Here is a 57,162-nt window from a genome sequence, read left to right on the forward strand (position 1 = left end):
CTACCATACTCTAGCTCGACAGTTTTGAATGCAGTTCCCAGGTTGAGCCCGGGGATTTCACATCCAACTTAACGAACCACCTACGCGCGCTTTACGCCCAGTAATTCCGATTAACGCTTGCACCCTCTGTATTACCGCGGCTGCTGGCACAGAGTTAGCCGGTGCTTATTCTGTCGGTAACGTCAAAACACTAACGTATTAGGTTAATGCCCTTCCTCCCAACTTAAAGTGCTTTACAATCCGAAGACCTTCTTCACACACGCGGCATGGCTGGATCAGGCTTTCGCCCATTGTCCAATATTCCCCACTGCTGCCTCCCGTAGGAGTCTGGACCGTGTCTCAGTTCCAGTGTGACTGATCATCCTCTCAGACCAGTTACGGATCGTCGCCTTGGTGAGCCATTACCCCACCAACTAGCTAATCCGACCTAGGCTCATCTGATAGCGCAAGGCCCGAAGGTCCCCTGCTTTCTCCCGTAGGACGTATGCGGTATTAGCGTCCGTTTCCGAGCGTTATCCCCCACTACCAGGCAGATTCCTAGGCATTACTCACCCGTCCGCCGCTCTCAAGAGGTGCAAGCACCTCTCTACCGCTCGACTTGCATGTGTTAGGCCTGCCGCCAGCGTTCAATCTGAGCCATGATCAAACTCTTCAGTTCAAACATCTTTGGGTTTTGAGAAAACCCTAAACTTGGCTCAGCAATCGTTGGTTACATCTTTGATTTCTCGCGGAGTAACTTGTGATGCTGATAATCTGTTGACTAGCAGTCTGACTCCACAAGCACCCACACGAATTGCTTGATTCAGTTGTTAAAGAGCGGTTGGCTGAGTCTTTCGTCTCAACCGAGGCGCGCATTCTACAGCGCCCCGTGTATCTGTCAAGCGGTTATTTTCAGAAGTTTTCAAAGTTTCCTTTGCAACTTCAACCACTTGCGCTTCCGATCTCTCGTTAGCGGGAGGCGAATTCTACAGCGTTACTCGCTGCTGTCAACACCTCTTTTTCACCGCTTTCGACCGAGAAGATCGAACCGCCGATAGAGCCAAACAACACCGCTCTACCTGCTCCTTCCGGGCCTCGATGAACTGAAGCCCAACACCTTCGAAACCTACTTAACTCATTGAATCTCAAGGAGTTTTCCGTTTCGACTGCGCCGGAAGTGGGGCGAATTATAGACTTCCAGAATCTGCCGTCAACACTTAATTACGCTTTTGTTGCAGAAGGGACTTTCCCACCCAGCAAACGCGGGATCCGGCGCATAACCGGCGGGACTCTTAGCATCAACAGTACAGCCCCTATAAAGGCGTATATCGCCCACTCCTTCAGATCTGCCCGCACGATCCACAGCATATGCAGCAACCCAAGCCCCAGGATCAGATAAACCAGGCGATGCAATTTCTTCCAACGCACGCCAAGCCGCCGCTGACTGTAGCGATTGGATGTAACCGCCAGCGCCAGCAGACCGAGAAATCCAAGCGCCCCGACAATAATGTAAGGCCGCTTGCTCAACTCGACGCCCAGCTGCGACCAGTCGAACCCCAATATGAAGGCCGCATACCCACTCAAATGCAGCACCACATAAGTAAAGCACCACAACCCCAACTGCCGCCTGACCGCAATCCACCCCGCCCATCCCGTCAGCCTTTGCAGCGGCGTCATGCTCAAGGTGATCAACAACAGGATCAACGTGCCCAACCCGAGCCGATCCACCAGCACCTTGCCCGGGTCAGGACCCAGCGAGTTCATCAAGGCTTCGTAAAGCCAGAACAAGGGCCAGACCGCCGCCGCGATGAAGATGCCGACTCGCCAGACTGGAAAACGCATCAGTAATCCTTCCTCAGGTCCATCCCTGCATATAAAGAAGCGACTTCATCCTGATAGCCGTTGAACATCAACGTATCGCGAACATTGGGACTGAACAGCCCGCTTGGTAAACGACGCTCATGCGCCTGGGTCCACCGCGGATGATCGACCGTCGGATTGACGTTGGCATAGAAACCGTATTCGTCAGACGCGATGCTCTGCCAAGTCGTCTTCGGCTGCTCACTCACCAGACTGATACGCACGATGGACTTCACACTTTTGAAACCGTATTTCCATGGGACCACCAACCGCAGCGGCGCGCCGTTCTGGTTCGGCAACTCCCGCCCGTACATTCCCACCGCCAGGATGGCCAACGGGCTCATGGCCTCATCCAATCGCAAGCCTTCGACATACGGCCAGTCGATCAAGGCGAAACCGGAACGCTGCCCCGGCATGACCTTGGGATCCTGCAGGGTTTCGAAGCGGATGTACTTGGCCTTGGAGGTCGGCTCGACCTGCTTGAGCAATGCAGAGATGGGGAAGCCAATCCACGGAATGACCATCGACCAGGCCTCGACACAGCGCAATCGATAGATACGTTCTTCCAGTTGATAAGGCCTCATGAAGTCTTCCAACCCGTAGCGTCCTGGCTTGCCCACCTCCCCGTCCACGACCACGCTCCAGGGTTCGGTCTTCAACGACCCAGCATTGGCTGCCGGGTCTCCCTTGTCGGTTCCGAACTCATAGAAGTTGTTGTAATGGGTCGCGTCCTTGAACGGCGTGATGGGCTCATTCTTGACCGTGACCGCGCCCCATTGGACTGAAGGCAGTTTCTCGGCAAACCAGGACGGCGCCTTGCCGGGCTCGACATCGGCATAACGCGCCGCATCGGCAGCACTGGCCCATTGAGGCAAGCTGCTGACGGCGAGGCCAGCCAGGGTTGCACCGAGCATTTGCCGACGGGATAGATAGAGGGATTCGGGCGTGACGTCCGATTCACGGCAGTCGGACGACTTGGGGATCTTGATCAGCATGACAACTCCGCAGTATTGGAGGGCAGGTGCACCAATAGACTGCGGAGTATGGGGGAAATTACATTAAGGCAACGTTTAGCGTCGACGAAGGCGCAACAAGTATTGCACCGGTCCGGAGGCGGCATAGCCCAGGAACACCAACAACAGGATACGCGGCGGATCACTGAACACCACTGCGAACACCAGCACCACCGCCAGAATCGCCACGAACGGCACACGGCCCTTCAGGTCGAGCTCCTTGAAGCTGTTGTACTTGATGTTGCTGACCATCAACATCCCGGCCGCCGCAACCAGCAACGCCACCAGGAACGACATTTTCGACCCCTGGATGCCGTAGTCGCTGAATGCCCAGACAACACCTGCCACGACACCCGCCGCGGCCGGACTGGCCAGGCCGATGAAGTAACGCTTGTCAGCCTTGCCAACCTGGGTGTTGAAACGAGCCAGGCGCAACGCCGCCCCCGCCACATAGATAAAGGCAACCATCCAGCCGACCTTGCCCATGTCTCCCAGTGCCCAGCCGAACGCCAGCAAGGCGGGAGCCACGCCAAAGGCGACCATGTCGGACAGTGAATCATACTCGGCGCCAAACGCACTCTGGGTATTGGTCATGCGGGCCACACGCCCGTCAAGGCCATCGAGCACCATGGCGACGAAGATCGCAATGGCGGCGAACGCGAAGTAACGGCTCGCCCCTGCGCTATCCCCAGCGCTCAAGGCAGCCTGGGCACTCATGGAGTTGATGATGGAATAGAAACCGGCGAACAGGTTCGCGGTGGTGAACAGGTTCGGCAACAGATAGATGCCACGATGCCGGACCTTACGGCCTTCAGCGTCATGGCCTTCTTCGACGTGCTCATCGATGGGCAACAGGCTTTCGGCGTCAGGAGCCTGGTTTGGCTCGTCGGGACGTTCGCTCATGGACAATACCTTGCAACGGTGTGAAAAAATTCGACAGATGTCTGGGACGACGGTTCGGCCGCAAACGATGCAGCTTTATACCAGAAGCCACCGCCCAAACGAAAAAACGCGGCCGAGGCCGCGTTTTTCGATCAAGTTCGCGACTTAGTTCTTGGCTTTGTCGACGATCTTGTTGGCACCGATCCACGGCATCATCGAGCGCAGTTGCTCGCCGATGATTTCGATACCGTGAGCGGCGTTGTTGCGACGCTTGGCGGTCATCGAAGGATAGCCGGTAGCGCCTTCGCTGATGAACATCTTGGCGTATTCGCCATCCTGAATACGTTTCAGGGCGTTGCGCATGGCCTGACGGGATTCGGCGTTGATGACTTCCGGACCGGTCACGTACTCGCCGTATTCGGCGTTGTTGGAGATCGAGTAGTTCATGTTGGCGATACCGCCTTCGTACATGAGGTCAACGATCAGCTTCAGTTCGTGCAGGCATTCGAAGTAGGCCATTTCTGGCGCGTAGCCAGCTTCAACCAGGGTTTCGAAACCGGCCTTGACCAGCTCGACGGTACCGCCGCAAAGAACGGCTTGCTCGCCGAACAGGTCGGTTTCAGTCTCGTCCTTGAAGGTGGTTTCGATGATGCCGGTACGACCGCCACCCACGCCAGCAGCGTAGGACAGGGCCACGTTCTTGGCGTTGCCGGACGCATCCTGGTAGATCGCGATCAGGTCAGGGATACCGCCGCCTTTCACGAACTCGGAACGCACGGTGTGACCCGGGGCCTTCGGCGCGATCATGATCACGTCGAGGTCGGCACGTGGCACAACCTGGTTGTAGTGGATCGCGAAGCCGTGGGAGAAGGCCAGGGTGGCGCCTTTCTTGATGTTCGGTTCGATTTCGTTCTTGTACAGCGCCGATTGGAACTCGTCCGGGGTCAGGATCATGACCAGGTCGGCCGCAGCAACGGCAGAAGCCACGTCGGTCACTTTCAGGCCATGGGCCTCGGCCTTGGCAACGGTGGCCGAGCCTTTACGCAGGCCGACAGTCACGTCAACGCCGGAATCTTTCAGGTTGCACGCCTGGGCGTGACCTTGGGAGCCGTAGCCGATGATGGCGACTTTCTTGCCCTGGATGATCGACAGGTCGCAGTCTTTATCGTAGAAAACTTTCATGAATTTCCCCTATATCCGGCCGTTCAGGCCATTCGCTAATTTGGTTTAGATGCTCAGTACTTTGTCGCCACGGGCAATCCCGGTGACACCACTGCGTACGGTTTCCAGAATCGAGGCAGTGCCGATCGATTGAATGAAGCTGTCGAGCTTGTCGCTGGTACCGGTCAACTGAACGGTATAGACGCTGGCGCTGACATCGACGATCTGCCCACGATAAATATCGGTAGTGCGTTTGATCTCGGCGCGCTGGGCGCCGGTGGCCTTGACCTTGACCAGCATCAGTTCACGCTCGATGTGAGCGCTTTCCGACAGGTCCACCAGCTTGACCACCTCGATCAGCTTGTTCAGGTTCTTGGTGATCTGCTCGATGATTTCATCGTGCCCTACGGTGGTCAGCGTCAGACGCGACAGGGTCGGGTCTTCGGTTGGCGCCACGGTCAGGCTTTCGATGTTGTAGTTGCGCTGTGAGAACAGGCCCACTACACGAGACAGCGCACCCGGTTCGTTTTCCAGAAGCAGGGAAATAATATGTCGCATGATTAGGTACGCTCCGTCTTGCTCAGCCACATATCGCGCATGGAGCCGTCTTTGATCTGCATCGGGTAGACGTGCTCGCTGGTGTCGACCGCAATATCGATCACCACCAGGCGATCCTTCATGGCGAACGCTTCCTCCATCTTCGACTTCAAATCCTTCGATTCGGTGATGCGCACGCCAACGTGACCGTAGGCCTCTGCCAGCTTGACGAAATCAGGCAACGATTCCATGTACGAGTGCGAGTGACGGCTGCCGTAGCTCATATCCTGCCACTGGCGAACCATCCCCAACACGCCGTTGTTCAGGATCACGATCTTTACCGGCAAACCGTATTGCAGGCAGGTGGACAGTTCCTGGATGTTCATCTGGATGCTGCCTTCGCCCGTGACGCAGGCGACATCAGCCTCTGGGAAGCTCAACTTGATGCCCATGGCCGCCGGGAAACCGAAGCCCATGGTGCCCAGGCCGCCGGAGTTGATCCAGCGATTGGGTTTGTCGAACTTGTAGTACTGCGCAGCGAACATCTGGTGCTGGCCCACGTCGGAGGTCACAAAGGCATCGCCCTTGGTCACTTCGCACAGGGTTTCGATCACGGTCTGCGGCTTGATCACACTGCCGTCACCCTTGTCATAAGGGAACAGGCCACGATCGCCGCGCCATTCATCAACCTGCTTCCACCAGCTGGCCACGGACTCCTTGTTTGGAACCTCGCCGATTTCCTTGAGGATGGCGACCATTTCGGTCAGCACGCTCTCTACAGGACCGACAATCGGCACGTCTGCCTTGATGGTCTTGGAGATGGACGCTGGGTCGATATCGATGTGGATGATCTTGGCGTTCGGGCAGAATTTCGCCGGACCATTGATGACGCGGTCGTCGAAACGTGCGCCGACCGCCAGGATGACATCGGCGTGGTGCATCGCCAGGTTGGCGGTGTAGCTGCCGTGCATGCCGAGCATACCGATGAACTGACGGTCGGTGCCAGGGAACGCACCCAGGCCCATCAGCGTATTGGTGACCGGCAGGTTAAGCATTTTCGCCAGTTCGGTCAGCGGCGCGGAGCCACCGCCGAGGATCACGCCACCACCGGAGTACAGCACCGGGCGCTTGGCCGCCAGGAGCATTTCGGCTGCCTTGCGGATTTGCCCGGAGTGGCCGCGTACGGCCGGGCTGTAGGAACGCAGCTTGGCTTTTTTCGGGAAGATGTATTCGAACTTCTCGGCCGGATTGGTCATGTCCTTCGGAATATCGACCACGACCGGGCCCGGACGACCGGATTCAGCCAGGTAGAAGGCCTTCTTCATGACTTCCGGGATCTCCGACGCATGCTTGATCATGAAGCTGTGCTTCACGATTGGCCGGGAGATACCGATCATGTCGGTTTCCTGGAATGCATCGGTCCCCACCAGGGTGCTGGGCACCTGGCCGGAAATGATCACCATCGGAATGGAGTCCATGTACGCGGTGGCGATACCGGTGATGGCGTTCGTGGCGCCTGGACCAGAAGTCACCAGTACCACGCCGGCCTTGCCGGTGGCACGGGCATAGCCGTCAGCCATATGCGTGGCCGCCTGCTCGTGACGAACCAGGATGTGGGTCACTTCCGGTTCTTTGAACAGGGCATCATAGACATGAAGAAGAGCACCACCGGGGTACCCGTAGATATATTTGACGCCTTCGTCACGCAAAAAGCGGACGAGCATCTCACCGCCAGATAAAAGCTCCACGTTGTTCACCTCTAAAACGCCAGAATACCGACCCACAAAAAAGGGGACGGGTCTTAATAGGTTTACTTCTCGGCAGAGCATGAGCGACGGTGGTCGCCGACTACGTCAGCACTGACTGAGCAAGTATTGGGATCGTCCCAAGTGTTGCGGGCCTTTCCCACCCAGCGCGAGGTAACGCGTTGCGGGTGTAACAGGTCGGCGCGGATGTGCGCCTCATGATCTGCTGAGTGGGCCTGCTTCTGGCAGTCCCTCTACAGCGGACTTTGGATTCTTCTGTTTCGCCTCCTTCAAGTCAAGTCGTCTATGTGCTTTATTCGAAGTAAGCGCATGAGAACGCAAGAAAAAACCTTTAAACGGCAACTGTGTTAGCTTCAATTGCGCAACCCATGACAAGGAAACAGCATGCGAATGATTTTCTTGACGGCCAGCCTGCTGGTTGGCCTGAGCCCGATGTGCATGGCCGGTCAGGTCTACAAATGGGTGGACGCCCAGGGCGTTACCCACTTCGGCGCCCAGCCGCCCGAAGGCACGGAGGCCACGACCGTGATCAAGTCCGCCCCGCCGCCCGCCAAACCGGCGGCACCGCCGTCTGGCGGAGTCATTGGCGACCAAAAGGCCATCGACCAACAGGTCAAGAAACAGATTGCCGAGCAGGAAGCCCAACTCAAGGCGTTCTGCGAACAGGCCCGGACCAACCTGGCGCAATTGCAGAACAATCCCAGGGTGCGGGAAGACGTGGAGGGGGAAATGCGCCGCCTCACCGATGAGGAGCGGCGCCTGCGGATCGACGAGACCCGCAAGCAAATCGAGGAGAACTGTCAGTAATGGCGGTCAGCCGGCGTTGCTGATCAACTGATCGAACTGCGCCAGCAGCCGCTGCAACTCGATGCCCTGCCCTGGCCGCTGGGCATAGACCATCTCGGCCATGGCAAGGATGCCCGAGGCGTTGGGCAGCGGCAGGTCGTTTTCCAGGATGGCTTTCATCCTGGGCAGGAAAATCCATTGCAGCCATTGCTCGAAATCCAGGGTGTCGACCGCGAACGGCTCGACACTGGCCAGCGCCTGCGCCGAAGGCGACACATCGCTCCACCAGCCCTGGACCCGCAGTTCCCGCTCGATCAACAGCAACTGATCGGCGATCTGAGGAAAACGCGTATCCATCAGAGCGAAACCTTGGCCTTCTGACGGGCCAATGCCGCGCCAGCGGAATCGCCCTGTTTCTCACGGGCCTGGGCGATCAATCCCCACAGGCTGGCCTGAAGCGCCGGACGACCACTGGAGAATGTCAGGCCACGACGGGCCAGCTGTTCGGCTTGCGGCGCATCGCCTTGGGCCATGCGCACCTGGGCCAGGCGATAAAGCACCTGAGGTTCGCGCGGCGCGACACGTTGGGCACGCTCCAGGCTGGAAGACGCACCGTTGAGGTCACCGCCGGCCTGTTGTTGTTGCGCGGTGGTCAGCAGGGCCAGCACCGGGCCGTCGAGCTGTTCATCGGCGGACAGGCCACCGGCGCCTGCCGACGGGATACTGCTCGGCGTCGAAGGCATGCTGTAGCTGCCCTGATCGATCGGCGAGGTTTCGATTGGCCCGGGGGTGATCGGGCCCGGCGTGATCGGTGTGCTGCTGATCGGCGCCGAGGTCGTCGCGCCGCCACCTGGCACCATCACGACAACACCGGTGTCGCCCTGCGGGATTGCCTGGACCTGACCCTGCGCCGGCCGCTTCACCGTCGTCTGACGGAAACCGCCGTTGGCAGAAACCCGCTCACTGTTGGAAACAGCGGTGCCGGAGTCAACGACCGGAATCGAACCACGTTGTACGGTAGAGCAACCACTGAGCAAAGCCACGGCCGTTACCGCTGGAATCAACCACTTGTTCACTTGAAACCCTCTTTGCTTAATTCATCCAGTCCTTGACCCAATCCATCACCGATTCGGCGGGATTCGTGCCGCCACAGGCAGCACCGGGTGGCGGTTCGCTACCGCGAATATACGGCATCTGCACAGCGCCCGGGCAATTGGCATCGGAGCCTTGCCCCGTGCGCGAATCGACCCACGCCTGGACGATGTTGTCCGGTTGCGGCATGTCCAGCGGCAACGGGTCGGCCTTGCGCATGAAACTGGTCCAGACCTGCAGCGCACCGGTGGCACCGGTGAACGGGGTCTTGCCGTTGTCATCACGTCCGAGCCAGACCACTGCCAGCAGGTCCTGGCTGAAACCGGCAAACCAGCTGTCGCGCGAGTCGTTACTGGTGCCGGTCTTACCCGCCAGGGTCAGGGTCCGAGGCAGCACGTTATAGACCGAACTGCCGGTGCCTTCACGCATGACTCGCTGCATCGCGCTCTGGATCAGGTAAATGGAGGCTGGATCGAAACGCTGCTGGATCTGGAATGGATAACGCTTGAGCGGCTCGCCATCGGCGGTCAGCACGCTGCGGATCCCGCGCATCGGCGTATTGAAACCGCCGTTGGCCAGCGTCTGGTACATGGCCGCCACTTCGATCGGCGTAAGGCCACCGGCGCCCAACAACATCGATGGGAACGCCGGGAGTTCGCGACTCACCCCCAGGCGCGCCAAGGTCTTGAGTACGTTCGGGACGCCGACTTCAAGCCCGAGGCGAGCCGTCGACAGGTTGTAGGAATGCGCCAGCCCCTGGTACAGGAACACCGTGCCATGGGAGCGTCGATCATAGTTCTGCGGTTTCCAGACCTGGCCATCGGCACCCTTGACGGAGAACGTCTCGTCCGACAACCAACTGGTCAGCGTGTATTGGCTCGGCTTTTCCAGGGCGGTGAGGTAAACCGCCGGCTTGATCAGCGAGCCAATCGGGCGCACCGCATCCAGCGCCCGGTTGAAACCGGCGAAACTGGCCTGCCGGCTGCCGATCATGGCCTGGACTTCGCCGGTTTCCGGGTTGGTCACCACCATGGCCGCTTCGACTTCGTCGGCGCCCTTGCGCCCACCCAGTCGCTTGAAGGTGTCCTCGACCGAGGCTTCGGCCTTCATCTGCAGGATCGGGTCGAAACTGGTGAAGATGCGCAGGCCTTCTTCGGTCAAGTCTTCGTCGCGGTAGTCTTCCCGCAGCTGACGCTTGACCAGGTCCATGAAGCCGGGGAACGAACTGTCTGCCAGGCTGCCACGCTTGGTCACGCCCAACGGCATCTTTTTCGCCGCCTCGACTTGCTCGGCCGTCGCCACACCCTGTTGTTGCAGCAGGTCGAGCACCAGGTTGCGCCGTTCGAGGGCGCGTTCCGGATTACGACGCGGGTTATAGGAAGACGGTCCCTTGACCATGCCCACCAACAACGCCACCTGATGCAACTTGAGCTCGGACAGCGGTTGGCTGAAGAAGAACTGGCTGGCGAGGCCGAAACCGTGCACCGCCCGCTGACCGTCCTGGCCGATAAATACCTCGTTGAGGTACGCCTCCAGGATCTCCGGCTTGTCGTAGTGCAGCTCCAGCAACAACGCCATCATGGCTTCGGTGAGCTTGCGGGTCAGGCTGCGTTCGTTGGTCAGGTAGAAGTTCTTGACCAACTGTTGGGTCAGCGTACTGCCGCCCTGGCGCATGTGGCCCGAGGAGGTATTGACCCAGATGGCCCGGGCAATCGACTTGGGCGAGACGCCGAAGTGATGGTAGAAGTCGCGATCTTCGACGGCGATCAGCGTATCGAGCAGGAACGGCGGCACCTGGTCGATCTTGATCAGGATCCGGTCTTCGAGGTTCTTGGGGTACAGGCCACCAATGAGCAGCGGCTCAAGGCGCACCACCGACAGGCTTGCGTTGTTGGCGCCGGTCAGCGCAGCGACATAATCGCCGGAAAAGCGCACCCGCACCGGTTGCGCCTGCTCCATGCCCTCATAGAACTGGAAGCCACGGGTATTGAGGTCGATGGTATTGCCATTGACCGAGGCCGCACCCGGGCCATTGGCCACGCTTTCACGGCGATAACCCAAGGCATCGAGCTCGGTCAGGAAATCATCCTTGCTCAGCTTCTGTCCGACGAACAGCTCCAACGGCCGGGCATAGACCTTGGCCGGAATGGTCCAGCGCTTGCCGGAGAACTTCTCCTGGACCACGGCATCGAGATAGACCGCAAAACCGGCGAGCACGACGAGGCCCACCAGGCTGAGTTTAAGGGCCCAGCCCAGCCAGGGCCGCAGGCGGCTGGCGGGTGGTTTCTTGGGGGTACGGGGGGATCGGGTACGAGTCATGGCGGCGGATTATACGCACTTTGCCTCGGTTCAACATGAGCCCTCCACGCGGTTTGCGTTAGCGCGGCTTGCGGCCATAATGACGGCCTTGAATTTTCCCAGTCTATGAAGGACCGCCCGTGAGCCAATCCCTGATCACTGCCCTGCAAAACCCGGCCCTCTACCCGCATCCCGTCGAAGGGTTCCAGGTCATCGAGACCCACATTTCCTGGGTATTGCTCACTGGGCCATACGCCTACAAATTCAAAAAACCGGTCAACTTCGGCTTCCTCGACTTCACCAGCCTCGAGGCGCGAAAGCACTTCTGTGGTGAGGAGTTGCGCCTCAACCAACGCCTGACCCAGGACCTGTACCTGGACGTCCTGCCGATTACCGGCAGCGCCGAAGCGCCACAGCTGGGTGGCGACGGCCCGGCCATCGAGTACGCCCTGAAGATGCGTCAGTTCCCGCAGAGCGAACTGCTCAGCACGTTGCAAGCCAACGGCGAACTGACCACCGCGCACATCGACGAGATGGCCGCGCAGATCGCCCAGTTCCACCTCTCCACGCCCAAGGTACCAGCTGACAACGACGCTGGTACCCCGCAAAGCGTGATGGCACCAGTGCTGCAGAACTTCGAACAGATCCGCCCGTTCCTCAGCGACAAGGCCGACCTGTTGCAACTCGAAGCCCTGCAAGCCTGGGCCGAAAGCAGTTTCGAACGCCTCAAGCCGCTGTTCACCCAACGCAAGGCCGAAGGTTTCATCCGCGAATGCCACGGTGATATCCACCTGGGCAACGCCACCGTGATCGACGGCAAGGTGGTGATTTTCGATTGCATCGAGTTCAACGAACCGTTCCGTTTCACCGACGTCTACGCCGACACTGCGTTCCTGGCGATGGACCTGGAAGACCGCGGCCTGAAATCGCTGGCACGGCGCTTCGTCAGCCAGTACCTGGAACTGACCGGTGACTACCAGGGCCTGGAGCTGCTGAACTTCTATAAAGCCTACCGCGCCCTCGTCCGGGCCAAAGTCGCGCTGTTCAGCATGCCGGCCGAAGCCGATCCGGTACAGCGCGCCACCACCCTGCGCCAATACCGCAACTACGCCAACCTGGCCGAAAGCTACAGCACCATTCCTTCGCCTTTCCTGGCCATCACCCACGGTGTTTCGGCTGTCGGCAAAAGCCATGTCGCAATGCGCCTGGTCGAGGCACTGGGTGCCATTCGCCTGCGTTCGGACGTGGAGCGCAAGCGCCTGTTCGGCCAGCAACAGGTCCCCAACGATCCACAGGCCGGCATCTATAGCAGCGACGCCAGCAGCGCCACCTACGCCCGCCTGCATGAAATCGCCGCGGCGATCCTGCGCGCCGGCTTCCCGGTCGTGATCGATGCCACCTACCTCAAGCACGATCAGCGCGACGCCGCGGCAAAAGTCGCCGAGGCCACCGGCGCTCCGTTCCTGATTCTCGACTGCGATGCGCCGCAAGCGGTCATCGAAAGCCGCCTGGCACAACGTCAGGCCGACCAGAAAGACCCCTCCGATGCGAATCTGGCGGTCATTGCCGCACAACAATCCAGTCGCGAAGCCCTGACCCCGGCGGAAATTCTCTGCAGCAAACGGGTCCAAACCAACGAAAGCGGCACACTCGACATCGTGGTCGCGCAGATCCGTCAACGCCTGCCAAGCCTGTAACTATTTCGGCCGTGAAGCGATGCCCGGCTTCACGGCCGTCAAATAGTGGCACTATACTGGCGTCATAAAACCAACAGGTGATATGAAATGAGTCTCCCCAAGCTTCTCACTACCCCGCTTTATGCCCTGCTGCGCAAAGACGATATCGCCGGGTTCAACAGCGAACGCCCACAAGGTCCAGTCGACATGCGCGGCGGCGATTTTCGAGGCCTTGATCTGCGGGAACTGAACGCGGACGACGTTGATTTCAGCGACGCCTACTTCCGCTCCGCCGATCTGCGTGGCATCGATTTTCGCAAGTCGTCACTGGAAGGCGCGAGCCTGGCCCACGCGCAAATCTCCGGTGCCTACTTCCCGCCGGAGCTGTCTGCGGACGAGATCCTGATGTCGATGAACTTCGGCACCCGGTTGCGCTACCGCACTCGCTGAACCTGTTTGAAGCGGGTCGGCCAGCGAGCGGACCTGCCACAGACTGAAACGGATCTCCAGCGCCCCCGCTTGCGCTGGAGCATGTAGTTTGCAGCCTTTTCCCACCCCATCGTGCGTAATGCCTTAGAAGCTTTTGCGTCGAATCCGACCAAACAATCACGCTTTTCCTACTGACCGCTACACTGCTCAGAAGCTTGCCCACTGCACCAATCGGCCATCGCAAGGAGGCTCGATGAATGATGAACTGCAACACCTGAAGAATCTGGGCAAGACATCAGCCCAGTGGCTGCACGCCGTGGGCATTCACAGTGCCTCGGATCTACGCCGGCTTGGCGCGGTGGACGCCTATCGCGCCGTGCGCACTCGGGGCTTCCGGGCCTCCAAGGTGTTGCTGTACGCCATCGAGGGCGCGTTGATGGATGTGCATTGGAATGACATCCCCGCCGAGCGCAAAGAAGCCCTGAATAAACAGCTGGACGCCATTTCAACGCGCCATAAGCCCTGACGCCCCTTTCGTTTCCAGCGCGAACCCTGGCCGCGAGGTTATTTCGGCGAATCGCAAAACAATGTTTGACATGGTAATGAGAATCGATATGATTACCACATCCAGTCGCGAGACTGGTCGATATTTGAACAGCCCTTGGTTCGGACTCTCAGATATCTCCTCATCAGGCTAATCACGGTTATTTGACCCGGCTTTTGCCGGGTCTTTTTTTGCCTGTAGAAAATCACTTCCCGGCGTGTTCGCGCATCTGCGCACAGTAATCCTGTGGCGGCATGGCCGGCGTGTACCACACGTAATCCGCCATGGCCGACGTCACCTCGCTGCCCTCCTCGGCCAGCATCAGGACGACCGGTGCCTCGCTCGCGCCAAGATCCAGCGCATGCAGCGGCACGCCGACATCCTTTCGCGCATGCCAGGCACCGGCGAACAGCAGTGCCGGTGTCGGCGCTTGCAGCAGGCGTTCGGTCATGCGTCGGTCACGCTGCTGCTGCACGGCCAGCATCGCTGGCATTTGCGACTCGGGCAGCAAACCGCAGTGGGATTCACGGATTTGCCCCAACAACGCGTCCTTCACAGTGGCTGCATTGGAGCGAGTGCCCATCAAGCTGGGGGCTTGTCGATAGAAACGCTGGATCTCGGCGGCGTCCAGATTGGCGGCCAGCAACGGATAGCGTTGCGCCAGGACGAACTCGACGACGGGGCCATACAGGCTCCAATCCCAGCCGGGCGACCAGTCCAGTGCGCCGGGCAGGTCCTTCGGCAAGGCGGGTAGCTGGCGGACCGAATCAACGCGTGGCTGCTGGGTGGGGGTGAGCATTTCCAGCAACAGGCTGCCCTGGGCCCGCTGCCCGGCCAGGGCCTGGAGCAGCCAGGCCTGCAGTGCGTGGTGATCGCGATTGTCGTGCCGCTCCCCCACCACCACCCGAGGCGCCGTTGCCAAGCGTTCGACCAATGCCTGGGGTGTCACGGCCTGGCCATTGTGCAAATCACGGATTCGTCCGCCGAGTGGGGGCGGTGCGATGCTCTGACACGCCGTCAGTACACTCAATGCCAGAATCAGGAGCAGGCGCACGGCCATATCCTCCAGGGCGCCCTCAGCGGGCAATGATCAATGGATGCCCGCGCTCCGGATGGTCTTGCACCAGCACGTCCAGGCCAAACACCGCCTTGAGCGGTTCCGGGCGCAGGACGTGCCGGGGCGTGTCCAGGGCCACCGGCCGACCGGACGCGAGCAGTAACAGGCGATCACAGTAACGCGCCGCCAGGTTCAGGTCATGCAGGATCACCAGCACGGCAGCGCCGCGACTGGCGAACTCACGCACCGCCTGGAGGATGGTGTGCTGGTGCAGCGGATCAAGCATCGAGGTCGGCTCGTCCAGCAACAGGGTTTGCCCCGCTTCACCCGGCCACAACTGCGCCAACACCCGCGCCAGGTGCACCCGCTGACGTTCGCCGCCGGACAACGCCAGGTAACTGCGACCGTGCAGATGCGCGGCGTCTGCCGCTTGCAGCGCCAAGGCGACGATTTGCTCGTCGCGCACTCGACCACTCTGGTGCGGCAGGCGCCCCATGCCGACGACCTCCTCGACACGGAAGGCGAAATCCAGGGTCGAGGACTGCGGCAAGACCGCCAGGCGCCGGGCGCGCTCGGCACCCTGCCACTGGGCGAGTGGCCGATCATCGAGCCAGACCTGCCCCTGGGCCGGGCGCAATTCGCCGCACAGGCCCGCCAGCAAAGTACTTTTACCTGCGCCGTTGGGCCCAAGCACTCCGAGTACTTCGCCAGGGTTGAGCGCGAGATCGACGTCCGCCAGCACCGTCTTGCGGCCACGTTGAATGTGCAGGTTCTGCGCTCGCAGCATCAGGAGCGCCCTCGCACCAATAGATAAAGGAAGAACGGCGCGCCGATGAAGGCCGTGACAATGCCGATCGGCAATTCCGCAGGGGCCAGTGCCAGGCGCGCCATCAGATCGGCGAACAACAGCAGGCTTGCGCCCGCCAACACCGAAGCAGGCAGCAACACCCGGTGGTCGGGGCCGGCCACCAGCCGCACCAGATGCGGCACTACCAGCCCGACGAAGCCAATCATGCCCGCAGCCGCCACCGCAGCGCCAACCCCCAAGGCCGTACAAAACACCAGTTCACGCTTGAGGCTTTCGACGTTAACGCCCAGGTGGGCAGCCTCGGACTCCCCCAGCAACAGCGCATTGAGCTCCCGGGCCCGGCGTGGCAGCCAGAGCGCCACGCCGGTGCTGACCAGCAACAGCGGCCACAACCGCGCATAGCTCGCGCCGTTGAGACTGCCCAGGTTCCAGAACGTCAGGGTGCGCAGGGTCGCGTCATCCGCCAGGTAGGTGAACAGACCGACGGCCGAACCGGACAGTGCGGTCAGGGCAATACCGGCCAGGAGCATGGTTGCGACATGGGTCTGGCCGTTGCGTCGTCCGAGACGATAGACCAGCGCCGTAACGCCGAGCCCGCCAAGGAATGCACACAACGAAAGCACGTAGGGGCCAAAGGCTTCGGGCCACCCACCCAGCGCCGAGCCACCGACAATGGCGAACGCGGCGCCCAGCGCCGCACCGCTGGACACGCCCACCAGCCCCGGGTCCGCCAGTGGGTTGCGAAACAGTCCCTGCATCGCCACACCGGACAACGCCAACACTCCGCCCACCGCCAACCCCAGCAAGGTGCGCGGCAAACGGATCTGGCCGAGGATCAGTTCGGCCTGCTCCAGGCCGTCGGCGGCCACCGGCAAGCCCAACAGGCGCAAGGCGGCGCGCAAGGTGTCGAGCAGCGGCAAGCTCACCGGCCCCAGGGCCAGGGACAGCCAGGTTGCCAGCAGACACAGCAGGCCCAGGCCGATGAACAAGGTGCGTGGCTTGATCAACGAGGTCATGGCGCCGTGGCCGACGCAACCGGATAGAAGCCTGCTGTCATCGTCACCAGGCTTTGTGGCAACCGCGGGCCCAATCCGCCTACCAACAGCGTCGACTCGCCCCCCAGCGCACCGACCCACTCCGACACGGCGCCGCCGGCACTGACCCAGCGCTGCGGCAATTGGGCCGCGCTGGCCCCCTGGTTGAGCAACAGTGCGACACAGAGCGCAGCAACGCGGATGTTCAGGCGCATCGGGCAGCTTTCCTCAAAGAAGTTTTTCACAGGACCGGGCATGGCCAAGTATCCTCAGCCACCTGTGAAGAAGGCGCCATTTGATAATTGTGTTCATTTGACCGTCAAGCGTGAACCTTTTGCCACACGAAACCTTGTGGGAGCGAGCTTGCTCGCGATAGCGGCGTGTCAGTCACGGAGATGTTGAATGTGTCGCCTTCATCGCGAGCAAGCTCGCTCCCACAGTTTTTTACCAAGGACACACATGAAGTTTCTCTGTACCGCCGCCCAATTGCCCGACAACGGCAGTCGCGGTTTCGACCTCGATGGACGCAAAGTACTGGCCGTGCGACGCGCCGGCCAGGTGTATGCCTATCTCAACCGCTGCCCGCACCGGGGCGTGCCGCTGGAATGGCAACCCGACCAGTTCCTCGACGCCAGCGCCAGCCTGATCCAGTGCGCCACCCACGGCGCGCTGTTTTTGATCGAGAGCGGCGAATGCGTGGCGGGCCCCTGCGCCGGTCAGTTCCTGGTAGCCCTAGACAGCCGGGAGGACGAGCAAGGCATCTGGATCAAGTTGTAGCGGTTCGAGCAATACCGGCAACGCACGGTCCACCCACATCTGCTCGGGCGTCAGCGTGACCCCGTAGGCCAGCACCTCCACACCCGCCGCCACCGCATCACGCAGGGCAGCGGCGTACACCGGATCGATTTCCTCTGCCGGGCGCACCGCTTCGATGCCGCTCAGGTTCACACAATACAGCTGTACCGCCCGCACACCTTCCCGGGCCAGGCAAGCGAGTTCCCTCAGATGCTTGGCCCCGCGCAGGGTCACCGCATCGGGAAACGCCGCCACATTCGTGCCATCGAACCCCAGCGTGACACTTTTGACTTCGACCCAGGCCGAGCCTCGGTCGTAGTCCAGGCGAAAATCGATACGGCTGTTTTCCACCCCATAAGCCACTTCACGCTTGAGCCCGGTAAACCCGTTCAGTTCACTGATGACCCCGGCGCGCAAGGCTTCTTCGATCAACGCATTGGCCCGCGCGGTATTGATGCAGGCGAGCCGCCCTTGAGGGGTCTCGCCGATTTCCCAGGTGCCGGGCAACTTGCGCTTGGGGTCGCTGGAGCGACTGAACCAGACACGCGCACCTTCAGCCATGCAATTGAGCATCGAGCCGGTGTTAGGGCAGTGAATAGTGAGCAGTTCGCCATGAACGGTTTCGATATCGGCGAGAAAACGCTTGTAACGTCGAATCAAGCGACCTTCTTCCAACGCAGGGGAAAAATGCATCAGCCTTGCCAGCTCCGTAGTCCGCGTTCGATTCGTGCCACCGCTTCCTGTAGCCGCGGCAGGCTCTGGGTGTAGGCGAAACGCACATGATGGCCGGCCTGATGACGACCGAAATCCAGGCCCGGCGTGAAGGCCACGTGTTCGGTTTCCAGGAAGTGCTGGCAGAACGCAAAGGCATCGCCGCCGAACGCACTGATATCGGCGTAGAGGTAAAACGCCCCTTCCGGCTCCACCGCAATACCGAAGCCCAACTCACGCAGTGCCGGCAGTAGAAAGTCACGGCGCCGTGCAAACTCGGCCCGCCGCTGCTCGAAGATCTCGATGGTCGCGGGCTCGAAACAGGCCAGTGCGGCGTACTGGGCCATGCTCGGCGCACTGATGTAGAGGTTTTGCGCGAGCTTTTCCAGCTCGCCGACAGCCGCCGAAGGGGCCACCAGCCAGCCAAGTCGCCAGCCGGTCATGCCGAAATACTTGGAGAAACTGTTAAGGACAAAGGCGTCGTCATCGACTTCCAGCACGCTGGCGGCGTCGGTGCCGTAGGTCAGGCCATGATAGATCTCGTCCACCACCAGATGGCCGTTATGGCCCTTGATGGCCTTGGACAGCCCCGCCAGCTCGTCCCGGGTGAGAATCGTCCCGGTCGGGTTGGCCGGTGAGGCCACCAACGCACCGACGCTGTCCTGGTCCCAATGGCGGTTCACCAGGTCTGGCGTCAATTGGTAACGCACCTCGGGCCCCACCGGCACCAATTGCGCCGCCCCTTCGACCAGGCGCAGGAAATGCCGGTTGCACGGATAACCGGGGTCGGCCAGCAGCCAGTGCTTGCCGGGGTCCACCAGCAAGGCGCTGGCCAGCAACAGCGCGCCAGACCCGCCCGGGGTCACGAGGATGCGCCGCGGGTCAATCTCCACCCCATAACGCTGGCCGTAGAAACCGGCGATGGCCTCGCGCAGTTCTGGAATGCCACGGGCCGCGGTGTAACGGGTCTTGCCCGCCGCCAGCGCGGCCTGGCCGGCCTGGATGATTGGCTCGGCGGTGGTGAAGTCCGGTTCGCCGATCTCCAGGTGGATGACGTCATGCCCGGCGGCCTGCAGTTCGTTGGCACGGGCCAGCAACGCCATCACATGGAAAGGTTCGATGGCGCGGCTGCGCGCACTGTAGGGCTGAGCCATTGGCCTTCCTTCAGGGGGAAAAAGAACCGATTCTACCCAAGTCCGGAACAACTGCGGGAACGAGCGCGAACCCAAAGCGGTCTGAGCCCTCGGATTGCAGGAAATGACTCCCGCGATTGGCCCAGGCTTGACTAGAATCAAGCATTGAGCAGGTTTAAATCCCCACCGAAGCGAACCCGGTCACGTTTTACAAGCCCCGGCCGCCGCAGGCTCGACAACCGGGAGTAGCGCGGCCCGATTTGATCTGGTAAGTTCGCCCGCTTGCAGCCGCAGGGCCGGCAGGTGTCGGTGATGGAGCAATCCTGCGTAGTGGATTACAAGAGTAGAGGCGGTCCATTCATGCCCACCCAAGCAAAGCAAAATCAAAATCAGTCGCTCAGCGGGTTTGAGCCTTACGTCCCGCAAGCTGGCGAAGAGTACATGGGTGCCCCCATGCGCGCGCACTTCACCAAGATCCTGAACAAGTGGAAACAGGACTTGATGCAGGAAGTCGACCGCACCGTGGATCACATGAAAGACGAAGCGGCCAACTTCCCCGACCCGGCCGACCGTGCCAGTCAGGAAGAAGAGTTCAGCCTCGAGCTGCGCGCCCGTGATCGCGAGCGCAAGCTCATCAAGAAAATCGACAAGACCCTGCAACTGATCGAAGACGAAGAATACGGTTGGTGCGAGTCCTGCGGCGTCGAGATCGGCGTCAAGCGACTCGAAGCCCGTCCGACCGCCGACATGTGTGTCGACTGCAAGACCCTGGCGGAAATCAAGGAAAAACAAGTCGGCAAATAATCGCCGGGGCTGTCACCGAAACGGAGCGTTCATACGCTCCGTTTTTTGTTTCCGATGCTTTCAATATCCCTGTGGGAGCGAGCTTGCTCGCGATAGCAGCGGGTCAGCCCGCATTGATGTGACAGGTACACCGCTATCGCGAGCAAGCTCGCTCCCACAGGGGATATGCTTCGGCATCAAGATTTGTATTCCTACCGCCCGGACTCAGTAACATTCGCCCTATGACTGCCACCGCCCCCTACATCGGCCGCTTCGCCCCCACCCCCAGCGGCCACTTGCACTTCGGCTCACTGGTCGCCGCACTGGCGTCGTACCTGGATGCCCGCGCCGTGGGCGGGCGTTGGTTGCTGCGCATGGAAGACCTCGACCCGCCCCGGGAAGAACCGGGCGCGCAAGCGGCGATACTCAAGGCACTGGAAAGCTACGGGTTCGAATGGGACGGCGAGATGGTTCGCCAGAGCGAGCGCCATGACGCCTACGATCAGGTCATCAACCGACTGTTCAGCCAAGGCCTCGCCTACGCCTGCACCTGTTCGCGCAAACAACTGGAAGCGTATCAGGGCATTTATCCGGGGCTGTGCCGCAATGCCGGGCACGGCACCGAGGACGCCGCCATCCGTCTGCGCGTCCCCGAGCTTGAGTACCACTTCACCGACCGGGTCCAGGGCGAGTTCCGCCAGCACCTGGGCCGTGAGGTCGGCGACTTCGTGATCCGCCGCCGCGACGGGCTCTACGCCTATCAATTGGCCGTGGTCCTGGACGATGCCTGGCAAGGCGTGACCGATATCGTGCGCGGCGCCGACCTGCTGGACTCCACGCCGCGCCAGCTCTACCTGCAAGAACTGCTCGGGTTGCCGCAACCGCGTTACCTGCACGTGCCGCTGATCACCCAGCCTGATGGGCACAAGCTCGGTAAATCCTACCGCTCACCGCCCCTGGCGGCCGATCAGGCCACGCCATTGCTGTTACGGGCGTTGCGCGCGCTGGGCCAGCAACCGGGCCTCGAACTGGTCGATGCCAGCCCACGCGAACTGCTGGCTTGGGGCATTCGCCACTGGGATGCAGGCAAGATCCCGCGCACACTGAGCCTGCCCGAAGCGCAAATACGTTGACGGCCCTTGCAGCTTGGCGCCCATCCGTTACCATCGCCGCACGTTTTTTGGGCACGCGCATAAATTAGAGAGGCCGGGATGTATATCTATCGCTTGGTCCTGCTCCTGGTAGTGGGGATTTATCTGTTCTCCCCGGCCATCATGGATTGGTGGATCGATGCCACGGGTGCCTGGTATCGGCCGTATCTGCTCTGGCTGATCCTGATTGTCGTGACCTTCATCCTGCAGAGCCAAAAAGATGCCGATGAGCTTTAGCCTGACCCAGATGGTCCTGATCAGCGCTGCCTACCTGGCAGTGCTGTTCGGCGTAGCCTGGATCAGCGAACGAGGCATGATCCCCCGAGCGATCATCCGCCACCCGCTGACCTACACCCTGTCGCTGGGTGTCTATGCCAGCGCATGGGCGTTCTATGGCACGGTCGGGCTGGCCTACCAGTACGGCTATGGTTTCCTCTCCAGTTACCTGGGGGTGTCAGGGGCGTTCCTGCTGGCGCCGGTGTTGCTCTACCCGATCCTGAAAATCACCCGCACCTACCAACTGTCGTCGCTGGCCGACCTGTTCGCCTTTCGCTTTCGCAGCACCTGGGCCGGCGCGCTGACCACGATCTTCATGCTGATCGGGGTGCTGCCGCTGCTGGCCCTGCAGATCCAGGCCGTGGCCGACTCCATCAGCATCCTGACCCGCGAGCCGGTGCAGCACCGAGTGGCACTGAGCTTCTGCGTACTGATCATCCTGTTCACGATTTTCTTCGGCTCCCGACACATCGCCACGCGGGAAAAACACGAAGGCCTGGTGTTCGCCATCGCTTTCGAATCGGTGATCAAGCTGATTGCCATCGGTGGGGTCGGCCTCTATGCCCTGTATGGCGTGTTCGATGGCCCGCAACAGCTGGAAGTGTGGCTACTGCAGAACCAGACGGCCCTCGCCGCCCTGCACACACCGTTGCAGGAAGGCCCATGGCGCACGCTGTTGCTGGTGTTCTTCGCATCGGCCATCGTGATGCCGCACATGTACCACATGACCTTTACCGAAAACCTCAACCCGCGCTCGCTGGTAAGCGCCAGTTGGGGCCTGCCGCTGTTCCTGCTGCTGATGAGCCTGGCGGTACCGCTGATCCTCTGGGCCGGCTTGAAGCTGGGCGCCAGTACCAATCCGGAATATTTCACCCTGGGCATCGGCATCGCCGCCAACAGCAAGGCCCTGGCGTTGCTGGCGTATGTCGGCGGCCTGTCGGCGGCCAGCGGCTTGATCATCGTCACCACGCTGGCATTGTCGGGCATGGCCCTCAACCACCTGGTGCTGCCGCTCTACCAGCCACCGGCCGAAGGCAATATCTACCGCTGGCTGAAATGGACACGGCGGGCGCTGATCGTCGCGATCATCATGGCCGGCTACGGTTTCTACCTGATGCTGGGTGAGGGACAGGACTTGGCCAACCTGGGCATCGTCGCCTTCGTTGCCACCTTGCAGTTCCTGCCCGGCGTACTGTCGGTGCTGTATTGGCCGACCGCCAACCGCCGCGGCTTCATCGCCGGCCTGCTGGCAGGGATCCTGGTGTGGCTGGTCGCGATGCTGTTGCCGCTGTTGGGCAACCTGCAGGGCTTCTATATTCCGCTGCTGAACATGATCTACGTGCTCGACGACACCAGTTGGCATATGGCGGCCATCGCCTCCCTGGCGGCGAACGTGCTGATGTTCACCCTGATCTCGCTGTTCACCAACGCCAGCAGCGAAGAGGCCAGCGCCGCCGAAGCTTGCGCGGTGGACAATGTCCGCCGCCCGCAGCGTCGCGAACTGCACGCCGCCTCGCCCCAGGAATTCGCCACGCAACTGGCCAAGCCCTTGGGCGCCAAGGCCGCGCAAAAAGAAGTCGAACAGGCCCTGCGCGACCTCTACCTGCCCTTCGATGAACGTCGCCCGTATGCCTTGCGTCGCCTGCGGGACCGGATCGAGGCCAACCTGTCCGGCCTGATGGGCCCCAGCGTGGCCCAGGATATGGTCGAGACGTTCCTGCCCTACAAGGCCGGCGGCGAGAACTACGTCACCGAAGACATCCACTTCATCGAAAGCCGCCTCGAGGATTACCATTCGCGCCTCACGGGCCTTGCCGCCGAACTGGACGCCTTGCGCCGTTACCACCGCCAGACCCTGCAGGAACTGCCGATGGGCGTGTGCTCGCTGGCCAAGGACCAGGAAATCCTGATGTGGAACAAAGCCATGGAAGAGCTCACCGGGATCGCGGCCCAGCGCGTGGTCGGTTCACGCCTGAGCACCCTGGGCGAACCGTGGAAAGGCTTGTTGCAAGGTTTCATCGACCTGCCGGACGAGCACTTGCATAAACAGCACCTGGCCCTCGACGGCCAGACCCGTTGGCTGAACCTGCACAAGGCGGCGATCGACGAGCCGTTGGCACCCGGTAACAGCGGCCTGGTGCTGCTGGTCGAAGACCTGACCGATACCCAGATGCTCGAAGACAAGCTGGTCCACTCCGAACGACTGGCAAGCATCGGCCGGTTGGCCGCCGGGGTGGCCCACGAAATCGGCAACCCGATCACCGGCATCGCCTGCCTGGCGCAGAACCTGCGCGAAGAACGCGAGGACGACGGCGAGCTGACGGAAATCAGCGGCCAGATCCTCGAACAGACCAAGCGCGTATCGCGCATCGTCCAGTCGCTGATGAGCTTCGCCCATGCCGGCGGTCACCAGCACAATGACGAGCCCGTCTGTCTGGCCGAAGTGGCCCAGGATGCCATTGGTCTGCTGGCGCTCAACCGGCGCAATTTCGAAGTGCAATTCTTCAACCTGTGCGATCCGGACCATTGGGTCGACGGCGACCCCCAGCGGCTCGCCCAGGTGTTGATCAACCTGCTATCCAACGCGCGGGACGCCTCACCGGCCGGCAGCGCGGTGCGGGTCAAGAGTGAAGCCTTCGAACACACGGTCGACCTGATCGTCGAAGACGAAGGCAGCGGTATCCCACAGAACATCATGGACCGATTGTTCGAACCTTTCTTCACCACCAAGGATCCTGGCGAAGGCACCGGTCTGGGCCTCGCACTGGTCTATTCCATCGTTGAAGAGCATTATGGACAAATCACCATCGACAGCCCGGCCGATGTACAAAGCCAACGCGGCACCCGTATCCGGGTGACCTTGCCGCGTCATGTCGAAGCGACGTCCGCTGTGAACTGAGACCGTCGAGAGAATCGAATCAATGCCGCACATTTTGATCGTCGAAGACGAAACAATTATCCGCTCCGCCTTGCGCCGCCTGCTGGAACGCAACCAGTACCAGGTCAGCGAAGCCGGTTCAGTGCAGGAAGCACAAGAACGTTTCAGCATTCCAACGTTTGACCTGATCGTCAGCGACCTGCGCCTGCCTGGCGCCCCGGGTACCGAGCTGATCAAGCTCGGCCAGGGCACACCCGTGCTGATCATGACCAGTTACGCCAGCCTGCGCTCGGCGGTCGACTCCATGAAAATGGGTGCGGTGGACTACATCGCCAAACCGTTCGACCACGACGAGATGCTCCAGGCCGTGGCCCGCATCCTGCGTGACCGACAGGCGGCGACCAGCAACCCGGCGGAACCCGTCGGCAAGGCCAGTGCCTCGGCGAAAGCCGGCGCCAGCAACAATAATGGCGAAATTGGCATCATCGGTTCCTGCCCGCCCATGCAGGACCTGTACAGCAAGATCCGCAAAGTGGCGCCGACCGACTCCAATGTCCTGATCCAGGGCGAGTCCGGTACCGGCAAGGAGCTGGTAGCCCGTGCCCTGCACAATCTGTCACGCCGGGCCAAGGCGCCGATGATCTCGGTGAACTGCGCGGCGATCCCGGAGAGCCTGATCGAGTCCGAACTGTTCGGCCACGAGAAAGGTGCGTTCACCGGTGCCAGCGCCGGGCGCGCAGGCTTGGTGGAAGCGGCGGACGGCGGCACGCTGTTCCTCGATGAAATCGGCGAACTGCCACTGGAAGCCCAGGCGCGGTTGCTGCGGGTGCTGCAGGAAGGCGAAATCCGCCGCGTCGGCTCGGTGCAGTCGCAAAAGGTCGATGTGCGCCTGATCGCGGCCACCCACCGTGACCTCAAGAGCCTGGCGAAGATCGGCCAGTTCCGCGAAGACTTGTATTACCGCTTGCACGTGATCGCCTTGAAGCTGCCCGCCCTGCGCGAGCGTGGCGCGGACGTCAATGAAATCGCCCAGGCATTCCTGGCTCGCCAGAGCGCGCGGGTCAACCGCACCGATCTCAAGTTCGCCCCGGACGCCGAACAGGCCATCCGTCATTACGCCTGGCCGGGTAACGTTCGCGAGCTGGAAAACGCGGTTGAGCGGGCGGTGATCCTGTGCGAGAGCCCGGAAATCTCTGCCGAGCTGCTGGGCATCGACATCGAACTGAGCGACCTGGACGACGAAGAGTTCATCGGCCTGGCCCCGCAACAGGGCGGCGCTGCCAACAACACCAGCCACGAGCCCACCGAAGACCTGTCCCTGGAAGACTACTTCCAGCACTTCGTCCTGGAGCACCAGGACCACATGACCGAGACCGAACTGGCACGCAAACTGGGCGTAAGCCGCAAGTGCCTGTGGGAACGTCGCCAGCGCCTGGGGATTCCACGGCGCAAGACCGGTGCGACCAGCGAAAGCTGAGGTGTGGGGGTAACACCGCTGAATGTGAAAAAACTGTTACCTCAGCTTTTTCACGTAACAGAAGCCGGGGTTTACGGTAACGAAACCCCGGCTTTTTTTCGCCCCGAAAAAATGGTTATAACCCTAGAACCCCCGGTTCCGCTGGGCCTCGCAAAAGTTGGCACGCCCCCTGCTATAGCTTTGGTACAAGAACAATAACAAGCAATGCAAAAGACAATAAAAATAAGACGAATCGACTCACGCACAATAAAAACAAGACGGCGAGAGGCGCAGCTAACTGATTCTTTTGGAGAGGCGTTGTATTTGGGGCTTGCCCCACAACCAGGCCGAGAACAATAAAAACTGTCTCAAGACAGGTGCCTGAACTGGTTGGATCGATAGATCACTGCAACACAGCGATCAAAGCAATCCGTTTGCTCTTGGCTCCCGATTGGGAGGGTCACGAAGGGAAAACCTCGTGACGCGGGCACTCAACAAAAACAAGAAGCCCAAAACCAATAATAAAAACAGAGCACGTAACTAATTCTGGGGGAGCTTCGGCTCCCCTTGTGGTTTCTGTCGTTCCGACTCCCCGCAGCCTACAAGGCTTGTCGCTGAAGCTTGCAGCTCTAAACTGCTCCGTCCTACACCATCCCTCGACTAAATGCTAGAATCTCGGCCCATCATGCGGTCATTCTTCGTTTTTGGCCGAATATTCCTTCAAACAGTGCATCCCATGCTGAAGAAGCTGTTCCAGTCATTCCGTTCTCCCTTGCGTCGTACGCAACACATTCGCAGCACGCCTGAAGTGCTCAACAGCGGCCAGCATTCACTGCAAAAGGCCCAGTTCAGCCGGTATGCGGTGAACATCGTCGAACGTTTGCAGAACGCCGGTTACCAGGCTTACCTGGTCGGTGGCTGCGTGCGCGACATGCTGCTCAACATCACCCCCAAGGATTTCGACGTCGCCACCAGTGCCACGCCGGAACAGATACGGGCCGAATTTCGCAATGCGCGGATCATTGGCCGGCGCTTCAAACTGGTCCACATCCACTTCGGTCGCGAAATCATCGAAGTGGCGACCTTCCGCGCCAATCACCCGCAAAACGATGAAGAGGAAGACAGCAACCAGTCTTCCCGCAACGAAAGCGGGCGCATCCTGCGCGATAACGTCTACGGCACGCTGGAAGAAGACGCGCAACGCCGCGACTTCACCATCAACGCCCTGTATTACGATCCGGTCAGCGAGCGCATCCTCGATTACGCCAACGGCGTACACGACATTCGCAATCGCCTGATCCGCCTGATCGGCGACCCCAAGCAGCGCTACCAGGAAGACCCGGTGCGAATGCTGCGGGCCGTGCGTTTCGCCGCCAAGCTGGATTTCGGCATCGAAAAACACAGCGCCTTGCCGATTCGTGAACTGGCGCCGATGCTGCGCGAAATCCCTTCGGCGCGCCTGTTCGAGGAAGTGCTCAAGCTGTTCCTGTCGGGCAACGCCGCAGACACCTTCGAGATGCTGGTGGACCTGCAGTTGTTCGATCCGCTGTTCCCCGCCAGTGCCGAGGCCCTGGAGCACAACCCGACCTACACCCACACCTTGATCAGCGAAGCACTGACCAACACCGACCTGCGCATCAAGCAGAACAAGCCGGTGACGCCTGCGTTCCTGTTCGCCGCGTTGCTCTGGCCTGCCCTGCCGGCTCGGGTGCTGCGCCTGCAAGAGCGTGGCATGCCGCCGATCCCGGCGATGCAGGAAGCCGCCCACGAGCTGATTGCCGAACAGTGCCAGCGCATCGCCATTCCAAAACGCTTCACGATGCCGATCCGCGAGATCTGGGACATGCAGGAGCGCCTGCCACGGCGCAGCGGCAAGCGTGCCGACCTGCTGCTGGACAACCCGCGTTTCCGCGCCGGCTACGACTTCCTGCTGCTGCGTGAAAGCGCGGGCGAGCAGACCGATGGCCTGGGTGAATGGTGGACCGATTACCAGGACGCCAACGACAGCGAGCGCCGCGACATGATTCGCGACCTCAGCGGCAAGGATGACGGCGCCAGCGGCCCGCGCAAGCGCCGTCGCAGCAGCGGTGCCAAGCGCAAGCGTGCCGGTGTACCGAGCGCATCGGGCGAGTAATCGATGGAACGCATCTACATCGGCATGGGCAGCAACCTGGCCGAACCCGCCGAACAATTGCGCAGCGCCGTCCAGGCGCTGGCGCAATTGCCCGACACCCAACTGCTGGGGGTCTCGGCGTTTTATCAGAGCGATTCCCTGCTGCCCGGCCAGCCGCGCTACACCAACGCGGTGGCGGCGCTGGACAGCCGCCTGGCACCGCTGGACCTGCTCGATGCGCTGCAAGCCATCGAAACCGGACAAGGTCGCGAACGCCTGGAACGCTGGGGCCCGCGCACCCTGGACCTGGACATCCTGCTGTTCGGCGATCGCCTGATCGACGAGCCTCGCCTCAAGGTACCTCACTACCACATGCAAGCCCGAGCCTTCGTGCTGTACCCACTGGCCGAGTTGGCGCCCGCCGACCTGCTGCTCGCCGATGGACGCTCACTTAAGGATCTCCTCGCGGCGTGCCCATTCGTTGGTCTGGAACGCTTGCCGCCTATCTGACGAAGACCATCCCCTGTGGGAGCGAGCTTGCTCGCGATAGCGGTGTAGCAGTCGACATTTATATTGACTGGCCCGCCGCCATCGCGAGCAAGCTCGCTCCCACAGGATCCGGGACCCAGCCGTCAGATCCGAAACACGCCTCTACGCTGAAACGCATCAGTAACCCCGGTAACACCCGGCGGTAACACATCCAATTGACTTCCCGAGTGCTCCTCACGACTATAGGCGTCCCGTTGCCGCCAATACGGCGCTGAAGGGCGCAATCCAGGCCTTACAAGCACCACACATAAGAAGGTGCGCCTGTATCGATAACGAATCATGCGCGTTACTTGCAGTAATTCACGAGCGCCTAATGAGGACTTTTTCATGCCAGCTATTACCCTGACCACGCTGCAAGGTCTCAAGCAAAAAGGTGAAAAAATCACCATGCTGACCTGCTATGACGCAACTTTCGCCCACGCCTGCAATGAGGCCGGTGTCGAAGTGTTGCTGGTGGGCGATTCCCTCGGCATGGTGCTGCAAGGTCACGACAGCACGCTGCCGGTGACCACCGCCGAGATGGCCTACCATGTGGCCGCCGTCAAACGCGGTAACACCGATGCACTGATTCTTGCCGACCTGCCGTTCATGGCCTACGCCACCCTCGAACAAACCATGACCAACAGCGCCATGCTGATGCAGGCCGGTGCCCACATGCTCAAGGTCGAAGGTGCGTTGTGGCTGGCCGATTCGATTCGGCTGCTGGCCGAGCGGGGTATCCCGGTATGCGCGCACATGGGCCTGACCCCACAATCGGTCAATATCTTCGGTGGCTACAAGGTCCAGGGTCGCAATGAGAACCAGGCACGGCAGATGCGCGCCGATGCGATTGCGCTGGAGCAGGCTGGCGCGGCGATGTTGCTGCTCGAATGCGTGCCCAGCGAGCTGGCGGAAGAAATCACCCAGGCGGTGAAGATCCCGGTGATCGGGATCGGCGCCGGCCACGCCACCGATGGCCAGGTACTGGTGCTGCACGACATGCTCGGCCTGTCGATCACCGGTCGCGTGCCCAAGTTCGTGAAGGACTTCATGGCCGGGCAGACGTCCATCCAGGGCGCGTTGAGTGCCTACGTCGCCGAAGTCAAGGCCGTAACCTTCCCTGGCGCCGAGCACGGGTTTTCTGCATGAACACCGTCAAAACCGTACGCGAACTGCGGGCCGCCGTGGCCCGTGCCCGCGGCGAAGGCAAACGCATCGCCTTCGTGCCGACCATGGGCAACCTGCACAGCGGCCACGTGGCGCTGGTCACCAAGGCCGCGCAACGGGCCGATTTCGTAGTGGCGAGCATTTTCGTCAACCCCCTGCAATTCGGCGCTGGCGAAGACCTGGACAAATACCCCCGCACCCTGGCGGCCGACCAGGAGAAACTGCTCCAGGCCGGCTGCCATCTGCTGTTCGCGCCCAGCGTCGACGAGATGTACCCCGACGGCATGGCCGGGCAAACCCGGGTCAGCGTCCCGCAATTGTCCGAAGGCTTGTGCGGTGCCAGCCGTCCAGGGCATTTCGAAGGCGTGGCGACGGTGGTCAGCAAGCTGTTCAACATGGTCCAGCCTGACCTGGCGGTGTTTGGCCAGAAAGACTTCCAGCAACTGGCGGTGATTCGCGCACTGGTCCATGACCTGAACATGCCGATCCAGATCATCGGCGAGCCGACCGTTCGCGCCGAGGACGGCCTGGCGCTGTCCTCGCGCAACGGCTTCCTCAGCCCGGATCAACGTGCCGTCGCGCCCGTGGTCTATCGCGTCCTGAGCCAGATCGCCGAGGCCATCAAACAGGGCCGACGAGATTTCCCGGCACTGATCGACGAGCAGCTCAAGCAACTCGAAGCCGCCGGCCTGCGTCCCGATTACCTGGAAATCCGTCACGCCAAGACCTTGCGCCCGGCATTGAGCGAGGACCGTGACCTGGTGATTCTGGTGGCGGCCTTCCTCGGTACCACACGCCTGATCGACAACCTGCACCTGGACCTCGACACCCCCGCCTGAACCCACACCCGTCCCAATCTGGGGGTGGGCCTTGTGGGAGCAAAGCTTGCTCGCGATAGCGGTCTGATATTCGACGTACGTGTCGAATTTGACCACGTCATCGCGAGCAAGCTTTGCTCCCACATACCGACTGCACGTGCAAATCCCTCGCGTATTGCCGCCCCACAAGGCTTCAGGCAGACTGCCCGCCGTTCGGACCCGACCAGAGGAAACATTCATGCATGCCATCATGCTCAAGGCCAAGCTGCACCGCGCCGAAGTCACCCACGCCGTGCTCGATTACGAAGGCTCCTGCGCCATTGATGGTGAGTGGCTGGACCTGTCGGGAATCCGCGAATACGAACAGATCCAGATCTACAACGTCGACAACGGCGAACGCTTCACCACCTACGCCATCCGTGGCGAGGAAGGTTCGCGGATGATCTCGGTGAACGGCGCCGCAGCGCACAAGGCCAAGGTGGGTGATCGTGTCATCATCTGCGCCTACGCCCACTACAGCGAAGCTGAGCTGGTCAACTTCAAGCCCCGCATGCTGTACATGGCGCCAGGCAATGAACTGAGCCACACCAGCAATGCGATTCCGGTGCAGCTCGCCTGATCGAACCCGAACGATATCTGTGTACAAGCCTGTGGGAGCAAAGCTTGCTCGCGATAGCAGTGTGTCAGGCGACATCCATGCAACTGGTCCATTGCAATCGCGAGCAAGCTTTGCTCCCACAGCGAACCATTCCCGCCCCCTGCTGTATAAAAAAGTACCGGGAATCGGTCAGACAAAGCCAAGACAGATCGCAACACGAGGTTTACTGTAGTCGCCCTGTGTCCGGCGATCATGTCGATGCAGTGTCCGGACGCCCACCTCAAGCCGCGCCGGAGTTTTTAGTGTACAAAAGGCCGTTCAAGTAAAAAGGAAACCCGCAGCGATGGCGTATTACCGAACCCCTCATGACGTGACCGCTCTGCCAGCCTGGCAAGCGCTGAATGACCACCGCAAAGCCATGCAGGATTTCAGCATGCGCGAAGCGTTCAATGCCGATCCGCAGCGTTTTACTCAATTCACCCTGTCGAGCTGCGGCCTGTTTCTCGACTACTCGAAAAACCTGATCAACGCCCAGACCCGCGATCTGCTGGTGGGCCTGGCCAACGAAGTCGACCTCAAGGGCGCGATCAAGTCACTGTTCGAAGGCGAAATCGTCAACGCCTCGGAAAACCGCCCTGCCCTGCACACCGCCCTGCGTCGGCCGGTGGGCGACAAGTTGCTGGTCAACGGCGTCAACGTGATGCCGGACGTGCACAAAGTGCTGAACCAGATCACCGACCTGGTGGGCCGCATTCACGACGGCCTGTGGCGCGGCTACACCGAAAAGCCCATCACCGACGTGGTGAACATCGGCATCGGTGGTTCTTTCCTCGGCCCGGAGCTGGTGTCCGAAGCGCTGTTGTCCTACGCGCAAAAAGGCGTTCGCTGCCACTACCTGGCGAACATCGACGGCAGTGAGTTCCACGAACTGACCATGAAGCTGCGCGCCGAGACCACGCTGTTCATCGTCTCGTCGAAATCCTTCAACACCCTCGAAACCCTGAAGAACGCCCAAGCCGCCCGCGCCTGGTACCTGGCCCAGGGTGGCTCCGAAGCGGAGCTGTATCGCCACTTCATCGCCGTGTCGAGCAACAATGCCGCCGCCGTGGCCTTCGGCATCCGCGAAGAAAACATCTTCCCGATGTGGGACTGGGTTGGCGGGCGTTACTCGCTGTGGTCGGCCATCGGCCTGCCGATCGCCCTGGCCATCGGCATGTCGAACTTCAAGGAATTGCTCTCCGGCGCCTATTCCATGGACCAGCATTTCCAGAGCGCCCCGTTCGAACAGAACATGCCGGTGCTGCTGGCGCTGTTGGGCGTGTGGTACGGCAACTTCTGGGGCGCGCAGAGCCATGCGATCCTGCCGTACGACCACTACCTGCGTAACATCACCAAGCATTTGCAGCAGTTGGACATGGAATCCAACGGCAAGAGCGTGCGCCTGGACGGTACGCCGGTGTCGACCGACACGGGCCCGGTGATCTGGGGCGGCGTTGGCTGCAACGGTCAGCACGCCTACCACCAGTTGCTGCACCAAGGCACCCAGTTGATCCCGGCCGACTTCATCGTGCCGATCGTCAGCTTCAACCCGGTTTCCGATCATCACCAGTGGCTGTACGCCAACTGCCTGTCCCAGAGCCAGGCACTGATGCTCGGCAGGACCCGCGCCGAAGCCGAAGCCGAGCTGCGGGACAAGGGCGCCAGCGAAGAAGAGGTGCAGAAACTGGCCTCCCACAAGGTGATCCCGGGCAACCGTCCGAGCAACACCCTGGTGGTCGAACGCATCAGCCCACGTCGCCTCGGCGCACTGGTGGCGCTGTATGAACACAAGGTGTTCGTGCAAAGCGTGGTCTGGGGCATCAACGCCTTCGACCAATGGGGCGTGGAACTGGGCAAGGAACTGGGCAAGGGCGTCTACAACCGCCTGGTGGGCAGTGAAGAAAACCCGGCCGAAGATGCCTCGACCCAGGGCTTGATCAACTACTTCCGCGGTCGTCACCGCGGCTGATCGTCCCCACGCTCCCACAGCTCACCGCTGATCCCTGTGGGAGCGAGCCTTGTGGGAGCAAAGCTTGCTCGCGATAGCGGTCTGACATCAACCTATCTGTTGAATGTGACGCCGTCATCGCGAGCAAGCTTTGCTCCCACCAAGCTCGCACACAGTTGCTTTGTGCATGACTTGAACCCCCAGGCGACTGGGCGCATCTTTATGACTTGTCGCAAAACAAGAATAAGGAACCGTCATGTTCGATATCAGCCAGTACCCCCAAGCCGATGCCGTCCGCCGGGCTGCGCAACTGAGTCAGGACGAGTACAAGCGGCTCTATAAAGAATCCATCGAACACCCCAGCGCCTTCTGGGCCGAGCAGGCCACCCGCTTTCTCGACTGGATGACGCCCTGGCAAACCGTCCAGCGCTATGACCTCAAGAACGGCGACGCGACCTGGTTCGCCGGTGGCAAGCTGAACGTCAGCGCCAATTGCATCGACCGTCACCTGCAAACGCGCGGCGACCAGACGGCAATCATCTGGGAAGGCGACGACCCCGCCGAGTCGGCAGAAATCACCTACAAAAAACTACACAACCATGTGTGCCGCCTGGCCAACGTGCTGAAAAGCCGTGGCGTGAAGAAAGGCGACCGGGTCTGCATCTACATGCCGATGATCCCCGAGGCCGCCTACGCCATGCTCGCCTGTACCCGCATCGGCGCGGTGCATTCAGTGGTATTCGGCGGTTTCTCACCGGACTCGCTGCGCGACCGGATTCTCGATGCCGACTGCCGCACCGTGATCACCGCTGACGAAGGTGTACGCGGCGGGCGCTTCGTACCGCTCAAGCGTAACGTCGACAAGGCCCTGGAAAGTTGCCCGAACGTCAGCACCGTGCTGGTGGTCCAGCGCACCCAAGGCGAGGTGGGCTGGGTAGAAGGCCGTGACCTGTGGTACCACCAGGCCATGCACGAGATGAGCGACGACTGCCCACCGGAACCGATGGACGCCGAAGACCCGTTGTTCATCCTCTACACCTCCGGCAGCACCGGCAAACCCAAGGGCGTGCTGCACACCACAGGCGGCTATCTGCTGCAAGCGGCGATGACGTTCAAGTACGTGCTCGACTACCGCGACAACGAAGTGTTCTGGTGCACCGCCGATGTCGGCTGGGTCACCGGCCACAGCTACATCGTCTACGGCCCGCTGGCCAATGGCGCCACCACGTTGATCTTCGAGGGCGTGCCGAGCTACCCGAGCAGTTCGCGCTTCTGGCAGGTGATCGACAAGCATCAGGTCAACATCTTCTACACCGCACCGACCGCCCTGCGCGCGCTGATGCGCGAAGGTCCCGGACCGTTGCAGGAAACGTCCCGCAAAAGCCTGCGATTGCTCGGCACCGTTGGTGAGCCGATCAACCCGGAAGCGTGGGAATGGTATTTCAACACGGTAGGCGAACAGCGCTGCCCGATTGTCGATACTTGGTGGCAGACCGAGACCGGCGGCATCATGCTCAGCCCGTTGGTGAGTGCCCCACGGCTCAAGCCAGGCTGCGCCACCCGGCCGATGTTCGGCGTGCAACCGGTCTTGCTGGATGAAGTGGGCAAGGAAATCAACGGCGCCGGCAGCGGCGTCCTGGCGATCAAATCCAGTTGGCCCGGGCAGATTCGCAGCGTCTACGGCGATCATCAACGCATGGTCGACACCTACTTCAAACCCTACCCTGGCTATTACTTCACCGGCGACGGCGCGCGCCGCGACGAAGACGGCGACTACTGGATCACCGGACGCATCGACGACGTGATCAACGTCTCCGGGCATCGCATCGGCACCGCCGAGGTGGAAAGCGCCCTGGTGCTGCACGACAACATTGCCGAAGCCGCCGTCGTCGGCTATCCCCATGACCTCAAGGGCCAGGGCATCTATGCCTTTGTCACGCCGATGAATGGTGTGGAGGCCAATGACGAGCTGAAGAAAGAACTGCTGGCCCACGTCAGCAAGGAAATCGGCAGCTTCGCCAAGCCGGAACTGATCCAGTGGGCGCCGGCGTTGCCCAAGACCCGTTCGGGCAAGATCATGCGACGCATCCTGCGCAAGATCGCCTGCAACGAACTCGACAGCCTTGGTGACACCTCGACCCTGGCCGATCCCAGTGTGGTGGAGGGGCTGATCGACAAACGCCTCAATCGCTGAGGATTCCTGTGGGAGCGAGCTTACTCGCGATGGGGCCCTGTCAATCTAGACCGCCATCGCGAGCAAGCTCGCTCCCACAGGGACCACGCCGGCCATAACTGCTAAACTCCCGCGCCTCATTTCTCTAAGGCGCGCCCGGCATGTCTTCCTTGAATCAGGCGCTGCGCGCCGCCCTCGACCAGCGCCAGGAGCTGCTCGGCCAACTGCATCAGCAAGGCACCGACTGCTATCGCCTGTTCCATGGCAGCCAGGAAGGCGCCCCCGGCCTGACCATCGACCGCTACGGCCCGCAACTGCTGGTACAGAGCTTCCATCAGTCGCTGGAGCGCGACGACCTGCTGCAACTGCACGGCATCGTCAACGAACGGCTGGGACTGGAGACTTTGTTGGTCTACAACGACCGCGCCCGGGGCAATTCGCGCGTCGACCGCCAGGACACTGTCTATCAGGCGGACGAGGCCGCCCTGCAAGACCTGGTCGGGCATGAATGGGGCTTGAATTATCGCGTCCGCGGTCGCCATGCCGGGCAGGATCCACTGCTGTTTCTCGACCTGCGCAACGCCCGGGGCTGGGTCAAGGCACACAGCCACAATAAAAGCGTGCTGAACCTGTTCGCCTACACCTGCGGCGTCGGCCTGAGCGCCGCGGCCGGTGGTGCGCGGGAGGTGTGCAATCTGGACTTCGCCGAAGGCAACCTGGCGGTGGGCCGCGAAAATGGCCTGCTCAACCCCGATTTGCCGCCGATGGAATTCGTGCAGTCGGATTACTTTCCGGCGATTCGCCAACTGGCCGGCCTGCCCATCAGCCAGCGCCGCGGGCAGAAACTACCCAGCTACGTGCGCCTGGAGCAACGCCAGTACGACCTGGTGCTGCTCGATCCACCGGCCTGGGCCAAAAGTGCGTTCGGCACCGTCGACCTGTTGCGCGATTACCAAAGCCTGCTGAAACCGGCCCTGCTCACCACCGCCGACGATGGTGTGCTGATCTGCTGCAACAACCTGGCAAAAGTGCCCATGGACGACTGGCGCGAGCAGGTGTTGCGTTGTGCGGAAAAAGCCGGTCGCCCGGTGCGCGAGTGGAGCGTGCTGACGCCCGGCAGCGATTTCCCTTCCCGGGATCAGCAGCCGCCGCTCAAGACGCTGATCCTCCAGCTCTAAGTCCGCGTCGGGATTCTCACCGAGAAAACCAGACAATTCTCATAAATCACAGTGGCTTCGGAACCGTAAACGCGTGCCATACTCCAAGGCATTCCGAATTCACACCAAGATGAAGCCGCACATGCCCAAAGGATTGATTCGCGCCATCGGCGCTCTGTTGACCGCACTGGCCCTCTACAGCCTGTTGGGCTTTCTGATTTTGCCGGGCATCGCCTTGCGCATCGCCAACCAGCAACTGGCCGCCCTTGCGACGGTGCCGGCGCAGATCCAGCGCATCGAACTCAATCCCTTCAGCCTTGAAGTCACCCTCTGGGGCCTGAATATCGGCGAACCAGGCAAGGAACAGGTCGGCTTCGAACGGCTGTATGCCAATCTGCAGCTCGACAGCCTGTGGTCCGGCGCCTTGCACCTGGTCGACATCGAGCTGGACAAGCCCAAGACCGAAGTGATGTTCGCCAAGGACGGTCAGTTGAACCTGCTGGGCCTGTTCAAGCTGCCGGCCAGCGAACCGACGCCTGCCAACCCCGAGGCCAAGCCGTTCCCCCTGCGGGTCGAGCGAATCAAGTTGGCCGGCGGCTATGTGCATTTCCAGGACCTGCGCCCCAGCGAACCCATTGAGTTTCTCTACGACACCCTCGATTTCGAGCTGAAAAACCTCAGCACCCTGCCCGACGACAATGCCGACATGACCCTGGTGGCTGCTGGCCCCGAAGGCGGACAGATCGACTGGACCGGTAATTTCAGCCTCACGCCGATTGCCTCCCAAGGCACGCTCAAAGTCACTGGCGGCCAAATGAAAGCCTGGTGGCCCTATGTGCGCGACGCCGTGCCGCTGGTTCTGGAAAACGGCGTCCTGAACCTCAGCACCGACTACAAGCTCAACCTGGCCAAGGGCACCGAACTGCTGCTCAACAACGCCGCGGTCAGTGTCGCGCCCTTCGCCATCAAGACACCCGATGGCCGTCCATTGGTAAAGCTCGAACGCCTGGACGTGAGCGAAACCTCGGTAGACCTGGCCAAGCAGCAAGTCATCGTGGGCAAGATCCGCAGCCAGAAGCTGGAAACCTGGGCCGCTCGCGAGGCGGACGGGCAGCTGGACTGGCAGAAACTCTTCGCCAGCCAGCCGGCCAAACCGCAGGTCAAGGCTGAACCGGCATCCGCCCCGGCAGCGGCAGACTCGCCAAAAGCTGAACCGGCACCGCCCAGCAAACCCTGGCAGGTGATGTTGAAGGATGTGCAACTGCGCGACTATAAGGTGCACTTGGCCGACCGCCAGGCCCAGCCCGCCGTGGCACTGGAGGTCGGCCCGCTGAACCTCGACCTGCAGAACTACGACACCCTCAACGGCTCACCCTTTGCCCTCAAGCTGGACACCGGGATAGGCAAGCAGGGCAAGATCCTGGCCGACGGCGAGGTCAACCTGAACCCGATCACCGCCAAGCTCAAGGTCAAGACACAGGACGTCGACCTGCGCGTCGCCCAGTCGTACATCAACCCGTTCATTCGCCTGGAGCTGCGCTCCGGGATGCTCGGCAGTGACCTGGCGGTCGACCTCAAAAGCACCGAACCGCTGGCATTTGCCGTCACCGGCCGTGCCCAGGTCGATCAGTTGCACACCCTCGACACGCTCAAGACCCGCGACTTCCTCAAGTGGCAGAGCCTGGTCCTCGAAGGCCTGAATTATCAGCACGGGGACAGCCTGTCCATCGACAAGGTCAACCTGTTCCAGCCTTACGCGCGCTTCATGATCAACGACGACCGCACCACCAACGTCGATGACCTGCTGATCCCGCAACCGGCCGACAGCGGCACCAAGAAAGCCGCGGCAAAACCGCCGTCCCAGGAAAAACCGCTGGGCATCCACATCGGTGGTATCGCCATCAATGACGGTTCGGCCAACTTCGCCGACTTCAGCCTGACGCCCAATTTCGCCACGGCCATCCAGCAGCTCAATGGCCAGATCGGCACCATCGACAGCCGCCAGGCCAAACCGGCCAGCGTCGACATCAAGGGCAAGGTCGATCGCTATGCACCGGTCACCATCAAGGGCGCGGTCAACCCCTTCGACCCGATGGCCAGCCTCGACATCGCCACCAGTTTCAAACGGGTCGAGCTGACCACCCTGACGCCCTACTCCGGCAAGTTCGCCGGCTATCGCATCCGCAAGGGTCGGCTCAATCTCGACCTGCATTACCAGATCACCAAGGGCAAGCTCCAGGCGGAAAACAAAGTGGTGGTCGAGCAACTGCAACTGGGGGAGAAAGTCGACAGCCCGGACGCCGTGAGCCTGCCACTCAAACTGGCGGTCGCCTTGCTCAAGGATTCCGACGGTAAGATTTCCATCGAACTACCCGTGTCCGGCGATCTCAACGACCCGCAATTCAGTATCATGCCAATCGTCTGGCAGACCCTGCGCAACCTGTTGGTACGAGCGGCCCAGGCGCCGTTCAAACTCATCGGTGGGCTGGTGGCCGGTGGCGGCTCGGAAGACCTGGGCAGCGTGGCGTTTGCGCCGGGCTCCAGCGACCTGAGCAAGGACAATGAAGGCGTGCTGCTCAAACTGTCCGAGGCCCTTGGCAAACGTCCGGAGCTGCGCCTGGAGATCGAAGGCACCGCCGCCGAAAGCAGCGACGGCCCACTGCTCGCCGCCCAGCGCCTGGAACGCGAATACCAGTACAACTACTACAAGATGCTGCAGCGTCGGGGCGACAAAGTACCGGCCCAGGCCTCGCTGATACAGGTGCCCGAGGATGAAAAGGCACCGCTGCTCGAAGGCATCTACCGCACCCGCCTCAAGACCCAACCGCCCGCCGAATGGACGCAATTGGACAAAAAGACGCGCATCGAGAAACTGCGTGAAGGCGTGATCAAGTTCTGGAGCGGCAGCGACGTGCTGCTGCGTCAACTGGGGCAGGAACGGGCCAGCAGCATCAAGGACTTCCTGGTGGACAAAGGCCAGTTGGCCGACGACCGCGTGTATTTCATTGACGCCAACCTCGGCCAGGCCGAGAGCGATGGCCGGGTGATTACCCCGATGCATCTGGATGCCGAATAAGATGAAACCCTGGTGCGGGCTCAGCCTGGGTCTATTGCTCGCCACCGGCCAGGCCGCGGCTGCCGACACGCTGCGTTGCGGCAGCCAGTTGATCAGCGTCGGCGACCGCTCCAGCGAAGTGCTGCAAAAGTGCGGGGAGCCAGCGGCGCGGGATGACCTGGGCTACAAACGCAGCGTCAATCGCCGGGAGGAATATCCGGTGGAAGAATGGACCTACGGCCCCAACAGCGGCATGTATCAGTACCTGCGCTTCGAGGGGAATCGGCTGGTGCAGATCAACAGCAAGCGGGGGCGGTGAATGTACCACCGCCATCGCGAGCAAGCTCGCTCCCACATTTTGATCGCATTCCTGCTGGAAGAACTCGGGTCGCGGCGCAAGCAAGCTTGATCGCTGTTTCCTGAAAGAACCCGCCCCCCTGTGGGAGCGAGCTTGCTCGCGATAAGCGCAACTCGGTTTCCCAGCCTGCTCCACAAACCTCACCCGCACTTTTCCTCTCCCGGAATAGAACAGGCCCCCGGCACGAATGCCGGAGGCCTGTAATGGCCACGTCCGTGTGGCCTTTCGCATGAACTCCAAAGCAACGGCAAACGTATATCCTGGCCCGCTTGCCGCGCCTTCTCCCAGTCCAGGCGAGAAGTATTAGCCTTACTCGGCTTTCAGGCCGTCAGCCGATACGGCCTTGACGCCTTTGATTTTCTTGGCGATTGCCACAGCGGTGTCTTTTTGTGCATCAGTGACTTTGGTCATCGAAGACAGGGACACAACACCTTTGTTGGTTTCGACTTTGATATCTGTGCCTGGAATGCCTTTTTCAGTGACCAGATCAGCTTTGACCTTGGTGGTGATCCAGGTATCGGAAACGTCTTCCTTGGCCTCTGTCACTTCGCCCGCAGCCAGCATCATTGGCGCCTGAGTTGCTTGAGTGGTCTCGGCGAATGCGCTAGCCATAGTCAGGGTCAGAGCGGTAGCAGCGGCGGCAGTGATAGCGAACTTCTTCATACGAGTAACTCCTGTTTTTCTCAGAATCTGTCGGAGGTGGATCCCGGCAGGGTTAGCAGGAGTAGTGCGAAGGTTGTGCCAGTTTTAAGAAATTAATTAATTCCTTATAAATCAATTAGTTAAGCGAAGCGGCGAAATTCAGAATCATGCAAATTGCATGAGCCTCCCATTTTCAACATGCAACATGCCGATCCTGCCTTGCCGCTTAGCTGATAAATCAAGAAGGGTTTGCACGGCAAGGGAGCGGGCCCCCTTCGCCGCGCGAGTATCAGGTGCCAGGGCAAGAGATCGGCAGGTATTCCTTGGCTGCGGTGGATCCGCATGTCCAGAGGCCGTTGACATCACGGCTGAGGGTGATCGTCTTACCTACTACGGAGGCAGGGGCGTTCAGGAGGGTACAAACGATGGTGCCTGCCGTCGTAGCCGTACCTGTTACCGAAATTGTGCAGTTGCTGGTTGTGGTCGGGGCGTTCATGAGGGTCAACGTTGGAGTAACGCCCTGATTCATCTGATCCTCGTACGCCACCTTCAGCGCCGAGATTTCCCCCAGCCCGGCGGTAGCCTTCGCCCGCGCTTGGTACCTGGAATATTGCGGCAACGCAAACGTCGCCAGAATGCCGATGATCGCCACGACGATCAGCAGCTCGATCAGCGTAAAACCCTTCTGCTTATTCATAGACATCTCCATAGCATGAGTCGAAATCTCATGACCTGAAACGGCCATTGCAGGGCACATGCCAACCCTCAAGTCTCATCAATAAAGGGGGTTGAACCCGCCCAACGGCGACGTCCTACCTCAACAACCGCACTATCTGACGTTTTTTGTCACCCTGCCCCGCTGGTTTGGCGCCAAGCCTTGACTAGGCTATAAGTCATGAATCGTTCGCCGTCGGGATTCCCATGAATGACATCGCCCTCAGCGGCCTGACCAAGCAATTGGTGTTGGCCGAACTGCTCACCGAGCAAAGTGCGCAACAGGCGTATCAACAGGCTCAACGCAGCCGCATCCCCCTGGTCAGCTATCTGGTGCAGAACAAACTGGTCCAGAGCCGCCAGGTCGCGGAGATTGCCTCGGAGCATTTCGGCGTCGCCCTGCTGGACCTCAACAGCCTGGACAAAGAAACCCAACCCAGCGGCCTGGTCAGCGAAAAACTGGTGCGCCAGCACCACGCCCTGCCGCTGTGGCGGCGTGGCAACAAACTGTACGTGGGCATCTCCGACCCCACTAATCACCAGGCCATCAACGACATCCAGTTCAGCACTGGCCTGACCACCGAAGCCATCCTGGTGGAGGACGAAAAGCTCAGCGAGGCCATCGAAAAGTTCTTCGAATCCAGCAGCACCGGCCTGGAAGGCATGGGCGATGTCGACCTCGACGGCCTGGACATCGAATCGATCGACGACACCAAGCAGGATGCCATCGGCAGCCAGGACGCCGACGACGCGCCCGTGGTGCGCTTCGTCAACAAGATGTTGCTGGACGCCATCAAGGGCGGCTCTTCCGACCTGCACTTCGAGCCCTATGAAAAGATCTATCGGGTGCGGGTGCGCACCGACGGCATGCTGCGGGAAGTGGCCCGCCCCCCGATCCAACTGGCCAACCGTATCGCCGCCCGCCTGAAAGTCATGGCCAGCCTGGATATTTCCGAGCGGCGCAAACCCCAGGACGGCCGGTTGAAAATGCGCCTGTCAAAAACCAAATCCATCGACTTCCGGGTCAACACCCTGCCCACGCTGTGGGGCGAAAAGGTGGTGATCCGGATCCTTGATCCGTCCAGTGCGCAAATGGGCATCGATGCCCTGGGCTACGAACCGGACCAGAAAGACCTGTACATGGCCGCCCTCAAGCAACCGCAAGGGCTGATCCTGGTGACCGGCCCGACCGGCTCGGGCAAGACCGTGTCGCTGTACACCGGGCTGAATATCCTCAACACCGTGGACATCAACATTTCCACCGCCGAAGACCCGGTGGAGATCAACATGGAAGGCATCAACCAGGTCAACGTGAACCCGCGCCAGGGGTTGGACTTCGCCCAGGCCCTGCGTTCGTTCCTGCGCCAGGACCCGGACGTGATCATGGTCGGCGAGATCCGCGACCTGGAAACCGCCGAGATCGCCATCAAGGCCGCTCAGACCGGGCACCTGGTGCTCTCCACCCTGCACACCAACAGCGCCGCCGAAACCCTGATCCGCCTGCAGAACATGGGCATTCCAGGGTTCAACATCGCCACCGCCGTGCACCTGATCATCGCCCAGCGGCTGGCGCGCAAGCTGTGCAGTCACTGCAAGAAAGCCATCGAGGTTCCCGAGGAAACCTTGCTCAAGGAAGGTTTCCCTCGGGAACGCATTGGCACATTCACGATCTATGAGCCGGTCGGTTGCGAACAGTGCAACAACGGCTACAAAGGGCGCGTGGGGGTTTACGAAGTGGTCAAGAACACGCCCGAGCTGCAACGGTTGATCATGGCCGAGGGCAACTCGCTGGAAATCGATCTGCAAATGCGCAAGGACGGTTTCAATGACCTGCGCACGTCGGGGCTGCTCAAAGTGATGCAGGGCGTCACCAGCCTCGAAGAAATCAACCGGGTCACCAAGGATTGAACATGGCGGTCAAGGCAGTCAAAACCGATGTTTACACTTGGGAAGGCAAGGACCGCAAAGGCACAAAAATGAGTGGCGAGCTGACGGGCCAGAGCCCGGCGCTGGTCAAGGCACAACTGCGCAAACAAGGCATCAACCCGCAGAAGGTGCGCAAGAAATCCACCTCGATATTCAGCAAGGGCAAGCGCATCAAGCCGCTGGATATCGCCCTCTTCACCCGCCAGATGGCCACGATGCTCAAGGCTGGTGTGCCGCTGTTGCAGGCGTTCGACATCATTGGCGAAGGCTTCGACAACCCCAACATGCGCAAGCTGGTGGACGAGGTGAAGCAGGAAGTCGCCGCCGGCAACAGCTTCGCCGCGGCGCTGCGCAAGTGCCCGCAATATTTCGACGAGCTGTACTGCAACCTGGTGGACGCCGGCGAACAGGCCGGTGCCCTGGACACGCTGCTGGACCGGGTCGCGACCTACAAGGAAAAGAGCGAAGCGCTCAAGGCCAAAATCAAGAAAGCCATGACCTACCCTGCGGCCGTGGTCCTCGTTGCCGCAGTGGTCACGGGGATCCTCTTGGTCAAGGTTGTGCCGCAATTCGAATCGGTATTCTCCGGGTTCGGCGCGCAGCTGCCAGCCTTCACGGTAATGGTCATAGGCCTGTCGGAAATCATGCAGCAATGGTGGTGGGTGATGCTTGGCGGGTTGGTAGGGGCATTTTTTGGCGTGAAGTACGCGCTCAGGCGTTCGGAGCCCTTTCGCGACTGGCGCGACAAATGGCTGCTCAAGCTGCCGCTGATAGGCACCTTGCTGTACAAATCCGCCGTGGCCCGCTACGCCCGCACGCTTTCCACCACCTTCGCCGCCGGCGTGCCGCTGGTGGAGGCCCTGGATTCGGTGTCTGGTGCCACCGGCAATGTGGTGTTCAAACGTGCCGTGCTGCGCATCAAGCAGGAGGTCTCGACCGGCATGCAGTTGAATTTCTCCATGCGTGCCTCAGGGATCTTTCCGAACCTGGCGATCCAGATGACCGCCATCGGCGAGGAATCCGGCGCGCTGGACGACATGCTCGACAAGGTGGCGAGCTTTTATGAGGCCGAGGTGGACAATCTGGTGGACAACCTCACCAGCCTGATGGAACCCTTCATCATGGTGGTCCTGGGGGTGGTCGTCGGTGGCCTGGTGGTCGCCATGTACTTGCCCATCTTTCAACTCGGCTCTGCGATCTGACATGCCCCTGAGCGAATTCTTCGTGCTGTATCCCCTGGCTTTCGTGCTCGTTGCAGCACTGCTCGGCCTGATCATCGGCAGCTTCCTCAACGTGCTGGTGTGGCGCCTGCCGAAGATGCTCAACCGCGAATGGCGCCTGCAGGCTCACGACCTGCTGGGCCTGCCGGCCGAAACCCCTGGCCCGGTCTACAACCTGATGCTGCCACACTCCCAGTGCCCGCACTGCGGCCATCGCATCCGCGCCTGGGAAAACATTCCGCTGCTCAGCTACCTGATGCTGCGCGGCCGCTGTTCGGGCTGCGCCGCGCCCATCGGCAGGCGTTACCCCCTGACCGAATTGGCCTGCGGTGCGTTATCGGCGTTCGTCGCCTGGCATTTCGGCTTTGGCTGGCACGCCGCGATGGTGATGGTGTTGACCTGGGGCCTGCTGGGCATGAGCCTGATCGACGCCGAGCATCAATTGCTGCCCGATACCCTGGTGCTGCCGTTGTTGTGGCTGGGTTTGATCATCAACAGCTTCGGGCTCTTCGTGTCCTTGAACCAGGCGATGTGGGGCGCGGTGGCCGGCTATCTGGCGCTGTGGTCGGTGTTCTGGGTGTTCAAGCTGATCACCGGCAAGGAAGGCATGGGCTACGGGGATTTCAAGCTGCTGGCGATGCTCGGCGCCTGGGGTGGCTGGCAGATCCTGCCGCTGACGCTGCTGCTGTCGTCGCTGGTGGGCGCCGTTGTCGGGGTGATTGTGCTGCGCTTGCGTGATGCCCCGGGGTCGACGCAGATCCCCTTTGGACCCTATCTGGCCATTGCCGGCTGGATTGCCTTGCTCTGGGGTGGTCAAATAACCGACTTCTATTGGCAGTCTGTCGGTTTTTAATGAATACCTCAGTGAAAAAACCCTGGATTCTCGGCCTGACCGGTGGCATCGGCAGCGGCAAGAGCGCGGCGGCCCAGCACTTTATCGACCTGGGCGTGCACGTCATCGACGCCGATCATGCGGCGCGCTGGGTGGTCGAGCCCGGGCGCCCGGCCCTGGCGAAAATCGCCGAGCACTTCGGCCCCGGCGTATTGCAGGCCGACGGCGCCCTGGACCGGGCGGCGTTGCGCAAGCTGATCTTCGAGAATGCCGATGAACGCCGCTGGCTCGAGGCGCTGCTGCATCCGCTGATCGCCGAGGAAATCGCCCATCATCTGGCCCAGGCACAATCGCCCTATGCGATCCTGGTATCGCCGCTGCTGATCGAGTCAGGGCAGTACGCCACGACCCAGCGGATCCTGGTGATCGATGCGCCGGAACAATTGCAGATCGAACGTACGTTGCAGCGCGACCAGACCAGCGAACAGCAGGTCCAGGCGATTCTCAAGGCCCAGTCCAGCCGCCAGGATCGCCTGAGCCATGCCGACGACGTGGTGGTCAATGATCGCGACCTCGCCTGGCTGCACAGCGAGGTCGAGCGCCTGCATCACTTTTACCTTACTTTGCGTGGAGGCCAATCATGAGCCAGACCCCAACCGTTGATTGCCCAACCTGCGGCGCCCCTGTGGAATGGACCCCGGAGAGCAAATTCCGGCCGTTCTGCTCTGACCGCTGCAAGCTGATCGACCTCGGCGCCTGGGCGTCGGAAGAACACAAGATTCCGGTCAGCCCCGACGCCGAGGACGAGCTGTTCAGCGAAGACTTCGAGCCTCGCTCACATCATTAAGGCCGCATGAAACCGTAGTCCTGTTCATCGTCGAGGTTCTCCGCCAGGAAACTCAACTCATCGGCCAGGTCTTCAGCGCTGCGCACTGTCTTGCTCTGTTGCACGATCGCACTGAGCAAGGCGCGCAGGCTCAAGCCCGGGTCAAAACCGATCTCCATTGCGGCATCGTGGCTACGCCTGATCTCTTGTCTCGCCCACTCATAAACACTCATGGTTGTGCTCCTGGAAATTTTCCAAAGCATGAAGGGCGTGTGGTGGTGCAGCCTTGACGTGAATCAAGGCTTGTCATCATCGTTCCACGGCGCCGACAGGTAGCGCGTGCGGTTGAAGGTCTCCAGCCATTCGGGACTGAACACCACCAACGCGCTGATCACCATGCCGTTGATGAAGGCCTCGGGGAAGATGATCAACCAGAGGTAGCCGACAAAATCTTCCAGCCAGTAAGGCATGGCGAATATACCGTCGTACCACAGCAGGCCAAGCCCCAGCAGCAGGCACGCCAACGCCGAAAGCGCGGCCGCGAGAAAACCCGAACAGAAGATATACACGAACAGATTGCGCGGCTGGGCGCGCTCCACCAGGATCGCGCAGCACTCGGTGACCAGCACCGGCAACAGGATCAGCAGCGCACCGTTGACCCCTACCGCGGCCATGTCCTGACGGCCCAGCAGTACCAGCACGAGCTGCGCGCACAAACCACCGAGGATTGCCAAGGGCCAGTCCAGCAACAGCGTCACGGCAGTCATGCCGATGAAGTGATACGAGACACCCGTATCGAAATCCCGGCGCACCAGCCACAGCATGAACAACGCCAGCACTGTGCCGAACAACAGGTGCTGGCGACGGCTGTCGGTGAACAGCTCGACCCACGGTGCCCGTACCACGGCCCAGACCAACACCGGCACATACATCAGCCAACCGGCCGCCAGGGTCTGCGGTGAAAGCAGTTCGGCACCGATCATGGGCTACTCCTGCGAGAACTTGAACGCCGTCCGTGCGCTACTCGATAGCGACACTTCCCGGCTGTTGTACCAAGGCCATTGCAAACTTACCAAAGCCTACCGACCAATCCGAATAGTCATTCTCGTGCATGAAGATGAAAACGTCTTGCGGACGAACCTGGGCTTGAACCCCGAGATTGTCCGCGATTTTTTTGTAGAGCTCGCGCTTCATCGCATCACTGCGGCCCCTGCGCATCGTAATCTCAATCACGATCAAATGGTCTGAACGAGCCACACCGTTAAACGTGCTGCTGTAGAAAAACTGTTCAGGGTCGTAGTCCGTGACCAGGTTGAACAATTCATCCTCGGGCATACCAATGCTCTCGACCAGCGCTTGATGTATGCCATCGACGATGCGCTGACGTTGTTGCTGGCTGGTGCCCTTGATGACGGCGGTACGAACGAATGGCATGTGAGGTGCTCTCAATTTGATAGGGAATGCCCCTCAATCCTGGCGACCCGGAACAGTCGGCAAACACTGCAGGAACTGGGGAATTCTGCAAAATCCGCGCGATACCTGATATCGATTTATACGCGCGATGTAATTGAGTTAAAGTCACTTTATGAAACGTCGCCTCCCCCCATTGAATGCACTGCATACCTTCGAGGCCGCTGCCCGACTGGGCAAAATGATCGCGGCCGCCGAGGAGCTGTCTGTCACGCCTGGCGCCGTGAGTCGCCAGGTACGCCAGCTGGAGTTGAGTCTTGGTGTGGACCTGTTCGAAGGCCCAAAAAACAAACCTCAGCTCACCGCAGCCGCAAGAGAACTGCTGCCGGAACTAACGGCCGCACTGGATCAGATCGAGGCTGCGGTGAGCAGGATCCGAGACACGGCGACAGGCACCTTGGACGTGTCCTGCTTCAGCACGTTTACGGTCAAGTGGCTGATACCGCGTCTTTTCGACTTCAATACGACTTACCCAGAGATCAAGATTCGCCTGAGCTCACCGGTTCATGGGAGCGATCCGGGCCGGGATCGCTATGACGTGATGATCACGGCTGAACAGGGCATCGTGGGCGAACCAAAAAACACCGTCCGGCTATTTCCTGAACGATTGGGCGTCGTGTTGTCGCCCACCTTATCGGCGCGTATTCAATTAACCGACTTGGGCTCGATTTTCAGCCATCCCCTCCTGCATACCAAAACCCGTCCGGATGCCTGGGCAAACTGGGGGGATGCGATTGGACACCAGGCCACGGCGCCGGCCGGGCTGGAATACGAGCATTATTACTTTACGTTGGAGGCGGCGATTGCCGGGCTGGGGATTTGTGTCGCCCCGTGGCATCTGGTGGCTGACGACATTCGTCTTGGCCGCCTGGTGGCACCGTTTGGGTTTCGCCCGAGTCGCTACGTCTATGTCGCCAAGCGCAGCGCGCAGCAGAGCAAGAAGTTGGATTTGTTTTGCGCTTGGTTGGCGTGTCAGGCTGAACAGGATGATCTATTGGGTCCTGCCTGGGGGTAATGCTGTTCACTTGAGCGGTTATCGGAGATTGGGCCTTCCATTCTGAGGTCTGTTTCAGCGTAGGTGTGTATATCCGTTTCTGCGGTAACGGCTGCTTATGGTTCCGCTCTTACAGCGGGTCACTTTCGAAAAGCGCGAAAGTAACCAAAGCGCTTCTGCCCCACCACTCGGTGCCTCGCTTAGGCTCGGCATGCCTGAACGAAGGCATTGCTCCGTGGGCCGCCGCGAAGGGCCATCCATGGCCCAGCGCGGCTAACCCGGCATCCATGCCGGGTTGCCCACTGCGCAATACCTTCGTTCAGCCAGCGTGGTTAATGGGGCGCCGAGATCAACGTCCACCGCGAGGCGGCCTGGTAGCCGACCTGGTTCTTGGTGGGACCGCGTTTTTTCCTGTGGGAGCGAGCTTGCTCGCGATAGCGGTGGTGCAGTTTACGGTGATGTTGGATGTGCCGGCCTTATCGCGAGCAAGCTCGCTCCCACAGTTTTTTGTATCGTATGTAAATGTTGTGAACATCCGAAAATCCCTGTGGGAGCGAGCCTGCTCGCGATAGCGGTGGTGCAGAGGCATAGAGGCTCGACCCCTTGCTTTAGGCTCCAAGTGAATAGCATTACCTGGCCTGAGCGGAAATTTGCTCCCATCACAGCAGCTTTATTTTTTTTGATCACATTTGAACGCTAAGCTTGGGCTCATGGATGACTCCGATTACTTACGCCTGCTGACCATCGCGGCCGAGCAAGCCAACGCCTTTCTCTCCAATGCCCGCAAATGGGAGCGTGAGCGTTGGGTCTGTCAGCGCCTGCTGCAAGGGCTGAACGTGCCTTATCGCGCCGACGAGTTCGCGCCGGCCGGCGAGCCGCCGGACGTGTTGTTTCGCGATGCCAATTTCGAGGTGTTTTTTGTGCTCGACGAAGGTCGACGCCTCAATGACGAATGGCGCGATGAACTGCAACGCCGCCGCAGCGCCTTCTCCCTGAGCCAGCTAGTGCGTCGCGAGGCCAAGCCACGGCGGATCCCGGCCAATGAGTTCCTGATGCGGCTGGCCCCGACCCTGCGCAAGAAAGCTCACAACTACACCGAGCGCGGCATGGACCTGGGTGACCTGGACATCATCGCCTTCGCCAGCCTCAAGCGCGAAGTGCTGGACCTCAACAGTCACTTCCCACCGCCGACCGAATACCTGCGCCAGGGCTGGCGCTCGCTGTCACTGGTGGGGCCGACGTTTGCCCGGGTACTGTTCGCCCACCCCGACGCGCCGGACTTCCTGCGCAGCAACCTGGGTCGCAGCATCGTGTTCGATGTCGGGATCAGCCTGTGAGCCCACTGCAGGAACTGATTGCCGCTGTGCCCCAGCAAGGCCGCGTACGCTGGATTGGCGTACGACCCCAGGGCCATGCACCCATGATCGAACTGGACGCCGTGGAAGCCCGCCTGGAGGCTGGATTGACCGGCGATCATGCCCGCCCCGGCGTGCGCAATGCGCGGCAAGTGACGCTGATCCAATGGGAGCACCTGGCCGTGATCGGCTCGCTGATGGGCCGCCCCGAGGGCCGGCCCCTGCTGCCACAGGAGCTGCGACGCAATATTGTGGTCAGCGGCATCAATCTGTTCAGCCTCAAGGGCCGGCGCTTTCGCATTGGCCAAGCCATTTTCGAAACCACCGGCTGGTGCCAGCCGTGTGCCCGATTGGAGCGAAACCTCGGCGAAGGTACGTTCCAGGCGGTACGCGGCCATGGCGGAATCACCGCCCGGGTGTTAAAAAGTGGAATCATTCGCCTGGACGACAGCCTGATCGTCGAACCCGTTCCGGCGAGCGGCTACGCTGCTTTCAATGCCGGCTAGCCGGACGCTGTAACGTCTTCACATTCCGCAACGTCTACCTGACGAGGCCTTTTATGACCAGCCGCCTGAACCCAGAAGACCAGAAGCATGTCGAAGAGTACCTGCAACTGTCCCAGCACCGAGTCGAGCGCCGGCCTTTCCGGCCGTGGATGCTCCTGGTGGTGGTACTGGCCGTGACCATCGGCCTGGGCCTGTTGAGCCGACTGATCAGTTACCTGACGCTATGAGCCGCGTTTCGCTCGCTCGGGTAACGGCACCGATTTCCTTTAGCCTTGCGAGATATCCCCATGACTCATCGTATTGTCATCGTTGGCGGCGGCGCCGGCGGTCTGGAGTTGGCTACCCGTCTGGGTAAGACTCTGGGCAAGCGCGGCACGGCCAGTGTGATGCTGGTCGACGCGAACCTGACCCACATCTGGAAACCGCTGCTGCACGAAGTGGCCGCCGGCTCCTTGAACTCCTCCGAAGACGAACTCAACTATGTCGCCCAGGCAAAATGGAACCACTTCGAGTTCCAGCTGGGGCGCATGAGCGGCCTGGACCGCGAGCGCAAGAGAATCCAACTGGCCGCCACCTATGACGAGACCGGCGTCGAGCTGTTGCCGGCCCGGGAACTGGGCTACGACACCCTGGTGATTGCCGTCGGCAGCACCACCAATGACTTCGGCACCGAAGGCGCGGCGCAGCACTGCCTGTTCCTCGACACTCGCAAACAAGCCGAGCGCTTCCATCAGCAACTGCTTCATCACTATCTGCGCGCCCACGCCGGGCAGACCGATATCGTCGAGCGCATCAGCGTCGCCATCGTCGGCGCCGGTGCGACCGGGGTCGAACTGGCCGCCGAGCTGCATAACGCCGCCCACGAACTGCATGCCTACGGCCTGGACCGGATCAAACCGGAGAACATGCACATCACCCTGATCGAAGCGGGCCCACGCGTCTTGCCGGCCCTGCCGGAGCGTATCGGCGGACCGGTGCACAAGACTCTGGAAAAACTCGGGGTCAACGTCATGACCAACGCCGCCGTCAGCCAGGTGACCGCCGACAGCCTGATTACCGCGGATGGCAAAGTGATCGACGCGAGCCTGAAAGTCTGGGCCGCCGGGATTCGCGCCCCGGACTTCCTCAAGGATATCGACGGGCTGGAGACCAACCGGATCAATCAGCTGCAAGTGCTGCCTACGTTGCAGACCAGCCGCGACGAGAACATCTTTGCCTTCGGCGACTGCGCCGCCTGCCCGCAACCCGGCAGCGAGCGCAACGTCCCGCCCCGCGCCCAGGCCGCGCACCAGCAGGCCTCGCTGCTGGCCAAGTCCTTGAAACTGCGGATCGAGGGCAAGGCCCTGCCCGAATACAAATACACAGACTACGGCTCGCTGATCTCGCTGTCGCGGTTCTCGGCGGTGGGCAACCTGATGGGCAACCTGACCGGCAGCGTGATGCTCGAAGGCTGGCTGGCGCGGATGTTCTACGTGTCGCTGTACCGCATGCACCAGATGGCGCTGTACGGCATGTTTCGCACGGCCATGCTGATGCTGGGCAGCAAGATCGGGCGTGGGACTGAGCCTCGGCTGAAGTTGCACTGAGGCCTTACTGACGATCGTTCCCACGCTCTGCGTGGGAATGCAGGCCGGGACGCTCCGCGTCCTTTGTGACGCAGAGCGTCACTGGATTCACTCCCACGCAGAGCGTGGGAGCGATCATCCCTTCATGTCCCTTCAATAATCAAACCTGAAACCGCTGCACCATCGTGCGCAGCGAGTTCGCCAGCTGCGACAACTCATGGCTGGACGCGCTGGTCTGGTCCGCGCCGGACGCCGAGCGCACCGACAAATCACGAATGTTCACCAGGTTGCGATCCACCTCGCGGGCCACTTGCGCCTGCTCTTCGGCGGCGCTGGCGATTACCAGGTTGCGTTCGTGGATTTCATTGACCGACGCCGTGATGGTCTGCAACGCGTCCCCCGCCCGCTCCGCCATGGCCAGGGTACTGGCGGCACGACTGGAGCTGGCCTGCATGGAGTCGAGTGCCTGGGTGGCACCGCTGCGCATGCCCTGGACCATTTGCTCGATTTCCTGGGTCGATTGCTGCGTGCGATAAGCCAGCGCCCGCACCTCATCGGCCACCACCGCAAACCCACGCCCGCTCTCACCCGCCCGGGCCGCTTCGATGGCCGCGTTGAGGGCCAGCAGGTTGGTCTGCTCAGCGATGGCGCGGATCACGTCCAGCACCTTGCCGATATCCTGCGATTGGTTGGCCAGGGATTGCACCAGGCCGCCAGTCACTTGCACGTCGCTGGCGAGAGCGCCGATGGCGTCGACCGTGTCGCTGACCCGCTGCTGCCCAAGGGACGCCGACTCACTGGACTGACGCGTGGCATCGGAGGTGGAAACCGCATTGCGCGCGACTTCTTCCACGGCAGTGGTCATTTCGGTGACGGCGGTGGCGGCCTGTTCGATTTCGTTGTTCTGCTGTTGCAAGCTTTGGGTGCTGTCGAGCGTGACGGTGTTCAGCTCATCGGCTGCGGTGGCCAGTTGCGCGGCCGAACCGCTGATGCCCTGCAACGTCTCACGCAGATTCTGCTGCATGGCCGCCAACGCCTTGAGCAAGCGGCTCACTTCGTCGTTGCCATGGGTCTCGATTGGCCGGGTCAGGTCACCCCGGGCGATGTTCTGCGCAGCATTGAGCGCCTCACCCAAGGGTTTGACGATACTGCGCGTAAGCAGCATGGCCAGGGCCACCGTGGCCAGGGCGGCGAGCACAACGAACAGGCTGACGATCATGCGGGAATTGGCGTAGTGCTCCTGGGACTTCTGACTCTCGATGGACACCTGCTTGGAGAACAGCTCCGCCAGGTCGTTGAGCTGTTTGCCGGAACCGTCCACCACGGTCTTCATGTCCACCAGCAGCAGCTTGATCAGCTCGTCCCGACGCCCTTGTTCGGCCAGGGTGAAGGATTGGGCGATACCCGTACGGTAAGCGGCGAAGGTTTGCTTGAACTGGTCATAAAGCGCCTTGCCTTCAGGCGTCACGACGAGCTTTTCGTAGGCCGCAATTTTTTCGCTCAGTTCCTTGTCGCGCGTGTCCATCTGCCCGCGATACACCGCAACGTTCTTCGGGTCCTGGTCCAGGGCCATGCGCAGGGAAATGGTGCGGATCCGCAGCATCCACTCGCGGATCTCATCACCGCCGCGAATGCTCGGCAGCCACTGGGTTTCCACCGCGACTTCACTGTCACGAATACTCGACATCTGTCCCAGCGCGAACACCCCGAGCAACGCCACCAGCACGGCGATCAAGGCAAAACCCAACGCGGCACGAGGGGCGATATTCAGCTGACGAAGAACCATAGGGAATGCCTTTTTTTATTGTTGGCCTGAAGTGGGGCAAGGCCCCTGTCGGCGGGTTATCGGCAAGTTGTACGATGTCTTAAGTCTAATCCACTTTATCGCAGGCAAAAAAAATCCCCGTATCTTTCGATACGAGGATTTTTAATATGGTCGGGGTAAGGGGATTCGAACTCCTGACATCCTGCTCCCAAAGCAGGCGCGCTACCGGACTGCGCTATACCCCGGTAAAAAAAAGGCGACCTTTGCAAGTCGCCTTCTCGATCAGCGCTTTTGGCCTCTGATCTTAAGATTCGATTCCAGCGAGCTGGTTTCAAAAATGGTGGGTCGTGTGGGATTCGAACCTACGACCAATTGGTTAAAAGCCAACTGCTCTACCAACTGAGCTAACGACCCAAAAATGGTCGGGGTAAGGGGATTCGAACTCCTGACATCCTGCTCCCAAAGCAGGCGCGCTACCGGACTGCGCTATACCCCGATTGAAATGGCTCCGTGACCAGGACTCGAACCTGGGACCCAATGATTAACAGTCATTTGCTCTACCGACTGAGCTATCACGGAACTGATATTTCAAGTTGCAACGTTGAAGCTAGCTTCAACCTCTTCTACCCTTACGCATCGCTGCGTTCGTGTGTCTGAGGCGCGCTATTCTACAATCTTCAAAACCTCTGTCAACCCCTTAAATTGCTTTCAAGACAATGATTTGCAACTTATTTTGGATTCCTTCTCAGCGAGAAGTAACCCTTGGGGTGACTGACTGCGGGGCGCACTTTACAAGCCTTTTCCTTTGAGTTCAACGGCCTGATGAAAAAAATGGCCTCGCCAAGCAAACACGCCCTGTGGCAAGCGATGGACTGTGTAGGAGCTGCCGAAGGCTGCGATCTTTTGATCTTTCGCTTCAGACCCTGGCGTCAGAGGAAAGATCGCAGCCTCGTTGCACTCGACAGCTCCTACACAGCTCCTACAGCACCCCCCAGCGGGAGCAAGCTCCCTCGCCACAAATCGGCTCAGTTGAAGACGATTTCGTCGTTCTCCACTGTACCGGTCACGGTTTCGCCCGGCATGAAGCGACCCGACAGGATCAACTGCGCCAGCGGGTTTTCGATCCAGCGCTGGATCGCCCGCTTCAGCGGCCGTGCGCCATAGACCGGGTCGTAACCCACCGCAATCAGCTTGTCCAACGCCTCGCCGCTCAACTGCAGTTTCAGCTCACGTTCGGTGAGGCGACTGCGCAGGCGACCCAACTGGATCTCGGTAATGCCGGCAATCTGATCACGGGCCAATGGCTCGAAGATCACCACTTCGTCGACCCGATTGATGAACTCCGGCCGGAAGTGCGTAGAGATCGCGTCCATCACCGCCGCGCGCTGCGCCTCGCGGTCGCCCACCAGTTCCTGGATCTGCGTCGAGCCCAGGTTGGAGGTCATCACGATCACCGTGTTGCGGAAGTCCACCGTGCGCCCGTGGCTGTCGGTCAAGCGACCATCCTCCAGCACTTGCAGCAGGATGTTGAACACATCCGGGTGCGCCTTCTCGACCTCGTCGAGCAGGATCACCGAGTACGGCTTGCGACGCACTGCCTCGGTCAGGTAACCGCCCTCTTCATAACCGACATAACCCGGTGGCGCACCGATCAACCGTGCCACGGAATGTTTCTCCATGAACTCGGACATGTCGATGCGCACCATGGCCTCTTCAGTGTCGAAGAGGAACTCGGCCAGCGCCTTGCACAGCTCGGTTTTACCGACACCCGTAGGGCCGAGGAACATGAACGAACCGCTCGGCCGGTTCGGGTCCGACAGCCCGGCACGGGAACGGCGCACGGCGTTGGACACCGCCACCACCGCCTCTTCCTGACCGATCACGCGCTGGTGCAGCAGGCTTTCCATCTTCAGCAGCTTGTCACGCTCGCCTTCGAGCATTTTCGAGACCGGAATGCCGGTCCACTTGGAGACCACTTCGGCAATCTCTTCCTCAGTGACCTTGCTGCGCAGCAACTGGTTTTCGCTCTTGCCATGCTGGTCGACCATTTGCAGGCTGCGCTCCAGGTCCGGGATCACCCCGTACTGCAGCTCGGCCATGCGGTTGAGGTCGCCTTTACGACGGGCCGCTTCCAGTTCCTGGCGGGACTGTTCGATCTTCTGCTGAATCTGCGCAGAACCCTGGACTTCGGCTTTCTCCGAGTTCCAGATTTCCTCGAGGTCGGAATACTCACGCTCGTGACGAACGATCTCTTCCTGCAACCTTTCCAGACGCTTCTTCGCCGCTTCGTCGCTTTCTTTTTTCAGGGCCTGGGACTCGACCTTGAGTTGAATCAGGCGCCGCTCCAACCGATCCAGCACTTCGGGCTTGGAGTCGATTTCCATGCGGATGCGGCTGGCGGCCTCGTCGATCAGGTCGATGGCCTTGTCCGGCAACTGACGGTCAGTGATGTAGCGGTGGCTGAGCTTGGCCGCCGCGATAATCGCGCCATCGGTGATCGCCACCTTGTGGTGAACTTCGTAGCGTTCTTTAAGGCCGCGCAGGATGGCGATGGTGTCTTCCTCGCTCGGCTCCTCCACCAGCACTTTCTGGAAGCGCCGCTCAAGGGCTGCGTCCTTCTCTATATATTGGCGGTACTCGTTGAGCGTGGTCGCGCCGACGCAGTGCAACTCGCCACGGGCCAACGCGGGCTTGAGCATGTTGCCGGCGTCCATCGAGCCTTCGCCCTTGCCCGCACCGACCATGGTGTGCAGTTCGTCGATGAACAGGATGATCTGCCCTTCCTGCTTGGACAGCTCATTGAGCAGCGCCTTGAGCCGCTCTTCGAACTCGCCACGGTACTTGGCACCGGCGATCAAGGCGCCCATGTCCAGGGACAACAGGCGTTTACCCCTGAGGCCGTCCGGCACTTCGCCGTTGATGATGCGCTGGGCCAGGCCCTCGGCGATGGCGGTTTTACCCACGCCTGGCTCACCGATCAGCACCGGGTTGTTCTTGGTGCGGCGTTGCAGCACCTGGATCGTGCGGCGGATTTCATCGTCGCGACCGATCACCGGGTCGAGCTTGCCTTCCTCGGCGCGCTTGGTCAGGTCGACGGTATATTTGTCCAGCGCCTGGCGCGACTCTTCGTGGTTGGCGTCGTTGACCGCTTCGCCGCCACGCAGGTTGTTGATGGCATTTTCCAGGGCTTTCTTGCTCACGCCCTGGCCGAGCAACAATTTGCCGAGCTTGCTGTTCTCGTCCATGGCGGCGAGCAGCACCAGCTCGCTGGAAATGAACTGGTCGCCC

At 60.8% G+C, this 57,162-nt stretch carries 51 protein-coding genes, 4 tRNA genes, 1 rRNA gene and 2 pseudogenes (2 of these 58 only partly in view); 30 read left to right on the plus strand and 28 right to left on the minus strand.

Translation table 11 applies throughout. From position 1 onward, the window contains the following. The 7 genes from LOY50_RS24190 to LOY50_RS24220 all read right to left on the minus strand — a co-directional run. A 16S ribosomal RNA gene (locus LOY50_RS24190) occupies positions 1-658 on the minus strand; it reaches 879 nt to the left of the window's first position. 542 nt (positions 659-1,200) lie between these two features. Next, positions 1,201-1,821 carry a protein-methionine-sulfoxide reductase heme-binding subunit MsrQ gene (msrQ, locus tag LOY50_RS24195; RefSeq protein ID WP_258689379.1) on the minus strand — a complete coding sequence of 207 codons (621 nt, stop codon included), beginning with the start codon at positions 1,819-1,821 and terminating at the stop codon, positions 1,201-1,203. After that, the gene (msrP, locus tag LOY50_RS24200) at positions 1,821-2,834 is read right to left on the minus strand and encodes a protein-methionine-sulfoxide reductase catalytic subunit MsrP (protein WP_253478283.1); all 1,014 of its coding nucleotides are present in this window, start codon (positions 2,832-2,834) and stop codon (positions 1,821-1,823) included. The genes msrQ and msrP overlap by 1 nt, the downstream gene beginning before the upstream one ends. Before the next feature lie 75 nt (positions 2,835-2,909). Continuing rightward, on the minus strand, positions 2,910-3,755 hold the full coding sequence (gene pssA, locus LOY50_RS24205; protein WP_212798970.1) for a CDP-diacylglycerol--serine O-phosphatidyltransferase: 846 nt from the start codon (positions 3,753-3,755) through the stop codon (positions 2,910-2,912). 144 nt (positions 3,756-3,899) lie between these two features. Continuing rightward, on the minus strand, positions 3,900-4,916 hold the full coding sequence (gene ilvC / locus LOY50_RS24210; protein ID WP_003185459.1) for a ketol-acid reductoisomerase: 1,017 nt from the start codon (positions 4,914-4,916) through the stop codon (positions 3,900-3,902). 45 nt (positions 4,917-4,961) lie between these two features. Further along, on the minus strand, positions 4,962-5,453 hold the full coding sequence (gene ilvN / locus LOY50_RS24215; protein WP_003205610.1) for an acetolactate synthase small subunit: 492 nt from the start codon (positions 5,451-5,453) through the stop codon (positions 4,962-4,964). A 2-nt stretch (positions 5,454-5,455) separates the two neighbouring features. Beyond that, entirely contained in the window at positions 5,456-7,180 is a 1,725-nt protein-coding gene (locus tag LOY50_RS24220; RefSeq protein ID WP_253478285.1) for an acetolactate synthase 3 large subunit, read from the minus strand. A 402-nt stretch (positions 7,181-7,582) separates the two neighbouring features. On the opposite strand from LOY50_RS24220, the gene LOY50_RS24225 reads away from it, so the two are divergent. Beyond that, entirely contained in the window at positions 7,583-8,005 is a 423-nt protein-coding gene (locus LOY50_RS24225) for a DUF4124 domain-containing protein (protein WP_024618735.1), read from the plus strand. A gap of 6 nt (positions 8,006-8,011) precedes the next feature. On the opposite strand, the gene LOY50_RS24230 is transcribed toward LOY50_RS24225, so the two are convergent. From LOY50_RS24230 to mrcB, 3 genes are read right to left on the minus strand one after another with little or no spacing between them, the layout of a single operon-like run. Further along, the gene (locus LOY50_RS24230; protein ID WP_003205615.1) at positions 8,012-8,341 is read right to left on the minus strand and encodes a YqcC family protein; all 330 of its coding nucleotides are present in this window, start codon (positions 8,339-8,341) and stop codon (positions 8,012-8,014) included. After that, positions 8,341-9,060 carry a M48 family metallopeptidase gene (locus LOY50_RS24235; protein WP_214512632.1) on the minus strand — a complete coding sequence of 240 codons (720 nt, stop codon included), beginning with the start codon at positions 9,058-9,060 and terminating at the stop codon, positions 8,341-8,343. Before LOY50_RS24235 ends, LOY50_RS24230 begins: the two co-directional genes overlap by 1 nt. Positions 9,061-9,076: 16 nt before the next feature. Next, positions 9,077-11,395 (minus strand): penicillin-binding protein 1B, encoded by a 2,319-nt coding sequence (gene mrcB, locus LOY50_RS24240; protein WP_214512631.1) that lies wholly within the window; start codon positions 11,393-11,395, stop codon positions 9,077-9,079. A gap of 119 nt (positions 11,396-11,514) precedes the next feature. On the opposite strand from mrcB, the gene LOY50_RS24245 reads away from it, so the two are divergent. The 3 genes from LOY50_RS24245 (at position 11,515) to LOY50_RS24255 (ending at position 14,005) form a co-directional block, all read left to right on the plus strand. After that, positions 11,515-13,071 carry a bifunctional aminoglycoside phosphotransferase/ATP-binding protein gene (locus LOY50_RS24245; RefSeq protein WP_258689380.1) on the plus strand — a complete coding sequence of 519 codons (1,557 nt, stop codon included), beginning with the start codon at positions 11,515-11,517 and terminating at the stop codon, positions 13,069-13,071. An 87-nt stretch (positions 13,072-13,158) separates the two neighbouring features. Further along, entirely contained in the window at positions 13,159-13,500 is a 342-nt protein-coding gene (locus LOY50_RS24250) for a pentapeptide repeat-containing protein (RefSeq protein WP_072411725.1), read from the plus strand. 232 nt (positions 13,501-13,732) lie between these two features. Further along, on the plus strand, positions 13,733-14,005 hold the full coding sequence (locus LOY50_RS24255) for a TfoX/Sxy family protein (protein ID WP_214512629.1): 273 nt from the start codon (positions 13,733-13,735) through the stop codon (positions 14,003-14,005). 223 nt (positions 14,006-14,228) lie between these two features. On the opposite strand, the gene LOY50_RS24260 is transcribed toward LOY50_RS24255, so the two are convergent. The 4 genes and pseudogenes from LOY50_RS24260 to LOY50_RS28995 form a co-directional block, all read right to left on the minus strand. Next, positions 14,229-15,083, minus strand: coding sequence for a ChaN family lipoprotein (locus LOY50_RS24260; RefSeq protein ID WP_258689381.1), 855 nt, complete (start codon positions 15,081-15,083; stop codon positions 14,229-14,231). A 16-nt stretch (positions 15,084-15,099) separates the two neighbouring features. Next, positions 15,100-15,867 carry a heme ABC transporter ATP-binding protein gene (locus LOY50_RS24265; RefSeq protein ID WP_258689383.1) on the minus strand — a complete coding sequence of 256 codons (768 nt, stop codon included), beginning with the start codon at positions 15,865-15,867 and terminating at the stop codon, positions 15,100-15,102. Beyond that, positions 15,867-16,850 carry an iron ABC transporter permease gene (locus tag LOY50_RS24270; protein ID WP_258691272.1) on the minus strand — a complete coding sequence of 328 codons (984 nt, stop codon included), beginning with the start codon at positions 16,848-16,850 and terminating at the stop codon, positions 15,867-15,869. The genes LOY50_RS24265 and LOY50_RS24270 overlap by 1 nt, the downstream gene beginning before the upstream one ends. A 92-nt stretch (positions 16,851-16,942) precedes the next feature. Next, a pseudogene (locus LOY50_RS28995) lies at positions 16,943-17,137 on the minus strand (hemin ABC transporter substrate-binding protein); the annotation flags it as partial. Positions 17,138-17,381: 244 nt separating this feature from the next. On the opposite strand from LOY50_RS28995, the gene LOY50_RS24280 reads away from it, so the two are divergent. Next, on the plus strand, positions 17,382-17,699 hold the full coding sequence (locus LOY50_RS24280; RefSeq protein ID WP_258689386.1) for a Rieske (2Fe-2S) protein: 318 nt from the start codon (positions 17,382-17,384) through the stop codon (positions 17,697-17,699). Here the strand turns inward: LOY50_RS24280 and sfsA are convergent. Continuing rightward, complete coding sequence (sfsA, locus tag LOY50_RS24285; RefSeq protein WP_214512625.1) at positions 17,655-18,410, minus strand: DNA/RNA nuclease SfsA; 756 nt, start codon at positions 18,408-18,410, stop codon at positions 17,655-17,657. The two genes, LOY50_RS24280 and sfsA, sit on opposite strands and share 45 nt — an antisense overlap. Then, entirely contained in the window at positions 18,410-19,582 is a 1,173-nt protein-coding gene (locus LOY50_RS24290; RefSeq protein ID WP_014340235.1) for a pyridoxal phosphate-dependent aminotransferase, read from the minus strand. The genes sfsA and LOY50_RS24290 overlap by 1 nt, the downstream gene beginning before the upstream one ends. Before the next feature lie 339 nt (positions 19,583-19,921). Between LOY50_RS24290 and dksA the strand changes: the two genes are divergently transcribed. The 15 genes from dksA to LOY50_RS24365 all read left to right on the plus strand — a co-directional run bounded on the left by dksA (position 19,922) and on the right by LOY50_RS24365 (position 40,020). Beyond that, on the plus strand, positions 19,922-20,365 hold the full coding sequence (dksA, locus tag LOY50_RS24295; RefSeq protein ID WP_047229844.1) for an RNA polymerase-binding protein DksA: 444 nt from the start codon (positions 19,922-19,924) through the stop codon (positions 20,363-20,365). Between the two features lie 221 nt (positions 20,366-20,586). Then, positions 20,587-21,477, plus strand: coding sequence for a tRNA glutamyl-Q(34) synthetase GluQRS (gene gluQRS, locus LOY50_RS24300; protein ID WP_253478305.1), 891 nt, complete (start codon positions 20,587-20,589; stop codon positions 21,475-21,477). A gap of 78 nt (positions 21,478-21,555) precedes the next feature. Beyond that, a complete protein-coding gene (locus tag LOY50_RS24305; RefSeq protein WP_003176118.1) occupies positions 21,556-21,732 on the plus strand; it encodes a hypothetical protein in 177 nt (58 codons plus the stop codon). Beyond that, positions 21,716-24,670 (plus strand): sensor histidine kinase, encoded by a 2,955-nt coding sequence (locus LOY50_RS24310; RefSeq protein WP_258689387.1) that lies wholly within the window; start codon positions 21,716-21,718, stop codon positions 24,668-24,670. The genes LOY50_RS24305 and LOY50_RS24310 overlap by 17 nt, the downstream gene beginning before the upstream one ends. Positions 24,671-24,692: 22 nt before the next feature. After that, the gene (locus tag LOY50_RS24315) at positions 24,693-26,126 is read left to right on the plus strand and encodes a sigma-54 dependent transcriptional regulator (protein WP_253469432.1); all 1,434 of its coding nucleotides are present in this window, start codon (positions 24,693-24,695) and stop codon (positions 26,124-26,126) included. A gap of 715 nt (positions 26,127-26,841) precedes the next feature. After that, a complete protein-coding gene (locus LOY50_RS24320; RefSeq protein ID WP_253469434.1) occupies positions 26,842-28,239 on the plus strand; it encodes a polynucleotide adenylyltransferase PcnB in 1,398 nt (465 codons plus the stop codon). A 3-nt stretch (positions 28,240-28,242) separates the two neighbouring features. Beyond that, positions 28,243-28,728, plus strand: coding sequence for a 2-amino-4-hydroxy-6-hydroxymethyldihydropteridine diphosphokinase (gene folK / locus LOY50_RS24325; protein WP_258689389.1), 486 nt, complete (start codon positions 28,243-28,245; stop codon positions 28,726-28,728). Positions 28,729-29,094: 366 nt separating this feature from the next. Further along, the gene (gene panB / locus LOY50_RS24330) at positions 29,095-29,895 is read left to right on the plus strand and encodes a 3-methyl-2-oxobutanoate hydroxymethyltransferase (protein ID WP_018609283.1); all 801 of its coding nucleotides are present in this window, start codon (positions 29,095-29,097) and stop codon (positions 29,893-29,895) included. After that, positions 29,892-30,752: a pantoate--beta-alanine ligase gene (panC, locus tag LOY50_RS24335; RefSeq protein WP_258689390.1), complete on the plus strand. Its 861-nt coding sequence runs from the start codon at positions 29,892-29,894 to the stop codon at positions 30,750-30,752. The genes panB and panC overlap by 4 nt, the downstream gene beginning before the upstream one ends. Positions 30,753-30,969: 217 nt before the next feature. Continuing rightward, positions 30,970-31,350 (plus strand): aspartate 1-decarboxylase, encoded by a 381-nt coding sequence (panD, locus tag LOY50_RS24340; protein ID WP_003205654.1) that lies wholly within the window; start codon positions 30,970-30,972, stop codon positions 31,348-31,350. Between the two features lie 322 nt (positions 31,351-31,672). Continuing rightward, a complete protein-coding gene (gene pgi / locus LOY50_RS24345; RefSeq protein ID WP_258689391.1) occupies positions 31,673-33,337 on the plus strand; it encodes a glucose-6-phosphate isomerase in 1,665 nt (554 codons plus the stop codon). 235 nt (positions 33,338-33,572) lie between these two features. After that, the gene (gene acs, locus LOY50_RS24350; protein WP_258689392.1) at positions 33,573-35,510 is read left to right on the plus strand and encodes an acetate--CoA ligase; all 1,938 of its coding nucleotides are present in this window, start codon (positions 33,573-33,575) and stop codon (positions 35,508-35,510) included. A 140-nt stretch (positions 35,511-35,650) separates the two neighbouring features. Then, on the plus strand, positions 35,651-36,667 hold the full coding sequence (locus LOY50_RS24355) for a class I SAM-dependent rRNA methyltransferase (RefSeq protein WP_258689394.1): 1,017 nt from the start codon (positions 35,651-35,653) through the stop codon (positions 36,665-36,667). Positions 36,668-36,788: 121 nt separating this feature from the next. Next, positions 36,789-39,722 (plus strand): DUF748 domain-containing protein, encoded by a 2,934-nt coding sequence (locus tag LOY50_RS24360; RefSeq protein ID WP_258689396.1) that lies wholly within the window; start codon positions 36,789-36,791, stop codon positions 39,720-39,722. A gap of 1 nt (position 39,723) precedes the next feature. Beyond that, positions 39,724-40,020, plus strand: a complete 297-nt coding sequence (locus tag LOY50_RS24365) for a DUF2845 domain-containing protein (protein ID WP_253469448.1) — start codon at positions 39,724-39,726, stop codon at positions 40,018-40,020. Positions 40,021-40,368: 348 nt separating this feature from the next. Here LOY50_RS24365 and LOY50_RS24370 read toward each other — a convergent pair whose 3' ends face one another. Together LOY50_RS24370 and LOY50_RS24375 are read right to left on the minus strand one after the other, a co-directional pair. Continuing rightward, positions 40,369-40,722, minus strand: a complete 354-nt coding sequence (locus LOY50_RS24370; RefSeq protein WP_003205664.1) for a BON domain-containing protein — start codon at positions 40,720-40,722, stop codon at positions 40,369-40,371. A 268-nt stretch (positions 40,723-40,990) separates the two neighbouring features. Further along, a complete protein-coding gene (locus LOY50_RS24375; protein ID WP_214512613.1) occupies positions 40,991-41,398 on the minus strand; it encodes a pilin in 408 nt (135 codons plus the stop codon). Positions 41,399-41,622: 224 nt separating this feature from the next. Here LOY50_RS24375 and pilB point away from each other — a divergent pair, with 224 nt between their 5' ends. Genes pilB through yacG form a run of 5 tightly spaced genes read left to right on the plus strand, consistent with a single transcriptional unit; the run spans position 41,623 to position 46,240 of the window. Continuing rightward, complete coding sequence (gene pilB / locus LOY50_RS24380; RefSeq protein WP_258689399.1) at positions 41,623-43,323, plus strand: type IV-A pilus assembly ATPase PilB; 1,701 nt, start codon at positions 41,623-41,625, stop codon at positions 43,321-43,323. A gap of 2 nt (positions 43,324-43,325) precedes the next feature. Next, positions 43,326-44,543: a type II secretion system F family protein gene (locus LOY50_RS24385; RefSeq protein WP_214512611.1), complete on the plus strand. Its 1,218-nt coding sequence runs from the start codon at positions 43,326-43,328 to the stop codon at positions 44,541-44,543. 1 nt (position 44,544) lies between these two features. Next, positions 44,545-45,414: an A24 family peptidase gene (locus tag LOY50_RS24390; RefSeq protein ID WP_253469458.1), complete on the plus strand. Its 870-nt coding sequence runs from the start codon at positions 44,545-44,547 to the stop codon at positions 45,412-45,414. After that, a complete protein-coding gene (coaE, locus tag LOY50_RS24395) occupies positions 45,414-46,037 on the plus strand; it encodes a dephospho-CoA kinase (protein ID WP_258689400.1) in 624 nt (207 codons plus the stop codon). The genes LOY50_RS24390 and coaE overlap by 1 nt, the downstream gene beginning before the upstream one ends. Continuing rightward, positions 46,034-46,240: a DNA gyrase inhibitor YacG gene (yacG, locus tag LOY50_RS24400; protein ID WP_214512608.1), complete on the plus strand. Its 207-nt coding sequence runs from the start codon at positions 46,034-46,036 to the stop codon at positions 46,238-46,240. The genes coaE and yacG overlap by 4 nt, the downstream gene beginning before the upstream one ends. Here yacG and LOY50_RS24405 read toward each other — a convergent pair. The 3 genes from LOY50_RS24405 to LOY50_RS24415 form a co-directional block, all read right to left on the minus strand. Continuing rightward, on the minus strand, positions 46,237-46,452 hold the full coding sequence (locus LOY50_RS24405; protein ID WP_053125334.1) for a hypothetical protein: 216 nt from the start codon (positions 46,450-46,452) through the stop codon (positions 46,237-46,239). The two genes, yacG and LOY50_RS24405, sit on opposite strands and share 4 nt — an antisense overlap. Positions 46,453-46,515: 63 nt before the next feature. Next, on the minus strand, positions 46,516-47,202 hold the full coding sequence (locus tag LOY50_RS24410) for an energy-coupling factor ABC transporter permease (RefSeq protein WP_258689401.1): 687 nt from the start codon (positions 47,200-47,202) through the stop codon (positions 46,516-46,518). A gap of 37 nt (positions 47,203-47,239) precedes the next feature. Continuing rightward, positions 47,240-47,653: a tautomerase family protein gene (locus LOY50_RS24415; RefSeq protein WP_253469466.1), complete on the minus strand. Its 414-nt coding sequence runs from the start codon at positions 47,651-47,653 to the stop codon at positions 47,240-47,242. A gap of 151 nt (positions 47,654-47,804) precedes the next feature. Between LOY50_RS24415 and LOY50_RS24420 the strand changes: the two genes are divergently transcribed. From LOY50_RS24420 to LOY50_RS24440, 5 genes are all read left to right on the plus strand, one after another. Next, positions 47,805-48,704 carry a LysR substrate-binding domain-containing protein gene (locus tag LOY50_RS24420; protein WP_258689402.1) on the plus strand — a complete coding sequence of 300 codons (900 nt, stop codon included), beginning with the start codon at positions 47,805-47,807 and terminating at the stop codon, positions 48,702-48,704. A 689-nt stretch (positions 48,705-49,393) separates the two neighbouring features. After that, positions 49,394-50,020, plus strand: a complete 627-nt coding sequence (locus LOY50_RS24425; RefSeq protein WP_003205682.1) for a DUF1780 domain-containing protein — start codon at positions 49,394-49,396, stop codon at positions 50,018-50,020. Next, on the plus strand, positions 50,017-50,544 hold the full coding sequence (locus LOY50_RS24430) for an MOSC domain-containing protein (RefSeq protein ID WP_253469472.1): 528 nt from the start codon (positions 50,017-50,019) through the stop codon (positions 50,542-50,544). Before LOY50_RS24425 ends, LOY50_RS24430 begins: the two co-directional genes overlap by 4 nt. 53 nt (positions 50,545-50,597) lie before the next feature. Beyond that, positions 50,598-50,771 carry a DUF3094 domain-containing protein gene (locus tag LOY50_RS24435; RefSeq protein WP_003205686.1) on the plus strand — a complete coding sequence of 58 codons (174 nt, stop codon included), beginning with the start codon at positions 50,598-50,600 and terminating at the stop codon, positions 50,769-50,771. Positions 50,772-50,831: 60 nt separating this feature from the next. After that, positions 50,832-52,130 carry an NAD(P)/FAD-dependent oxidoreductase gene (locus LOY50_RS24440; protein WP_214512604.1) on the plus strand — a complete coding sequence of 433 codons (1,299 nt, stop codon included), beginning with the start codon at positions 50,832-50,834 and terminating at the stop codon, positions 52,128-52,130. A gap of 139 nt (positions 52,131-52,269) precedes the next feature. Here LOY50_RS24440 and LOY50_RS29230 read toward each other — a convergent pair whose 3' ends face one another. The 7 genes and pseudogenes from LOY50_RS29230 to clpB form a co-directional block, all read right to left on the minus strand. Continuing rightward, the gene (locus LOY50_RS29230) at positions 52,270-53,133 is read right to left on the minus strand and encodes a methyl-accepting chemotaxis protein (RefSeq protein ID WP_408980874.1); all 864 of its coding nucleotides are present in this window, start codon (positions 53,131-53,133) and stop codon (positions 52,270-52,272) included. Further along, positions 53,125-53,895: pseudogene (locus LOY50_RS29235) on the minus strand (MCP four helix bundle domain-containing protein); the annotation flags it as partial. The pseudogene LOY50_RS29235 and the gene LOY50_RS29230, both read right to left, overlap by 9 nt. A 147-nt stretch (positions 53,896-54,042) precedes the next feature. Further along, positions 54,043-54,119, minus strand: a tRNA-Pro gene (locus tag LOY50_RS24450). Between the two features lie 93 nt (positions 54,120-54,212). After that, positions 54,213-54,288, minus strand: a tRNA-Lys gene (locus tag LOY50_RS24455). A 5-nt stretch (positions 54,289-54,293) separates the two neighbouring features. Then, positions 54,294-54,370, minus strand: a tRNA-Pro gene (locus tag LOY50_RS24460). Positions 54,371-54,377: 7 nt separating this feature from the next. Further along, positions 54,378-54,453: transfer RNA gene (locus LOY50_RS24465), tRNA-Asn, on the minus strand. Positions 54,454-54,899: 446 nt separating this feature from the next. Then, a protein-coding gene (clpB, locus tag LOY50_RS24470) for an ATP-dependent chaperone ClpB (RefSeq protein ID WP_214512602.1) crosses the window boundary here: on the minus strand, positions 54,900-57,162 show its 3' portion. Its footprint extends 302 nt past the window's final position; 2,263 of the gene's 2,565 nt are visible here — the last part of the coding sequence; its start codon lies off the right edge, out of view; the stop codon is at positions 54,900-54,902.

The sequence above is a fragment of the Pseudomonas sp. B21-010 genome (assembly GCF_024749325.1).
Lineage (GTDB): Bacteria > Pseudomonadota > Gammaproteobacteria > Pseudomonadales > Pseudomonadaceae > Aquipseudomonas > Aquipseudomonas kilonensis.

Coding starts and splice junctions, on each gene's coding strand:
- msrQ (WP_258689379.1), bottom strand. CDS start 1,821: ATGCGTTTTCCAGTCTGGCGAGTCGGCATCTTCATCGCGGCGGCGGTC.
- msrP (WP_253478283.1), bottom strand. CDS start 2,834: ATGCTGATCAAGATCCCCAAGTCGTCCGACTGCCGTGAATCGGACGTC.
- pssA (WP_212798970.1), bottom strand. CDS start 3,755: ATGAGCGAACGTCCCGACGAGCCAAACCAGGCTCCTGACGCCGAAAGC.
- ilvC (WP_003185459.1), bottom strand. CDS start 4,916: ATGAAAGTTTTCTACGATAAAGACTGCGACCTGTCGATCATCCAGGGC.
- ilvN (WP_003205610.1), bottom strand. CDS start 5,453: ATGCGACATATTATTTCCCTGCTTCTGGAAAACGAACCGGGTGCGCTG.
- LOY50_RS24225 (WP_024618735.1), top strand. CDS start 7,583: ATGCGAATGATTTTCTTGACGGCCAGCCTGCTGGTTGGCCTGAGCCCG.
- LOY50_RS24230 (WP_003205615.1), bottom strand. CDS start 8,341: ATGGATACGCGTTTTCCTCAGATCGCCGATCAGTTGCTGTTGATCGAG.
- mrcB (WP_214512631.1), bottom strand. CDS start 11,395: ATGACTCGTACCCGATCCCCCCGTACCCCCAAGAAACCACCCGCCAGC.
- LOY50_RS24250 (WP_072411725.1), top strand. CDS start 13,159: ATGAGTCTCCCCAAGCTTCTCACTACCCCGCTTTATGCCCTGCTGCGC.
- LOY50_RS24255 (WP_214512629.1), top strand. CDS start 13,733: ATGAATGATGAACTGCAACACCTGAAGAATCTGGGCAAGACATCAGCC.
- LOY50_RS24260 (WP_258689381.1), bottom strand. CDS start 15,083: ATGGCCGTGCGCCTGCTCCTGATTCTGGCATTGAGTGTACTGACGGCG.
- LOY50_RS24265 (WP_258689383.1), bottom strand. CDS start 15,867: ATGCTGCGAGCGCAGAACCTGCACATTCAACGTGGCCGCAAGACGGTG.
- LOY50_RS24280 (WP_258689386.1), top strand. CDS start 17,382: ATGAAGTTTCTCTGTACCGCCGCCCAATTGCCCGACAACGGCAGTCGC.
- sfsA (WP_214512625.1), bottom strand. CDS start 18,410: ATGCATTTTTCCCCTGCGTTGGAAGAAGGTCGCTTGATTCGACGTTAC.
- LOY50_RS24290 (WP_014340235.1), bottom strand. CDS start 19,582: ATGGCTCAGCCCTACAGTGCGCGCAGCCGCGCCATCGAACCTTTCCAT.
- dksA (WP_047229844.1), top strand. CDS start 19,922: ATGCCCACCCAAGCAAAGCAAAATCAAAATCAGTCGCTCAGCGGGTTT.
- gluQRS (WP_253478305.1), top strand. CDS start 20,587: ATGACTGCCACCGCCCCCTACATCGGCCGCTTCGCCCCCACCCCCAGC.
- LOY50_RS24305 (WP_003176118.1), top strand. CDS start 21,556: ATGTATATCTATCGCTTGGTCCTGCTCCTGGTAGTGGGGATTTATCTG.
- LOY50_RS24310 (WP_258689387.1), top strand. CDS start 21,716: ATGCCGATGAGCTTTAGCCTGACCCAGATGGTCCTGATCAGCGCTGCC.
- LOY50_RS24315 (WP_253469432.1), top strand. CDS start 24,693: ATGCCGCACATTTTGATCGTCGAAGACGAAACAATTATCCGCTCCGCC.
- LOY50_RS24320 (WP_253469434.1), top strand. CDS start 26,842: ATGCTGAAGAAGCTGTTCCAGTCATTCCGTTCTCCCTTGCGTCGTACG.
- folK (WP_258689389.1), top strand. CDS start 28,243: ATGGAACGCATCTACATCGGCATGGGCAGCAACCTGGCCGAACCCGCC.
- panB (WP_018609283.1), top strand. CDS start 29,095: ATGCCAGCTATTACCCTGACCACGCTGCAAGGTCTCAAGCAAAAAGGT.
- panC (WP_258689390.1), top strand. CDS start 29,892: ATGAACACCGTCAAAACCGTACGCGAACTGCGGGCCGCCGTGGCCCGT.
- panD (WP_003205654.1), top strand. CDS start 30,970: ATGCATGCCATCATGCTCAAGGCCAAGCTGCACCGCGCCGAAGTCACC.
- pgi (WP_258689391.1), top strand. CDS start 31,673: ATGGCGTATTACCGAACCCCTCATGACGTGACCGCTCTGCCAGCCTGG.
- acs (WP_258689392.1), top strand. CDS start 33,573: ATGTTCGATATCAGCCAGTACCCCCAAGCCGATGCCGTCCGCCGGGCT.
- LOY50_RS24355 (WP_258689394.1), top strand. CDS start 35,651: ATGTCTTCCTTGAATCAGGCGCTGCGCGCCGCCCTCGACCAGCGCCAG.
- LOY50_RS24360 (WP_258689396.1), top strand. CDS start 36,789: ATGCCCAAAGGATTGATTCGCGCCATCGGCGCTCTGTTGACCGCACTG.
- LOY50_RS24365 (WP_253469448.1), top strand. CDS start 39,724: ATGAAACCCTGGTGCGGGCTCAGCCTGGGTCTATTGCTCGCCACCGGC.
- LOY50_RS24370 (WP_003205664.1), bottom strand. CDS start 40,722: ATGAAGAAGTTCGCTATCACTGCCGCCGCTGCTACCGCTCTGACCCTG.
- LOY50_RS24375 (WP_214512613.1), bottom strand. CDS start 41,398: ATGAATAAGCAGAAGGGTTTTACGCTGATCGAGCTGCTGATCGTCGTG.
- pilB (WP_258689399.1), top strand. CDS start 41,623: ATGAATGACATCGCCCTCAGCGGCCTGACCAAGCAATTGGTGTTGGCC.
- LOY50_RS24385 (WP_214512611.1), top strand. CDS start 43,326: ATGGCGGTCAAGGCAGTCAAAACCGATGTTTACACTTGGGAAGGCAAG.
- LOY50_RS24390 (WP_253469458.1), top strand. CDS start 44,545: ATGCCCCTGAGCGAATTCTTCGTGCTGTATCCCCTGGCTTTCGTGCTC.
- coaE (WP_258689400.1), top strand. CDS start 45,414: ATGAATACCTCAGTGAAAAAACCCTGGATTCTCGGCCTGACCGGTGGC.
- yacG (WP_214512608.1), top strand. CDS start 46,034: ATGAGCCAGACCCCAACCGTTGATTGCCCAACCTGCGGCGCCCCTGTG.
- LOY50_RS24405 (WP_053125334.1), bottom strand. CDS start 46,452: ATGAGTGTTTATGAGTGGGCGAGACAAGAGATCAGGCGTAGCCACGAT.
- LOY50_RS24410 (WP_258689401.1), bottom strand. CDS start 47,202: ATGATCGGTGCCGAACTGCTTTCACCGCAGACCCTGGCGGCCGGTTGG.
- LOY50_RS24415 (WP_253469466.1), bottom strand. CDS start 47,653: ATGCCATTCGTTCGTACCGCCGTCATCAAGGGCACCAGCCAGCAACAA.
- LOY50_RS24420 (WP_258689402.1), top strand. CDS start 47,805: ATGAAACGTCGCCTCCCCCCATTGAATGCACTGCATACCTTCGAGGCC.
- LOY50_RS24425 (WP_003205682.1), top strand. CDS start 49,394: ATGGATGACTCCGATTACTTACGCCTGCTGACCATCGCGGCCGAGCAA.
- LOY50_RS24435 (WP_003205686.1), top strand. CDS start 50,598: ATGACCAGCCGCCTGAACCCAGAAGACCAGAAGCATGTCGAAGAGTAC.
- LOY50_RS24440 (WP_214512604.1), top strand. CDS start 50,832: ATGACTCATCGTATTGTCATCGTTGGCGGCGGCGCCGGCGGTCTGGAG.
- LOY50_RS29230 (WP_408980874.1), bottom strand. CDS start 53,133: ATGCAGCAGAATCTGCGTGAGACGTTGCAGGGCATCAGCGGTTCGGCC.